Origin of the sequence: Mameliella sp. CS4 (genome assembly GCF_019392335.1) — a bacterium.
In the GTDB taxonomy this organism is placed as follows: domain Bacteria; phylum Pseudomonadota; class Alphaproteobacteria; order Rhodobacterales; family Rhodobacteraceae; genus Antarctobacter.
Genome location: NZ_JAHXRQ010000029.1, coordinates 1 through 47111, shown reverse-complemented (window position 1 = coordinate 47111; position 47111 = coordinate 1). Strand labels below are relative to the sequence as shown.

Here is a 47111-nt window from a genome sequence, read left to right as displayed (position 1 = left end):
TTCGAGATGGTCATTCATGCTTCCTTTCCGTGAAGCATGAACCGGATCAGTCATACACAGAAGACCTGACACTCTCACGCAAATCGCAAGCCGGACGGACATGGCGCCCCGATGGCCATATCACGCGAAAGACTACCCGCGGCAACTTGAGGCACAAAAGGTTATCACTAACAGTTGACGTTACGTCACCCCATGCACGCCGTCGCCATGCCGCGCCTTTGCCACTCTTGCCCGACGCGTCCTCTATGCATGGATTGTGCCTGCGGGAAATCCGCTGTAACTCGCGTCCATGCTGGACACGAACCGCCCCCATCTGCCGCCCGAAATCGCCCGTCGCCGGACCTTTGCGATCATCTCGCACCCAGACGCGGGCAAGACGACCCTGACAGAAAAATTCCTTCTGTATGGCGGCGCCATCCAGATGGCCGGACAGGTGCGCGCCAAGGGCGAGGCACGGCGCACGCGGTCGGATTTCATGCAGATGGAAAAGGACCGGGGGATCTCGGTCTCGGCCTCGGCCATGTCCTTCGATTTTGCCAGCAAAGACCGGAACTTCCGCTTCAACCTGGTGGACACACCCGGCCACAGCGATTTCTCCGAGGACACCTATCGCACCCTGACGGCGGTGGATGCGGCCGTGATGGTCATCGACGGGGCCAAGGGGGTCGAAAGCCAGACCCGCAAGCTGTTCGAGGTCTGCCGCTTGCGCGACCTGCCGATCCTGACCTTCTGCAACAAGATGGACCGCGAGGCGCGCGACACGTTTGAGATCATCGACGAGATCCAGGAGAACCTGGCCATCGACGTGACGCCGGCATCGTGGCCCATCGGCATGGGGCGCGACTTCCTCGGCTGTTACGACATGCTGAACGACCGGCTCGAACTGATGGACCGCGCCGACCGCAACAAGGTGGCGGAAAGCATCGCGATGGAGGGGCTGGACGATCCGCGTCTGGACGAACACATCCCCGCCAACCTGCTGGAACAGCTGCGCGAAGAGGTCGAGATGGCGCGCGAGCTCTTGCCCGCGCTCGACCCGCAGTCGGTTCTGGAGGGGCATATGACCCCGATCTGGTTCGGCTCGGCGATCAACTCCTTCGGCGTCAAGGAACTGATGGAGGGGATCGGCACCTATGGCCCCGAGCCGCAGGTGCAAAAGGCCACCCCGCGCGAAATCGCGCCCGAGGAAAAGAAGGTCACCGGGTTTGTCTTCAAGGTGCAGGCCAATATGGACCCCAAGCACCGCGACCGCGTGGCCTTTGTCCGGCTCGCCTCGGGGCATTTCACCCGCGGGATGAAGCTGACCCATGTGCGCACCAAGAAACCTATGGCGATTTCCAACCCGGTGCTCTTCCTCGCCTCGGACCGCGAACTGGCCGAAGAGGCCTGGGCCGGTGATATCATCGGCATTCCCAACCACGGGCAGTTGCGCATCGGCGACACGCTGACCGAGGGCGAGATGCTCAGGGTCTCGGGCATCCCCTCCTTTGCGCCGGAACTCTTGCAAACCGTGCGCGCGGGCGACCCGATGAAGGCCAAGCACCTGGAAAAGGCGCTGTTCCAGTTCGCCGAGGAAGGGGCCGCCAAGGTCTTCAAGCCGATGATCGGCTCGGGCTTTATCGTCGGGGTCGTGGGCGCGCTGCAATTCGAGGTTCTGGGCAGCCGGATCGAGATGGAATACGGGTTGCCGGTGCGCTTCGACGCCTCGCAGTTCACCAGCGCGCGCTGGGTGACCGGCGAAAAGGCGGCGGTGGAGAAGTTCATCAACGCCAACCGGCAGCACATCAGCTACGACAATGACGGCGACGTGGTCTACATGACGCGCCTGCAGTGGGACATCGACCGGATCGAACGCGACTACCCGGACGTGACCCTGAGCGCGACCAAGGAGATGATGGTGTAACTTTCGCGTCCCAGCGCGAAAGTTACGGTGGGCAGGGTGTCCTTTCCGTCAGGAAAGGATCACCGCCCACACCCCTCCATTCCTGGTGCCGCGCCAGATCGCGTCCCAGCGCGAAAGTTACGGTGGGCAATAGTGTCCGTTCCGACAGGAAAGGATCACAGCCCACACGCCTCCATCCTTGGTGCCGCGCAAGATCGCGTCCCAGCGCACCAGACAGACACACCAAACCTCAGACCATGCTGTCTCCGTACAGCACCTTTCGGATGGGAATGTCCTTTTCATCCATGTCGCCGCAGTAGCGGCGCAGGTGGGGCGGCACCTCTTCATAGGTCCGCCGCAGGGTCGCGAGGTTTTCATCCGTCGGGTCCGCCCAATAGGCATCCGCCGCCACACGGCAGACATGGAAACTCGTCGGCTCGCCGCGCAGTTCGCGGCCACATTCCCGCAACTCGCCGATCAGCGCCTCGCCCGAACAGGGTCCCGGCGCGGCATAGGAACAGGTTGCCGCCCCCAGCCCCCGGATTGTCACCCTGTCGCCTTCGCGCGGGAAACCGTACCGGCCCTTCCCGACATCCCCCGCGAAGTCCTCCAGCGACACAAACCGTCTCCCCCCTCTGCCCGAGACCGACAGCGCACCGCCCCCGAACAGGACAAGCTGCACGAGGTCAAAGCCCTCCGTGCCCCGCTCAAAGGACCAGAGCCACCTGCCCGGATGTCGGTCGCTGTCACTGTCCGGTTCCGCCTCGCGCCACGGGGCGCTGCGGGTGCGGGTCTGTTTCCAGTTTAGCTGCCCATCGACGACGTGGGTGGCGCTTCCCTGCAGGTCGACCAGGTTGTCCACGCCGGGGGTCAGCTCGGCCAGCAGGCCATAGACCCGCTCGATCAGCGCGTCAGGGGTGAGGGTCCAGTCCCCCTGTTCCAGGTCCAGCAACCCGGCCTGCCCCAGCCGCAGCGTTTCGCCCTCGGGGATGGCGGTGCCAATGCGTCCCTTGCGGACATCGGCCTCGAACATGGCGAGATCCATCAATTCCGGCGCCTCGATCAGCCCGTCCTCGAAAACGGTCATGTCCACAAGGTGATTGTCGCCGATCCTCTGGATCACCGGAAAAGAAACCCCGTCGATGGTGCGCAGTGCCTGCCGCTGTGTCAGTTCCGATGCCTTCAAACCCTGCCTCACCTTCCAAGCGCGCGCCTTCACCGCCTCAAGACGATGGCGACCCCACCGTATAGCGATCCCGGGCCCTAGCGCAAAAAAGGCGGCGGCGCGCAATTCTTTGCCAAGCTCGCAGGCCCAGCGCGCGATCGGCATGGCGCGGGGGCGGCACATGGCCTATCCATAGGCCATGACCATGATGCATCTCATCGCCGGCTTTCACGCCGCCACGCTCTGCCTTGTCGCCGCCTGCCCGGCCGAGGCCAACCCCTGGGACCTGATCAGCGCGATCGAGTACGAGGAGACCGAGACGGAGACATCCTGGTCCGTGCAAAAGACCATCCCCGAGGCGCTGCGCGCACAGGCGCAGGATTTCGAGGTCACGGGTTATTACGTCCCGGTCGAGGCGCAGGCCTATGTCTCGACCTTCCTGCTGGTGCCGGACCCCGCCGATTGTCCCTTTTGCGGTCAGAACGGCTATGGCCCCGCGCTGGAGGTCAGCATGAAACGCCCCATGCCCGACGTGCCCGAGGCGACCAAGGTCACCGTGCGGGGAACGCTCAATTTCGACGACAGCCCGGAAACCTATCGCGCGGTCTTTGTCACCGAAGGCGTGCTCATCGACTGAAAAAACGCCGCCCCGGGGACCCGGAGCGGCGCTCTGTTCTTGCATCTGCTTGGCCGCTTATTCCGCGGGCACATTGGCGGGCCGTTTCTGCCCGGTCAGGTTGTCCGGCAGGACAAAGGCCACCAGGACAAAGACCAGCCCCAGCACGATCCCCAGGATGTCCCCCGAGACGGCGAAGATCCCGTCGTAGGACGCCCCCGGAACGCTGCCCAGCGTGACCTTGCCGCCCGCGATGTCGTTCAAGAGGCCGCTGGCCTTCCAGGCGGGGTAAGTCGCCATGTAGGCCGCCGCCCCCAACAGACCGCCCGCGATGAAGAACAGCGCGTCACGCCGTCCGGTGGCCGCCGCACAGACGCCCGTCCCGGGGCAGAAGCCGCTGGCCGCCCAGCCCGCGCCCAGCATCAACCCGCCAATGAAGACACCGATATAGGCCGCCTTCACACTCATGTGGCCCACGTCGACAAGGCCCAGCATCTGCCCGCCGAACATCAGGATGGACCCGGTGCCGATCGCCAGCAGGATGGTCTTCATCAACTTGATGCGCCGCAGGGTCAGCATCCCCGAGATCACGTTGGGATTGGTGGCGCCGATCCGGTCCAGCACCGCGCCAAAGGCGACACCGATCACGATTGCCAGAAGGATTTCCATCGTTCAGCCCTCCTTGTACATCATCATTGCGGTGGGAATGGCGGCAGCAAAGGCCCCGGCGGCAAAGATGTAGCCACTGAGCGCGGTCTGCATCATGCCCGACATCATATGCCCCGAGGTACAGCCCCCCGCCAGCCGCGCGCCGTAGAGCACGACAAACCCGCCCAGGAAGGCCACCGCATAGCGTTTCCACGGCGTATCACCGAAATTGGCCTCCCAGATCTGCGGCAGCCGCTTTTCGGCCCGGCCCACGCCCCCGCGCGAAAAGGCAGAGAGCGCCGCGCCCGCCGCCATCGCCAGCACGAAGATGAACGAGTAGTTCAGCGGGTTGGCCGCGTTCTTGGCATATTTCCCCGAGGATTTCGCCATATAGGCGTTGGTCGAGGTATAGCCGTCCTCGATCTGCGTGATGAAATCCGGGCTGACCGCATCCGCGACGATCCCGTCGAGGATCACGAATTGCGTCGAGACGCCGATGGGCTTGACCAGCAGCACCGCCGCAAAAAAGACGATGCCCAAGAGCACGCCTCCGAGTTTCCAGTCGAGAGTCATGCGCCCTCTCCCCCTTGTCTTTGATATTCCGCTTTTCGAATATCACTGCATCCAGGCGCAGCGGATGATCCAGATCAATGCGGAGCATAAAATATGCAGAATCGAGAATGTCACCTTGGGAACGGGGCATGCAAAAAGGCCCCCGGCGCGCGCCGGGGGCCATTTCCGTGATCGCGGGGAGGGGATCAGGTGTCGGTCAAAAGCGGGGTGATCCGGCGCACGGCGGCACGGCGATTGGCCTGTTCCGCCTGGTCAGTCACGACCAGCAGGTCACTTTCGCCATAGCCCTGCAGCACCAGGTTCTCTGGCGGAACGCCGAAATACTCGATCAGGGCCAGGGCCACCGATTCCGCGCGGCGGTCGGAGAGCGACAGGTTATAGGCATCCTGCCCGCGCGCATCGGTGTGCCCCTCGATCAGGAACACCTCGCCCGGGTTCAGCGCGATGGCCTCCAACATGGCATAGCCCAGCGCGGCCAGTTCCTCGGCCTCGTCCGGGCGGATCGCGGCAGAGTTCGAGGCAAAGTGGATCGTGTCGATATTGATCCCCGGCGCCATCTTGCGCACGGCGTCGATGTCGCGCACCTGGGCCAGCGAGAACAGCCGTCCCGCATCGACGCCGGTTTCCGCGCCCAGCGCCCCGTTCACGTCACTGTCGCTCTGGTAGGCGACAACGCTGGATCCATGAACCTCTGGCAGGTTGGTGACGACCACCTGGTCGCTCTGCTGGGTGTCGTCGAACAGCACCACCTCGGTCCCGTCCGGCGCGATCGAGGAGCGGCGCAGCACGCGCCCGTCCGGCGCGCGCACCGTCTCGACCTGGCTGCCATCCTGGTACAGCATCACGTTGCGGGTGGACCCGTCCTTGTACTGGAAGGTCTGCACATTGGTGCCGGGCCGGTTCAACAGCACGTCGTCGTTGCGCAACACGCGCATGACACCGTTGTTTTGTACCACCATGCGGTCACCGCTGTTGGTGATGACGCGGTCCCCGTTCTGCAGCACCTTGCCCAGGTCCACGCGACGGAAGTCCAGCGTGCCGGTCCGGATGCCGATCTGGCGGGCGACCTTGTCGAAATCCTCGGACGAACGGCGCACGTCCTCGGCGGTCAGCGTCCGGTCCAGAACCTTGACCGCACCGGCCGCGATGCCGACGGCGGCGGCCACCCTGGCCACGTCGCGCAGGGCCACGATGTCGGCCTGCCGCTGGCTGGAGCCAAGGTCGATGCTGCCGACCGGCAGGCGCACGGTCTTGCCCGGGCGCGGCGCGATCTTGACCCCGCCAGCGGGCTTGCCGCCGACGATGTCCTTGGCCAGCTGCTTGCGCAGTGCGTCCAGGTCTACCGCACCGGGCTTGACCATGACCTTGCCGCCGGGGCCGCCGGGCGCGACCTTGATGCCCGGCTGGCGGGTCTTGGGCGGAATGGCGATCTGAACGTCCGGCACCTTGACGCCGGGCGCGATGGTCCTCGACGGCACGCGGATTGTCGGTGTCTTGTCCTTCGGGCGCACGATCTGGACATCAGGCACCCGGATCTTTGGCCGCGCCTTTTTGGGGATGACAACCTGCGCGGGGCGCGTCTTGGGCTGAGGGGTCACGATGACCTGCGGCACCTGGATGGTCTTCTTGGGGGTGCGCACGGTCTTTTTCGGCGGCTGCACGATCACCTGCGGCGTCTTCTTGACCTGCGGCACACGGCGGATGGTGCCCTTGTCGAAATCGCATTTGATGCCCAGCGCGGGGTTGCAGAGCTGCTTGAGGTCAATGTTCTGGGCCGCGGCGGGTCCGGCAAAGGTCACCGTCAGCAGGCCAAGTGCCGCCGAGGCGAGGAGGAGGCGTTTCATTCGGCAATTCCTTTCCAGCAAAGGCATGGACGGGCGTAAAGTCTTTGTCGCACCAGTCTCGGCACCGAATGTGCGGCCCTGCCCTGAAGGGCGGCCGGCGATGAAAAACACTCCCGGCAGCGGGTCTGGTAACGTGCGTCATGAAACTCTGTCCGGCGGTTTCGGACAACGGAGGTATTCCAGACCCGCAAACGAAGACCCCCGGCAGGGGCTCTGCCGGGGGTCCTGACATGGGTCCTGAATGTGCCCTGCGCGGGTCAGCGCGCCGCAAGCAGCGGCGTGATCCGGCGCACGGCGGCGCGGCGGTTGGCGCGTTCGGCCTCATCCGTGCGCACCAGCAGGTCACCTTCACCGTAGCCCTGCAGCACCAGGTTCTCCGGCGGGACGGCGAAATACTCGGTCAGGGCCAGCGCCACGGATTCCGCGCGGCGGTCCGACAGGGCGAGGTTGTAGGCAAACCGGCCCACGGCATCGGTGTGCCCCTCGATCAGGAAGACCTCGGCGGGGTTCTTCGCAATCGCCCGGCGCATCGCCTGGCCCAATGCGGCCAGCGCCTGTGCCTCTTCGGGCCGGATCGCCGCCGAGTTGGTTTCAAAGTTGATCGTATCCACGGTGATCTCGGGGACCAGGTGGCGCACGGCGTCGATGTTGCGCACCTGCGCCAGCGAGAAGGTGCGGTTCACGCCTTCGGCCCCGGTCGCCGCCAGCGCACGCGCCAGCGAATCCTCCGTGGTATCGCGATAGTCGATGCGGTTGCGTTCGGTCACGCGGGGCAGTTCGCTGACCTCCACCCGGGGGCTGGCCTGGGTGTCGTCGAACAGGACCGCCTCCGTGCCATCGGGCAGGATGCGCACCCGGCGCAGGACCCGGCCATCGGCGGCGCGGATGGTCTCGACGACAGAGCCGTCCTCATAGCTGACACGGCTGCGGGTCGAACCGTCGTCAAAGCGGCGCGTCTCGACCTCGGCGCCGGGGCGACGCAACAGAACGTCATCGTTGCGCAGCACGCGGAACTGGCCATCCTGTTCGACCACCACCCGGTCCCCAGTGTTGGACACCACGCGGTCATCCTTGTCGAGGATCTCGGACAGGGCCACGGCGCCAAGCCCCAGCAGGGCTGCCTTGGCCCAGGGCTCCAGCCCATCGTCGTCGCCACCATCCTTGCGCGCCTTGGCGTCAGGTTTCACGGTGCCATCCAGCCCGGTGCGGAAATCCTCGTCCGAGCGGCGCACGTCGCCCTCGTCCAGTTTTTCCTCGACCAGCTCGCCCCCGTCGCGCGGGTTCGCGGCGGCCGCGGCGGGCGGGCCCTCCAGCAGACGGCGCAGGGCATCGACCTGGGCCTGCGGGTCACGCCGCTCGGGGTCAGGCGCGGCCTGCGCGGCCTTGGGGGGCTTCTGTGCCTCGGGGGCCGGGTCCTTGGGCGCATCTGCTGTCGCAGGCGCCTCGGGCTCTGGTGTTTCGGCGGGTTCCGCGGCCTCGGGCGCCTTGGGGACATCGGCGGTTTCAGGCGGCGCGGACTGATCGGGTTTCAGCGCATCCGCCGGATCGGCCGCAGGATCCGCGTCCGCCTTGTCCGGCTTGTCCTTGCCGCCCCCCTTCTTTTCCAGCGCCTTTGCCACATCTTCGCAGGTCAGTCCGTCCGGCAGATTGCCGCCCACCTGGCAGATCCCGCGCAGCAGTTCCAGTTGCGCCGGGGGCAGACTTTTGGCGGCATTTGCGCCATCCTGCCCCTGCGCCATCGCGCTTCCTCCGAATATGAGCGTCAGGGCTCCGGCCAGCGCCGTGGCATTGCGAATGGGGGTCATGGCAGTCTCCTTTCCTTGGGCCCGCGTCGGGCTTGGAGAGGAAACGCGCGATGGACCGCCCCGGGTTCCCCCTGGGCCGCAAGGACCGGCGGTAACCCGCCTAGAGCAGCTTCATCAGCCGCGCCTTCTCACCCAGGTCGTCGGGGCGCGAAATCGCCTCGGCCAGGTCTTCGAGCGAGGCGATGGAATGACCGGCGCGGAAACTGTCGACATGGGGCAGCATGGCGCGGATGCCCGTCGCCTTGGGCGCGAACCCGTCCCAGCGCAAGAGCGGGTTCAGCCAGATCAACCGCCGCGCCGAGAGGTGCAACCGCTCCATCTCCTTCTCCAGCGCGCCCGCGTCGTCCCGGTCCAGCCCGTCGGTGATGACCAGCACCACCGCCCCCTGCCCCATGACGCGGCGCGACCAGTCGCGGTTGAAGTCATGCAGGCAGGCACCGATCCGCGTGCCGCCTTCCCAGTCCTGCGCCTCGGCCCCTGCCGCCTTCAGCGCCGCGTCCACATCGCGCGTAGCCAGATGCCGGGTGATGTTGGTCAGGCGGGTGCCAAAGGTGAAGGCATGGACCTTGGCCCAGCCCTGCCCCTTTTCATTGGCCACCGCGTGCAGGAAATGCAGCACCATCCGGCTGTATTGGCTCATCGAGCCGGAAATGTCGCAAAGAACCACCAGGTTGGGCCAGCGCGGCCGCCGTTTGGCCCGGGCGATGGAATGGATCTCTCCCCCCTTGCGCAGCGCGTCGCGGATCGTCTTGCGCGCGTCCATGCGGTGGCCCAGGTGCGCGCCCATCAGGCGGCGCGATGCAATCGGTTTCACGGGCAGGGTCAGCCTCGCCAGCATCCGCTTGGCCTGGGCGATCTCCTCGGTCGACATCTGTTCGAAATCGAGGCTGCGCAGCTTTTCCTCGGCGGACATGGTCATCGAGGCATCGACCTCGATCTGCGTGCCCTCCTGCTCCTCTTCCTCCTGCGGCACCTCGGGCATCTGATCGCCCAGCAGAGCCTGCGCCGCGCGTTTTTCGGCCGCCACGGCAGAGCGGTCCTCCTGCACGCCGCGGATGGCGGGCAGCATCATCGACATCATGTGTTCCAGGAACCGCGGATCGCGCCAGTAGAGGCGGAAGATCTGGGCAAAGACGACGCGATGCTCGGGCCGGTTCACGAAACAGGCATGCAGCGTCCAGTAGAAATCCATCCGCTCGGTAAAGCCCGCCGCCTCCACCGCGCGGATGGCGTCAATCACCCGCCCCGGCCCCACGGGCAGGCCCGCACGCCGCAGCGCGCGCGCGAAATGGATGATGTTCTGCGCCAGGCGCGGATTGTCGGGGATTTCAAGCGGCAGGTATTCAGGCATGGCGCGGCGCTTCCGGCTGAGGATGGAACCGGGGCTCTGCCCCGGACCCCGGAGGTATTTTCAGCCCAAAGAAGCCGACAGCGCGGCGCGCGCCCCGTGTTTCTTTGGGCCCCCAATACTCCGGGGGAGTCGCCGCAGGCGACGGGGGCAGAGCCCCCTCAGCGTCGGTGCACCCCATCACTCAGGCCGCCTCGATGGTGGCCTTGGCCTCATCCAGGATGCGCTTGGCCTCGCCGCCTTCGATTTTCGCGATGTCGTCCTGGTATTTCAGGATCGCGCCCAGCGTGTCGCTGATCACCTCGGGGCTCAGGTCCACCACGTCCAGCGCCAGCAGGCATTTCGCCCAGTCGATGGTTTCCGCCACCCCCGGTTTCTTGAAGATGTCCTCGGTCCGCAGGGATTGGACAAAGGCCACGATCTCGCGGCTCAGCGTCTCGGAGACATCCGGTTCGCGCGCGTTCAGGATTTCAACCTCGCGGTCGAAGCCCGGATAATCGACCCAGTGATAAAGGCAGCGGCGCTTGAGCGCGTCATGCACCTCGCGCGTGCGGTTCGACGTCAGGATCACGATGGGCGGTTCCGGCGCCTTGATGGTCCCGATCTCGGGGATGGTCACCTGGAAATCGCTGAGCGCCTCCAGCAGGAAGGCTTCGAAGGGTTCATCCGTCCGGTCCAGCTCGTCGATCAAGAGGATCGGCGCGCCGTTCTCGTCCGGGCGCATCGCCTGCAACAGCGGGCGTTCGATCAGGAAATCCGGGCCAAAGAGTTCGCGGTTCAGCACGTCGCGGTCGGCGCTGCCCTGCGCCTCGGCGGTGCGGATGGCGATCATCTGGGCCGGAAAGTTCCATTCGTAGACCGCGCTGGAGGCGTCCAGCCCCTCGTAGCATTGCAGCCGGATCAGGCGCCGCCCCAACGCCGCGGACAGCGCCTTGGCGATCTCGGTCTTGCCGACCCCGGCCTCGCCCTCGAGGAACAGGGGCCGGCCCAGGCGCAGCGACAGGAACACGACGGTGGCCAGCGCCCGGCCACAGACATAGCCCGTGGTGCCCAGCGTTTCCTGAACTTCGTCGATAGATGCAGGCAATGTCATGGCAGTCCTCCTGCCCCCGGTTTCCCAAGCCCCGAGGGGGCCGTCAATAGGACGGAAGTCACGCCCCGATGCCCTTGACGACGGCGTGGATTGACGGGGTGGTCACAGAATGTCATGATTCGGTGTATAAAACCCGGGACGAAACCCGGGGTTCTGGCAGACGAGCAGACATGGCTGATATAAAGGCGGGCGCCGCGCGGCGCATCACCGCTGTAACCTGCGTGAAGAACGAGGGCCCATTCCTGTTGGAATGGATCGCCTTTCATCGTCTTCTGGGTATCAGTGATTTCCTGTTCTATTCCAACGATTGCACCGATGGCACGGACGTCCTGCTGGATGCCCTGGCCACCAGCGACCGCCCGGAAACCGGCCGTGTCGTGCATCTGCCCAACCCCGCCGAGGGCCGCAACTACCAGATGGAGGCGCTGAAGGGTGCCGCGAAACACGCCATCGTGCGCGAGGCGGACTGGGTCTGGATTGCCGACGTCGACGAATTCCTGAACGTGCACGTGGGGGATCACACGATCCCCGCGCTGATTGCCGCCTGCCGCAATCCGCAGGCGATTTCCGTCAACTTCCAGTTCTTTGCCAATGATGGCGTCACCGATTTCACCGACCGACCGGTGATCGCGCAGTTCACCCGCGCGCATAATCCCGACCTCTGGTGCGCCGAAACGGCGATCGAGGTCAAAAGCCTGATCCGCCGCGATTTCCCGTTGCAGTATTTCGGCGCGCACCGGCCGTTTTTCCGCAAGTCCCTGCCAGAGGACAAGTTGCCGGCCTGGACCGATGCCTCGGGGCGCGGGGTGCCGCCCAAGTTCCTGACCGCCGCCAACCCGCGCCGCATCCGCAAGTTCCCCGCCGCCGGGGCGCGCGAATTCGCGACGCTCAATCACTATGCCCTGCGGTCGCTCGACAGCTACCTGGTCAAGAACGACCGTGGCGACGTCAACCGCGAGGGACGTGTCTTTGACGACACCTACTGGCGCGAACGCAACGATGCCGCCGTCGAGGATCGCTCGATCCTGCGCTATCTGCCCCGGCTGGAAAAGGCGCTGGCATCGTTGAAAGACGACCCCGAGATCGCGCGCCTGCACGGCGACTGCGTGCGCCTGCACCGGGAACGGCGCGACGCGCTGATGGCACAGCCCTCCTACGCGAAGATGTATGCGCACCTCGCCGCCCTCCCCGCCCTGCCGCCGGGCGAGGCGGAACTGATAGAGGCGCTGGGGCTATGAGCGACCTGAGCGTCAAGCTGGTGAACCTCGGCCTGCCCAAGACGGGCACCACGACGCTGGCCCATGCGCTGAACGAGGGCGGATGGCGGGCCGCGGATCACAAGGTACGCCGCGTGCATTGCCGCGCCCCCGGCATGGGCGGCACCTCTATCGCGCGCCAGCTGTATAACGGGTATTTCGAAACCGGCGATCCCTTTGCCCATCTCGACGGGCTTTACGATGCGCTGACAGAAGTCAGCGTACTGAACCCGACCGCCTCGCTCTGGCCGCAATGCGATTACGCGATGATCAAGGCGATGCGCCTGGCGCGCCCCGAGATGCTGTTCGTGGCCACCTGGCGCCCGGCGGCGGATATTTCGGACAGCATGCGCCGTTGGGGCAACCTCGGGCAGGATCGTCTGCCCGCCGGCGCCATCCCCGGCCTGCCGGAGGGCTACGGCGCCGATGACACCCAGCGCATCCGCTGGATCGAGGGCCATTATGCCATGCTGCGCGACCTCTTTGGCGACGATCCGCGCTATCTGGAATTGCCGGTGGGCGCCGACGACGCGCGGCGGCGGCTATCGGATCATATCAGGATCGACCTGCCCTGGTGGGGCAGGCTGAACAAGAACCCCGAAACGGGGACGGCAGGCACGGACAAAAAAGCCAAAACGGCACGAGGGGCAGCGTGATGAGGATCTATCTACATATCGGGCCGGACGGCCCGTCGAGCGACCGGATACAGCGGGTTCTCGACGCCAAGCGCGGGCGGCTCAAGGACGAGGGTATGCTTTATGCCCGCAGCCCCGGCGCCCGCAATCACACCCGCCTGTTCATGGCCATCAGCGACCCGGACCGCCCGGACGTGCTGCGTTTCAACCGCGGATTGATGCTGCCCGAAAAACAGGCGGCCCTGCGTGACGAGGTTGCCCGCCAACTGGCGCAGGAGGTCGCGCGCGAAGAGCCCCAGGCGCTGATCCTCTCGGCGCATCAGCTGGGCAACTCGCTGAGCACCCAGGCCGAGCTGGAACGCCTGCGTGACCTGCTGGCGCCGATCTCGACCGACATTCGCATTGTCGCATGGCTGGACGAACCGGCACGCGCGCTGGTCGCGCGCTACGGTGCGCAGGTGCTGGACGGGCGGGCGCGTTCGCTGGACCTGGAACTGGGCTTGCTGGAGGCGCCGGATTACTGGCAGGCCGCGTTGGACACCCGGCCCGGGACCGCGCCGCTGGCCGGGCGCTTTGCAGAGGTGCAGGGCGCCAACTTCTGGCTGGACTACACCCGCCTGCAAGAGGAATGGGAGGCGGTCTTTGGCCCCGAAACCGTGCAGTTCCGCTCGATCAACCGCGACCGGCTCTGGTCCGAGGAGGCGACAGACGAACTGCGCGCCGCCTTCGGCATCTCCGCCCAGATCGGCAAGGCCGAGGCAGAGGACCTGCCCCGCCTGCCCTCTGCCGCCTGGCTGACCCGCGCGCGGTTGTTCAACGACGCGGTGCTGCGGCTGCTGGACCGGCAGGACATCCTGCTGCCCCGCCCGCTGTGGCGCAAGCTGCTGACAGAGATCAAGGTGCCCGGCGGCGCGATCCTCGCAGGCGGGCTCTCGGCACTCTCCATGCGTTTCGAAGAGGACATCGCCGCGCTCTGTGCCGCCCATCCTGGCATGTCGCCCGAGGACATGGAGGCGGACCCGATCTGCGGCGACTGGACAGAGGCGGAGCCGACGCGCGGTTTCCGCGCGACGCAGTACCTGATGGCCTTCCGCTGGCGCATCGCCCAAGGCGACAAGGAAGAGCGCGCGGCCCGGGCCGAGGAACTGGCCCATCTGACCGGCGACACCCCGTCAGAACCGGACACGCCGCCGCTGACCGATGCCGCGGCAGAGGCCCTGCCCGCACAGGCGAAACAGAATTTCGTGCGCCTGCACGGCTCCCCTTATGCGCCGCACAACAAGCTGGGCCGCATCAACGAAGAGGACCTGGCCGCCGCCTTTACGCCCGCCCCGCGCCGCATGCTGCCCAAGGGGGCGACCGGCAATGTCATCGTCGCCTGCATGAAGAACGAGGGGCCTTACATCCTCGAATGGATCGCCTATCACCGTGCGGTCGGCTTCGACACTTTCCTGATTTACACCAACGACTGTTCCGACGGCACTGTCGACATCCTGCAACGGCTGGATGCCCTGGGCGTGGTCCATCACCGCGACAACAACGCATGGTCCGGTAAATCCCCGCAACAGCACGCGCTGGATGCCGCGCTGGAAGAAGAGGTGATCAGGCAGGCCGACTGGATCGCCCATATCGACGTGGATGAGTTCGTCAACATCCGCTGCGGCAATGGCACGCTGTCAGATGTGTTCCAGCGGGTGCCGGACGCCACCAACATCGCCATGACCTGGCGGCTCTTCGGCCACAACGGCGTGCGCCGATTCCAGGACCGTTTCGTGATCGAGCAATTCGACACCTGCGCGCCGAAATACTGCCCCAAGCCGCACACGGTCTGGGGGTTCAAGACCATGTTCCGCAACATCGGCGCCTATGAAAAGATCTCTTGCCACCGGCCTAACAAGCTGGCCGAAGGGTTCGAGGACAAGGTGAAATGGGTCAACGGCTCGGGCCGCGACATGACAGAGGCGGCGATCCGCAACGGCTGGCGCAGCTCCAAGCGTACCATCGGCTATGACCTGATCCAGCTCAACCACTACGCCCTGCGCTCTGCCGAAAGCTTTCTCATCAAGCGCCAGAGGGGCCGCGCCCTGCACGTCGATCGCAACATCGGGCTGAACTACTGGATCCGCATGGACTGGTCGGTCCACCGCGACATCACCATCAAGCGCAACATCCCCCGCGTCCGGGCCGAGTACGACCGCCTGATGCAGGACGACACCCTGCGCGCCGCGCATCACCGGGCGCTGGAATGGCACCGCGCCAAGGCCGCCGAACTGCACGGGATGCCGGAATTCGAGGAACTCTACCGGCAGGCGCTGGCCCTGGACCTGACGGAAACCGAACGCGTGGCCTATGCGCTCGCTCTGGACATGGAGACCTGAGATGGACGGCGCAGAGCCCACCCCCCGCGATCCCTTCCTGCACTCACGCGGAATGAAGATCCCCAAGCACCCGCAGATCACCAAGGGGCGCATTCGGGGCGCGCTGAAATCCGACACCTACGAACGCAAGGAATGCGACGCGGTCATGCGCGTGGTGCGCCCCGGAGACCGGGTGCTGGAACTGGGCGGCGGCATTGGCTACATGTCCACGCTTCTTTCGGTCAGGAAACAGGTCGCCCGCGTCGTCAGCTACGAAGCGAACCCTTCGCTGATCCCCTATATTCGATCTCTCCACGCGGCCAATGGCGTGGAAAATGTCGACCTGCGCAACGCGCTCTTGTCGCCTCAGGCGGGCGATGCCGTGCCCTTCTACGTCCGTAAGAATTTCCTCGCCTCTTCGATGGATCGCGAGGCGGACCCGGATAGCGTGATCGAGGAAGTCTCGATCATGCAGCACGCCATCGCCCCGGTGCTGGAGGCGGAAACCCCGGATGTCCTGGTCTGCGACATCGAGGGCGCCGAGGCAGAGCTCTTGCCCGCCGCCGACTGGTCCGGGCTGCGCGCCGCCGTGATCGAGCTGCACTCGCAATGGATCGGCCAGTCGGGCGTGCAGGCGGTCTTTGACGCCATGCATCGCGCCGGGCTGACCTATTTCCCCAAGGCCAGCGAGGCCAAGGTCGTCACCTTCCGCAAGGGGTGGTGATGGATCGTCTTGCCTGTCCCCGCCCCGGCCTCCGCGCCGCATGAAGATCACCGCCGTCCTCTGCGTCCGTAACGAAGGCGCCTTCCTGCTCGACTGGCTGGCGCATCATCTGGCCTGCGGCGTGACCCACGTCGTCGCGCTGTCGAACGATTGCCAGGACGGCACCGACGCGCTGCTCGACCGGCTGGCACAGGTGGCCCCCCTTACCCATATCCGCAACGACGGACCTTATGACGATCGCGGCATCCAGTTCACCGGCCTGAAACGCGCCGACACGGCGCAGGCCGTCCATGAGGCCGACTGGCTGCTGGCGCTGGACATCGACGAATACGTCAACGTCCACGCGGGCGACCGTACCCTGCCCGCGCTGATCGCCGCCCTGCCGGAGGCCACGGCCATCACCCTCACCTGGCGGCTCTTCGGCAATGCAGGGGTGGCGCGGTATACCGACACGCCGATCACCGAACAGTTCACCGCCGCCGCGCCCGTGGTCATGCACTGGCCCTGGCGCGCGGCCATGTTCAAGACGCTCTACCGCAACGATGGCACCTATGGCCGGCTGGGCGTCCACCGTCCCCGCGCCCCCGACAAGACGCGGCTGGACCGCGCCCGCTGGTTCGACGGAGAGGGCCGTGAACTGGACGACCAGTTCCGCACCCGCCGCATCTTTTCGCAATATGGCCGGTCGAACTATGCGCTGGCCCAGCTGAACCACTACGCGCTTGGCGCGATGGAAAGCTACCTGCTCAAGGCCGACCGGGGCCGCGCGGTCCATTCGGACCACGCGCTTGGCATGGACTACTGGGTCGAGCGCAACTGGTGCAACGAGGAAGACCGCAGCATCCTGTCCCTGCCTGGCGTGGCCGAGCGCCGCGCCGACCTGGCCGCCGACCCGGAGCTGGCCCGGCTGCACAGCGAGGCCGTCGCCTGGCGGCATCAGCGGCTGGAGGAACTGCTGGCGCAGGAACCTTACCGTGCGCTCTTTGCCCGTCTGCTGATGACGCCACCTTCGCGCCCGGTGCCGATCCAGGCGGCGCGTTTCCTGGCCCGCCATGCGACGCGGGCACGACAAGATCCCGCAGACGAAGGCTGACGGTGCCCTGCTCTCTGACGATAGCTTTGCCGCCCGGAACGCCCGGACCAAGACACGCGGCATCCACGTCGACCACGTCGGCCGCCGCATCCTTTTGCCACCCGCCGACCACAATCTTGCCGAAAATGCCGGGCATATTCCCCTCAAATCCGCGTCGATTTTTTGCGGAATACGAGGGACCGCCCGGTATGGAATCGCACCAAAGCACTTTTGCCCCCGACCTCAGCCATCTCTCGCGCAACGAGTGGCTTGGCGCGCTCAAGCGCATCGGCGAGGATCAGGGGTTTGCCGAACCGATGGGCAAGTCCCATGCCGCCATCTTCGTCGAAGACGGCGACACGCTGATCGTCAGCTTTGAAAGCATGTCGGGAATCGAGGCGCTGTCGGAAACCCGCACGCCCATCGGCTTTGACATGGTGGGCGGCGCGGGCTGGTCCTCGCTCTCTTTGCTCAGCCACGGCGACACCTGGTTCCGCGACCCACGCGTCTACGCCTTCTTCGACCAGTTGCAGGACGACGGCTTTTTCGACGAGTTCGAGACGGTCCTCTTTTTCGGTGCCGGTCCCTGCGGCTATGCCGCCGGGGCCTATTCCGTCACGGCACCGGGCGCGCGCGTCCTGATGCTGCAACCGCAGGCGACGCTGGACCCGCGCGTCGCGGAATGGGACGACCGCTTTGCCGAGGAGCGCCGCCGCGACTTCACCTCGCGCTACGGGTTTGCCCCGGAAATGATCGACGCCGCCGACAAGGCCTGGGTGATCTACGATCCGCGCGAACGGCTGGACGCGATGCATTCCGCCCTGTTCGAGAAACCCAATGTCACCCGCTACCGCGCCCCCTTCATGGGCGGCGCGCTGCAGGCCGACTTCCGCGCGCTCGACCTGCTGCCCGGCCTGTTTTCCGCCGCCGCCGAGGATCGCCTGACCCCGGGGCTCTTTTCCTCGATGTTGCGAGCCCGGCGCGACCACCCGCCCTACCTGCGCCGCCTCCTGCACCGGCTGGACGCCGATGGCCGGACGGAACTGACGCGCATCCTGTGCGAGAACGTGGTCGCACGGATGCATGCCCCCCGTTTCCGCCGCCGCCTGGCCCAGATCGAGGCCGCCGACGACGAGGCCTGAGACGCCCCACGACAGACTGGCGCGGCGCGGGTCCGCATGCTAACGGCACCGGCATGGAACAGATCACCATCCGCCGCCCCGACGACTGGCACCTGCACCTGCGCGACGGCGCCATGCTGCAGGGCATCGCCCCCGAAAGCGCCCGCGACTTCGCCCGCGCGATCATCATGCCCAATCTGGTGCCGCCGGTCGTGACCGGCGCGCAGGCCGCCGCCTACCGCGACCGCATCCTGGCCGCCCTGCCCGAGGGCGCGGATTTCAAGCCGCTGATGACGCTCTACCTGACCGAGGAAACCGATCCGCATGACGTGGTGCGTGCCCACGCGGACGGCCTCGTGACGGCGGTGAAACTCTACCCGGCAGGCGCCACCACCAACTCCGCGTCCGGCGTGCGCGACTTCGACAAGGTGCGCGGCGTGCTGGAGGCGATGGCAGAGGCCGGCATTCCCCTCTGCGTGCATGGCGAGGTGGTCGACGCGGAGGTGGACATCTTTGACCGCGAGGCCGTCTTCATCGATCGCGTGCTGGACCCGGTCCGCCGCGCCACCCCCGGCCTGCGCGTCGTGATGGAACATATCACCACCCGCCAGGGCGCCGATTACGCGCGCTCCGGCGGCGATGACCTGGGCGCCACGATCACCACGCATCACCTTGTCATCAACCGCAACGCCATCCTGGTGGGCGGGATCAAGCCGCATTACTATTGCCTGCCCGTCGCCAAGCGCGAGGAGCACAGGCTGGCCCTGCGCGCCGCGGCCACCTCGGGCGATGCCTCCTTCTTTCTCGGCACCGACAGCGCACCGCATATCGACCCGCTTAAGGAAAATGCCTGTGGCTGCGCGGGCTGTTTCACCGCCACCAACACCCTGTCTATCCTCGCCGAGGTCTTTGAACAGGAGGGCGCGCTGGACCGGCTGGAGGCTTTCACCTCTCTCAACGGCCCGGGTTTCTACCGCCTGCCCGCGAACGAGGACCGCGTGACCCTGACCAAGGGTGATCCGGTCAGCTACCCGGACAAGATCGAAACCGGCGATGGCCCGGTGACGGTCTTCAATCCGATGATGCCGCTGCACTGGCGGGTGGGCTGAGCGGCGGGCCGGTCGCCGCGTCATAGGCGACCACGCCCCGGGCGGGCGCGACCTGAAACAGACACGCACCGCCGCCCGCGGCCCAACCGGAAGAACCGGGCCAGATCCACGCGCGCTGCCAAGCGCGGCGCGCGGTTTATACAAAATGCGGAATTGGCCGTACAGAACGTACGTTTTGTACAAGAGGTGCGGGATGCGATCCCCCCTTCAAAACCGGCGCGCAACGCGCTAATCCGGCGCGACCCTGACAGCCGGAGCACGCCCCATGATCCCCTCGACCTATCCCACCGCCGAAGAAATGGCCCGCCTGACCGCGCGGATGCTCTGGGAAATCGAGGCGGTCAACTTCATGACCGACGAACCGTTCAAGCTTGCCTCCGGCCAGCTTTCCCCGGTCTATATCGACTGCCGCAAGCTGATCTCCTATCCGCGCATCCGTAGCACCCTGATGGATTTCCTGACCGTTACCGTGATGCGCAACGCAGGCTTTGAGGCCTTCGACAACATTGCCGGCGGCGAGACGGCAGGGATTCCCTTTGCCGCTCTGGTGGCCGAGCGCATGGGCCTGCCCATGACCTATGTGCGCAAGAAACCAAAGGGTTACGGGCGCAATGCCCGCATCGAGGGCGCCATGACCGAAGGCCAGCGCGTGCTGCTGGTCGAGGATCTGACCACCGATGGCGGCTCCAAGCTGTCCTTCGTCGATGCCATCCGCGAGACCGGCGCCACCTGCGGCCACACGGCGGTGATCTTCTACTACGGCATCTTCCCCGAGACGATCAAAACCCTGGGCGATCACGGCGTCGAGCTGCACCACCTCTGCACCTGGTGGGAAGTGCTGGCCGAGGCCCCCGCGAAACACGCGGGCGTGCTGGCCGAGGTCGAGTCGTTTCTCAAGGATCCGCACGCCTGGCGCGCCTCCCGCGCCGAGGATTAACCCCGCGTTAAGCTCTGAAAAGAGCACATTGCCTGTGACCCCCCCACCACAGCCCCGAGTCGCGATGTCAAGATATTGACGTAACGGCGGCCCGGCTGGCAATATGATGTGGTGGAGAGCGTCCCCGGCTTATCCCCAGAAACATACATTTTGCACCCTGGCGGCTGCGATTGCTATGCCGCCATCCCGAGCAGTGGGGGAGAAAAATGAACGAGATCGCCACAATCAATCCGACCGGACTCGAGGTTCAGTCCGCCGAGACCATGCCCCATTCGATCGAGGCCGAGCAGCAGTTGCTGGGTGCGATCCTGACCGAGAACGACATCTACGACCGCATTGCCGCGATCATCAGCGCGCAGCACTTTTACGATCCCGTGCACGCCCGCATCTTTGAAATTGCCGCCGCGCGCATCGCCAAGAACAACCTCGCCTCGCCGGTCACGCTCAAGGCCTTCATGGAGGATGACGAGGGACTCAAGGAACTGGGCGGCACCGCCTACCTCGCGCGGCTGGCGGGGTCTGCCGTTTCGACCTTCGCTGTGCGCGACTATGCGCAGATGATCTATGACCTCGCGGTACGGCGCGACCTGATCCGCCTGGGCAAGAACATCTCGGACAAGGCGGCCAAGGTCGATGTGAAATCCGAACCTCGCGAACAGATCGTCGAGGCGGAACAAGCGCTTTACAAGCTGGCTGAACAGGGCCAGACGGAAAGCGGATTTCAAAGCTTTCTCAAGGCTGTAACAGAGGCAGTTAATGTCGCCAACGCGGCCTACCAGCGCGAAGGCGGGCTTGCCGGCATCTCGACCGGGCTAATCGACATGGACAAGAAGCTGGGCGGGCTGCACCCCTCCGACCTTTTGATCCTCGCCGGGCGCCCCTCGATGGGCAAGACCTCGCTGGCCACCAACATCGCCTTCAACATCGCCAAGGCCTACAAGAAAGGCGAACGCCCCGACGGCAGCAATGGCGCCATCGACGGTGGTGTGGTCGGCTTCTTCAGCCTGGAAATGAGCGCAGAGCAGCTGGCGGGCCGGATCCTGGCCGAAGCCTCGGAAATCTCCAGCCACAAGATCCGCCAGGGCGACATGGACGAGACCGAGTTTCGCCGTTTCGTCCAGGCCGCCAAGGACCTCGAGGCCTGCCCGCTCTACATCGACGACACGCCCGCCCTGCCGATCAGCCAGGTCGCGGCGCGCTCGCGCCGTCTGAAACGGACGCACGGGCTGGACCTGATCATCGTGGACTACCTGCAGCTCTTGCGCGGCACCGCCGATAACCGGGTGCAGGAGATCGCGGAAATCTCGATGGGTCTGAAGGCCATCGCCAAGGAGTTGAACATCCCCGTCATCGCCCTGTCGCAGCTGTCGCGCCAGGTCGAAAGCCGCGACGACAAACGGCCCCAACTGTCGGACCTGCGGGAATCGGGCTCGATCGAACAGGACGCGGACGTGGTCATGTTCGTCTTCCGAGAGGAATATTACGCCGAGCGGGAAAAGCCCTCGGACGACCGGCTGGACGAGATGGCCGCCTGGCAGGAACGCATGAGCCGGTTGCACGGCAAGGCCGAGGTCATCATCGGCAAGCAGCGTCACGGCCCCATCGGCACGGTCGAACTGTCCTTCGAAAGCCAGTTCACCCGCTTCGGCAACCTCGTCAAGCCGTGGCAGCACGGCGACGCGGGCCAGGTGTAGACGGAATACCCGTCGGGCAGAGCGGCAATCCGACCCGGGTCAAGAGGCGTCAGATCCGCCGGGCCGGGTTGCCGAAGGCAAAGGGGCATACCCTCGTGCGAAACGTGAAGTTTCGCGCGCACCCCGTTGATCTGAAAATCAAATCCAGAGTGCCAGCCCGAGGTAGAAGCCAAGCTCTCCGAACTGTACGGACCCGCCCAGGCAATCGCCCGTATAGCCGCCGATCCGCGCCACGCAGAGCGCCCGGAACGCCTGTGCCAACAGGATCGACCCGATGAACCCGCAGAGCACCGCGCCGCCCCCCAACGGCACCAAAACCAACGCCAGCACCACCAGCGTGCAGGCCAGTGCGACGCGATAGCCGTCTGGCGTGACCTTGGGGACGAATTTCTGCATCCCCTCGCTGCGGGCATAAATGGTGGTCAGCGTGACATGCACCGCCGCCATGCGGCCCACCGCTTGAGCGGCGATCAGGGCCATGCAGGCCTGTCCGACCGAAAACCCCGCCAGCAGCGACAGTTTCACCCCCAGGACCAAGGCGAGCGTCAGGGCGCCATAGGTTCCCAGCCGGGTGTGATCCATGATCTTGATGACCTCGGCCCGGTCCCGGCCCACCGACAGTCCCTCGGCCGCGTCGGCCAGACCCGCCTCGTGAAATCCTGCCGTGGCCACCAGCGTGGCGGCCAGGGACAGGATCACAGCCGTGGCCCAGGGCAACACCGGCGCCGCGGCCCAAAGCACCAGCGCCCCGATCCCGCCCACCAGCGCCCCCACGACAGGATGGTATTTCACCGCCCGCACCATCAGGTCGTCCGAGACCGGCAAGCCCCGCGGCACCGGGATGCGGGTCAGATAGCGCAGCGCCAGGAGGAAAAGCTGCCCCTCAAGCCGCAATGCCGCGTACATCCCTGACCCTCCCGCACTGTCCGGAGATCCAGCATAAGCGGCAAAGGCCCGCCGTCCAGCCCGCACGCGCGGCGATTTCGCGCTTGACCCTCACCCAGAACCTGAGAAAGACAGCGGGCATGGCTCAGGCACGTCTTACCATCGATCTCGCGGCGCTGCGCGCCAACTGGCGGTCACTTGCCGAAATGGCGCAGGCCGAGGCCGGCGCCGTGGTCAAGGCGGATGCCTATGGCCTTGGCCTTTCGCAGGTCGCCCCGGCATTGGCCGACGAAGGCGCACGGCGGTTCTTTGTCGCCATCGCCGAGGAAGGCGCAGAGCTGCGCCGCATCCTTGGCCCCGGACCGGAAATCTGCGTCTTTTCCGGTCACATGGCGGGTGATGCCGCGCTGATCCGCGACGCCCGGCTGACCCCGATGATCAATTCCATCGACCAGATGCTGCGCCATGTGGAAAGCCTGCCGGGTCACGCCTTTGGCATCCAGCTGGACAGCGGCATGAACCGCCTGGGGATGGAACCCGCCGAGTGGAGCGCGCTGCGCGACATCGCCCTGTCACAGCACCCGGCCCTCATCATGAGCCACCTGGCCTGCGCCGACGAGCCCGATCATCCGATGAATGCCCGCCAGCTGCAGGCCTTCCGCCAGATGACCGACGGGATCGAGGCGCCGCGCTCGCTCTCGGCCACCGGCGGCGTCATACTGGGGCCGGAGTATCACTTCGACGTCACCCGCCCCGGGATCGGCGTCTATGGCGGGCTACCCTTTGTCGAATCGCTGCCCGTGGCCTTTGTCGACCTGCCGGTGATTCAGGTCCGCGACGTCGAACCGGGAGAGACCGTGGGCTACGGCAACACCTGGACCGCCGAGCGTCCGACCCGAGTCGCCACCGTTGCCGCCGGCTATGCCGATGGCATCCTGCGCACCATGAGCCACAAGGCCCATCTGTGGGCCGGCGAAACCCGGTGCGAGGTGCTGGGCCGCATCTCGATGGACCTGATCGGTGTCGATGTCACCGCCGTGGCCGAAACGCCAGAAAGCCTGGAACTGCTGGGCCGCCACCAGAGCGTCGACACCCTGGCCGACTGGGCTGGCAGCATCGGCTACGAGATCCTGACCTCTCTGGGTGCGCGTTACGCCCGCACCTATACCGGCGCGTGAGCCTGCTGTCCCCTTTCGGCGCGCTGGGGCGGGCAACGCTGGCGCTAATGGCCGTCGTCGGGCGTGTGGCGCTCTTTGCGCTGACCGCGCTCAGCCATGTGCTGCGCCCCCCCTTCTATGCCCGCGAACTGGGCCTGGCGCTGTTGAACATCGGCTGGTTGTCTTTGCCCGTTGTGGGCCTGACCGCGATCTTCACCGGCGCGGCGCTGGCACTGCAGATCTATTCCGGCGGGGCGCGGTTCAACGCAGAGGCGGTGGTGCCGCAGATCGTTGCCATCGGCATGGTGCGCGAACTTGGCCCGGTGCTGGTGGGCCTAATGATCGCCGCACGCGTAACGTCGAGCATCGCGGCCGAGATCGCCACCATGAAGGTGACGGAACAGATTGACGCGCTGGTCACGCTGTCCACCGATCCGATGAAATACCTCGTCGCGCCGCGCGTCCTGGCCGGGCTGATCGTGGTGCCGCTGCTGGTCGCGGTGGGCGATGTGATCGGCATCTTCGGCGGCTACGCCGTGGCGACGGGGTCTCTGGGATTCAACGCCGCGGCCTATCTCAAGAACACGATGGATTTCCTGGAACCGCTCGACGTGATTTCCTCTCTGGTCAAGGGCTGCGCCTTTGGCGGGTTGGCGGCGCTGATGGGCTGCTATTTCGGCATGGCCTCGGGGCGCGGTGCCCAGGGCGTGGGCCGCGCCACCAAGGGGTCGGTCGAGGCGGCGGCGGTGCTGATCCTGGCCGCGAACTTCCTGCTGACGGGGGCGTTCTTCACACTATGACTGTCAGCTTGCGCGACCAATTGGGCATGTGGCGAGAAAGCGTCTTCAAAGACGCTTTCCAAGCGCGTTCGAACGCGCTTGTCCCCGGCCTCAAGGACAGTGTGTCATGATCGATCTCAGCCATGTTTCCAAGGCCTTCGGCGAAAACCGGGTGTTGCGCGACGTCACCCTGACCATCGACAAGGGCACATCGATGGTCATCATCGGCGGTTCGGGCACCGGCAAGTCGGTGCTGCTGAAATGCATCCTTGGCCTCGTCACCCCGGACAGCGGCACCATCTCTCTGGATGGACAGGACGTGACCAAGGCGGACCGCGACGCCTTTCTCGCCCGGTTCGGCATGCTCTTCCAGGGCGCCGCGCTGTTCGACAGCCTGCCGGTCTGGCAAAACGTGGCCTTCCGCCTGCTGCGCGGATCGCTGCAGAAACCGCGCGACGAGGCCCGCGCCATCGCCATCGACAAGCTGCGCCGCGTGGGTCTGAAGCCCGACGTGGCGGACCGCTTTCCGGCAGAGCTGTCGGGCGGCATGCAGAAACGTGTCGGTCTGGCCCGCGCCATTGCCGCCGACCCCGAAATCATCTTTTTCGACGAGCCGACCACCGGGCTGGACCCGATCATGGCCGGCGTCATCAACGAGCTGATCCGCGAGATCGTGACCGAGATGGGCGCCACCGCCATGACCATCACCCATGACATGACCAGCGTCCGCGCCATCGCGGACCGGGTGGCCATGCTGCACGATGGCGTCATCCAGTGGACCGGACCGGTGTCGCAATTGGACAGCAGCGGCGACGCTTATGTCGACCAGTTCATCTCGGGCCGCGCCGAAGGCCCGATCGAGGCGGTGCGATGAGCGGTGTCTTCCAGCCCGACCCGGTGGTCCTTTTCTTTCTCTTCGCCAAGAAGTTCCTCTACCTGGAACTTCTTGCGGTGCTGGCGGCGATCCGCGTGATCAAGGGGCGGGGCGCGGCACGCTGGCCCGCGCTTGCGGCGCTCGCGCTGGCCCTGGCCGGTGTCGCGACGGTCTTTGCGCCCGCCGTCGGTCTGAACGACGGGATGGTCTATGCCTCCGCCGCCCGCACAATGGCACAGAGTGGCGGCATCACCGCCCTGCTGGTGCCCTCGGGCCTCTTTCTGCTCAGCAGCGTCACCCCCGGCGCCCGCTGGCGCTGGATCGACCTTGTACACCTGACGATGCTGGCCGGGCTGCTGGGTCTCTGGTGGTGGACCTCGTGACAGAGGCCCCCGGGTCTCCGGACTGGCGCCGACACCTGCGCTGGCTCAACCTGGTGCTTTTTCTGCTCTACCCTATCTCCTGGTTCGCGCCGCTGATGCGCGCCGGGTTGCTGCCGTTGTTCGGCATGAGCGAGATCAGCCTGATTTCCGGCCTGCAGTCGCTCTGGGGCACGGATGTCTTTCTGGCGTTGCTGGTGACGCTCTTTGCGCTGGTGGCGCCGCTGATCAAGACGCTGGGTCTGGCGCTTGTGCAGTTCGGCTTGCTCGACCGGCGGGCCCTGCCCGCGCTGAACGTGATCGGGCGGCTGGGCATGGCGGACGTCTTTCTGATCGCGCTCTACATCACGCTGGCGCAGGGCATGGGCGTGGGCCGGGTGGAAACCGCCTGGGGCCTGTACCTGTTCACCGGCTGCATCCTCGGCTCGGTCGTGCTGGGCCTCTTGGAAAAATCCCGAACCGCGCCCTGATCCAACCGTGGAAGGGGGCTCTGCCCCCTCTGTGCCTGCGGCCCATTCACCCCCGGAGGTATTTTCAGCCCAAAGAAACAGGGCGCGACACAAGCCCCTTCGGCCCATTGGCCCCGGCTGCGGGATGCGGCATAAGCCCCCCGTGACCAGCCAGCGGAGACCACATGGCCAAAGCTTCGACCCGTTTCGTCTGCCAATCCTGCGGCGCCACTGGCACCAAGTGGGCGGGCCGCTGCGAAACCTGCGGCGAGTGGAACACCATCGTCGAGGAAAAGCCGCTGAGCCAGGGTCCCTCGGGCAAGAGTCTGGGCAAGTCGCGTGGCCGCGCCGTGGTGCTGAGCGACCTGTCCACCAAGGAGGACCCGCCCCCGCGCACCGCCAGTGGGCTGGATGAGTTCGACCGCGTGCTGGGCGGGGGCCTCGTACCTGCAAGCGCCGTGCTGATGGCCGGCGATCCGGGGATCGGCAAGTCGACGCTGTTGTTGCAGGCGGCGGCGGCCTTTGCCAATGCCGGGTTGAAGGTCGTCTATATCTCGGGCGAGGAGGCCAGCGCCCAGGTGCGGCTGCGTGCCCGTCGCCTGGGCCTGGAACAGGCGCCGGTGAAACTGGCGACGGAAACCAACCTGCGCGACATCCTTACCACGCTGGATGAAAGCCGCCCCGACCTGGCCATCATCGATTCGATCCAGACCATGTGGGCGGACAATGTCGACAGCGTGCCGGGCTCGGTCAGCCAGGTGCGCGCCGCCGCGCATGAGCTGACCACCTTCGCCAAGCGCACCGGCAGCGCGGTCATGATGGTCGGCCATGTCACCAAGGAAGGTCAGCTGGCCGGGCCGCGCGTGGTCGAACACATGGTCGACAGCGTGATCTACTTCGAGGGCGAGCGCGGACACCAGTTCCGCATCCTGCGCAGCGTCAAGAACCGCTTTGGCCCAACGGATGAAATCGGCGTCTTCGAGATGACCGGCGGCGGCCTGTCGGAAGTGCCGAACCCCTCGGCCCTGTTCCTTGCCGAACGCGGCCAGCCCGCGCCGGGATCGGTGGTCTTTGCCGGGATCGAGGGCACGCGGCCCGTGCTGGTCGAGTTCCAGGCCCTTGTCGCCCCCAGCCCGCACAGCCAGCCCCGCCGCACGGTCGTGGGATGGGACGGCGGCCGGCTGGCGATGATCCTGGCCGTGCTCGAATCGCGCTGCGGCATCCCTTTTGCCGGTCTGGACGTCTACCTGAACGTCGCGGGCGGCATGCGCGTGGGCGAACCGGCGGCGGATCTGGCTGTGGCCGCTGCGCTACTTTCCGCCCGTGAGGACGCCCCGCTGCCCCCCGATACTGTCGTTTTCGGCGAAATCAGCCTATCAGGGAGCCTGCGTCCCGTCGGGCAGTCCGAAAACCGATTGAAAGAGGCGCGCAAACTTGGTTTCTCCAAGGCGATCCTGCCGGAAGGGGGAAAGGCCGCGGCATCCGGCGGCATGGCGCTGACCCGGATGCCCGATCTGACCGCTTTTGTCGGCGATGTCTTCGGTGCGGGATAGCGGACCGGGCGAAACCACGGTAACAGACACGACAACGGGCCGGAGGGCCTGAGCAGAAGAGGCGGACGCGGCAGATGGAAGGCTTTACAATCGTCGATGGCGTGGTGGGCGTCGTCATCCTGCTGTCGGCTCTGCTGGCCTATTCCCGTGGCCTTGTGCGTGAGATAATGGCGATCCTGGGCTGGGTCGCCGCCGCGATCGTGGCCTTTCTCTTTGCCGACCAGCTGCAACCGCTGGTCAAGGAAATCCCGGTGATCGGAGAATTCCTTGCCGACAGCTGCGAACTGGCGGTCATCGCCAGCTTTGCGGCGATCTTTACCCTGGCGCTGGTGGTCGTGTCCCTGTTCACGCCGCTGTTTTCCTCGCTCATCAAGAAATCCGCCCTTGGCGGGCTGGACCAGGCGCTTGGCTTTCTCTTTGGCGTGGCGCGTGGCATCCTGTTGGTGGCCATCGCCTTTTTTGTCTACGAGGTGGTCATCACCTCGCAGGACATTCCGATGATCAACGACTCGCGGTCGGCGGCGGTCTTTGCCCAGTTCACCGACCAGATCGAGGAACAGAACCCCGAACAGGCACTTGGCTGGATCACCGCGCAGTACGAACAGCTGGTCAGCGTCTGCGAGGCACCTGCTCAATAATCGCCGGGCAGCCCGCCGGGCTGCCTCTTGTAATCGTTTCGTGACATTCCGTCCGCTGCAGACTAAGTAATGCTGCAAATGCGAAGCGGATTCGGAGCTGCACTTGTCCGACCCTATTTTCCCACCGGCACATCCTTTCGATTTCGACGCCGTCCGCGATCCGGACGATGGCGACAAGCTGAAAGAGGAATGCGGAATCTTCGGCGTGGTCGGCGTGACCGACGCCGCCAACTTTGTGGCGCTCGGCCTGCACGCCCTGCAGCACCGGGGGCAGGAGGCGGGCGGCATCGTCTCGTACCACCCCGACCACGGTTTCAACTCTGCCCGCCGCTTCGGCTATGTCCGTGACAACTTTACCAAGCAATCGCTGATGGAGACCCTTCCGGGACAGTTGTCTATCGGCCACGTCCGCTATTCCACAGCCGGATCCAAGGGCCCGACCCAGATCCGCGACGTGCAGCCCTTCTTCGGCGAGTTCTCGATGGGCGGCGCGGCGATTGCCCACAATGGCAACATCACCAATGCCGAGGCGCTGCGGCGCGAACTGATCGAGCGCGGCTCGATCTTCCAGTCCTCTTCTGACAGCGAATGCATCATCCACCTGATGGCCCGCTCTCTGCAACGGGACATCCCCGCCCGGATGGAAGACGCGCTGCGCCGGGTCGAAGGCGCCTTCAGCGTCGTCGCGATGACCCGGACCAAGCTGATCGGCGTGCGCGACCCGCTGGGCGTGCGCCCGCTGGTGCTGGGCAAGGTCGGCGATGGCTGGTGCCTGTCGTCCGAAACCTGCGCGCTGGACATCATCGGCGCCGAGTTCGTGCGCGAGATCGAACCGGGCGAGATGGTTGTCATCACCGCCGAGAATGGCGTCGAATCGATCCGCCCATTCCGGCCCGCGAAGCCGCGGTTCTGCATCTTCGAGCATGTCTATTTCTCGCGCCCCGATTCGATCATCGGCGGACGGTCCGTCTATGAGACCCGCCGCCAGATCGGTGTGGAACTGGCGCGCGAGGCGCCGGTAGAGGCGGACCTGGTCTGCCCCGTGCCTGACAGCGGCACCCCCGCCGCCATCGGTTTTGCGCATGAAAGCGGCATTCCCTACGGCATGGGCATCGTGCGCAACCAGTACATGGGCCGCACCTTCATCGAGCCGACAGAGCAGATCCGCAACATGGGGGTGCGCCTGAAGCTGAACGTCAACCGCGCGCTCATCAAGGGCAAGAAAGTGATCCTTGTGGACGACTCGGTTGTGCGCGGCACCACCAGTCGTAAGATCAAGGAAATGATCCTGGACGCCGGCGCGGCCGAGGTGCATTTCCGCATCGCCAGCCCGCCCACCGCCTGGCCCTGTTTCTACGGCGTGGACACGCCCCAGCGCGAAAAGCTGCTGGCCGCCACCATGTCCGAGGACGAGATGTGCAGCCACCTGGGCGTCGACAGCCTGAAGTTCATCTCGCTTGACGGTCTCTACCGCGCCGTGGGCGAGGCCGAGGGCCGCGACACCAAATGCCCGCAGTATTGCGACGCCTGTTTCTCGGGTGAATACCCGGTGGAACCCGCGGATATGATCGAAAAGGGCTTTCAGATGAAGGCGGCCGAGTAACCACCGCCGAAGGCGCGCTGCTGGACCGGCTGCGCGCCCGCCTGCCCCATGTCGATGCGCTGAATGACATGGGGATCACGGTGCCGCCCCTGCCCGGCTGAACGCTCCAAGCGAAACCGGCGATTCCGTGCCAGTGTCGCACCCGGTTTCGGCGGGCTTTGGCAGATGCCTCGTGCCCCCGCTTCCCCCGGATGCTGCACCGCAGTATCTGCCCTGATCTGTTCAAAACGGAACCAGGACATGGCACAGGAAACCGCAACACCACAGTCCGTCATCGCGGCCGCCACCACGCCCGCGACGGGCAACCTCGACAAGCTGATCCTGCTCGGGACCTTCGGCGGCGGCGAAGCCCGCAAGGCAATGGTGCGCACCTCGAAAGGCAAGGTCGTCACGCTGAAACAGGGTGACAAGATCGGCCGAGACCCGATTGTCGCGATCGAGGATGGCCGCATCGCCCTGCTGCAAAAGGGCCAGACCCGCTGGCTGACCCAGCCGGTCGCCCAGTAGGGTCAGCTGGTCACGTCGCGACAGCGCGTCCAGCTGACGGGCGCGTCGTCGCCGAAACTGACCAGGGCCTCTTCCTCGGACAATTGCCGGATCACCACCGTCACGCCCGCGTCATGCCCGCCCTCGGGCATGACGAACCGGTATCGGTGGCGGCTGTATTGCCCATCGGTCTCGATCCCCGAGGGAGCGACCACCCGGCTTCCCTTGATGGTGAGCATCTGCCCGTCCGGCGCGCACCAGTCGCCCGAAATCTCATCCGCCGCGAGGGCACCCGGCAGCAGCAAGATACAGATCGTCAGCATCCGTTTCAGCATCGTCACTCTCCCGCATCGCTTTTGGGGACAGCATGCCGTAAGGCAGACCGCCTGCCCAGCCTCTTGACCGTCCGGGCAAAGCCCCTCACACCCGAGACATGACCCTTTTAGCTCTCGACAGCCGTTGGCGCCGCTTCAATGACCCGAACCGGGCCTGCCCCTGCTGTGGACGGCGGTTCTCGGGCATTTTTGACATCGGGTTCGACGCGCCGGACGCATGGCCGCATGGGGAACGCCTGGGCGAAGACGACCTGGACATCGAGAATGACCGGCTGGGACCGGAGTTCTGCCGCATCGGGGCGCGCTATTTCCTGCGCGCCGTGCTGACCCTGCCCCTGCGCGGCAGCGAGGACTGGTTTTCCTTTGGCCCCTGGGCCGAAGTGCCCGAGCCGGTCTTTCGCGCCTATCTTGCGACCATTGAGCACCCGGACCAGCCCTTCGGCCCTGCCGAGGGCCTCTTGGCCAATGCACTGCCCCTGTTCGAGGACGAGGCCGAGAGCGCCGTCACGCTCACCCTGCCCGACCCGTCACAACGCCCACGACTGACCGCTACCGATGGCCCGCTGGCCGAGGCGCAGGCACAGGGAATTTCGTTTGACGACCTGCTGGAGATCTACGCCGCCTGCGGCGACGACATTCGCCCGCATCTTGCCGCGGATTGAGGCAACGCGCCGCGCTTGACGCGCTCGCGAAACCCCGGCACATCAGCCGCCATGACCAAGCTCGCCCTCATCACCGGCGCCTCTCGTGGCCTGGGCTTTGCCCTGGCAGAGGCACTTGCCCCCGATCATCATATCATCGCCGTTGCCCGCACCGTCGGCGGGCTCGAAGAGCTCGACGACCGCATCAAGGCAAAGGGCGGCCAGGCCACCCTGGCGCCGATGGATGTCACCGATCGCGACGCGATGGCCCATCTCTGCCGCTCGATTCATGACCGCTGGTCGCCCGAGACACCCGAGGGTGAGGGCACGCTGGCGCTCTGGGCGCATACGGCGGTCCATGCCAGCGCGCTGACCCCGGCGGTTCATATCGATCCGAAGGAATGGCAGAAGTCGCTGGCCACCAATGCCGACGCGATGGGCCACCTTGTCCCCTTCGTCGCGCCGCTGCTGGGGGAAACCGGGCAGGCCCTGTTCTTCGACGATCCCGTCAAGGGAGAGAAATTCTACGGCCTCTACGGCACGACCAAGGCGGCCCAGATCGCCCTGGCCCGCAGCTGGGCCGCTGAATCCGAACGCACCGGCCCCCGGGTCCATGTGCTGGAACCGCGCCCGATGGCCACCTCCGTCCGCGCCCGCTTTCACCCCGGAGAGAACCGCGACACGCTGGCCACGCCAGAGGCCGAGGCCGCGCGCCTGATCGCCACGCTTACCTGAGGGGCCGTGGCTTCGGCACCTCGCCCGTGAGGTGCCAGGCGCGACCGGCCTATCAGAGGGTTGCAACACAACCGGTCCAGCCCCTAGAGAAGAACAAACCAGCACGGGCACCCCTTCATGCGCATTCTCATCACCAATGACGACGGCATCAACGCGCCGGGTCTCAAGGTTCTTGCCGACATCGCCGCCGATCTGGCCGGGCCTTCGGGCGAGGTCTGGACCGTGGCCCCCGCCTTTGAGCAATCGGGCGTGGCGCATTGCATCTCGTACAGCCACCCGACGATGATCGCGCAACTGGACGACCGCACCTTTGCCGCCGAAGGCAGTCCAGCGGACTGCGTGCTGGCCGGAGTGCATGACGTGCTAAAGGACAATCCACCGGACCTGGTGCTGTCGGGCGTGAACCGGGGCAACAACTCGGCCGAGAACGCGCTCTATTCCGGCACGCTGGGCGGCGCGATGGAGGCCGCTTTGCAGGGGCTGCCCGCCATCGCCCTGTCGCAGTACTACGGCCCCGCCAACGCCCTGGCCGACAACCCGTTCGAGGCCTCCGCCATACATGGCGCGGCGACTGTGCGGGCCATCCTGGCCGCCGATCCGGGCCACGCGGGCGGCTATCGACGCTTCTACAACGTGAATTTCCCCCCGGTCCCGGCGGATGACGTGGCGGGCACCACGGTCGCGCCGCAGGGCCTGCGCCGCGACACCCGCTTTTCCGTCGAGGCGACGCATTCGCCGTCCGGCCGGCGTTTCCTCTGGGTGCGCGGCGGCGACCAGCGCGCCGCAACCGACAGCGGCACCGATGCGGACTTGAACCTCAAGGGCTGGATCACCGTCACGCCGATGCTGGCCGACCTGACCGATCACGCGGCGCTGGACAGCCTGAAAGACGCCTTTTCATGAGCTTCGACGCCGAAGCAAAGATGCAATTCCTCTTTGCGCTGCGCTCCAAGGGCGTGACGGACAAAGCCGTGCTGAACGCAATGGAAAGCATCGACCGCGGACGTTTCATCCAGGGCTATTTCACCGACCGCGCCTACGACGACATGCCGCTGCCCATCGCCTGCGGGCAAACTATCTCGCAGCCTTCCGTCGTCGGCTTGATGACCCAGGCGCTGAAGATCGGGCCGCGCGACAAGGTGCTGGAGGTGGGCACCGGCTCTGGCTACCAGGCGGCGATCCTGTCCCAGCTTGCGCGCCGGGTCTACACGGTCGACCGGCACCGGCGGCTGGTCCATGCGGCGCGGGCGGTTTTCGAAGCGCTTGAGCTGACCAATATCACCGCCTTCACCGCCGACGGTTCGTTCGGATTACCCGACCAGGCGCCCTTTGACCGCATTATTGTGACCGCAGCCGCCGAAGACCCCCCCGGCCCCCTATTGGCGCAACTGAAGATTGGCGGTATCATGGTGGTGCCGGTGGGCCAGTCCGACGCCGTGCAAAGCCTGATCCGCGTGACGCGGACCGACAGCGGGTATGAGTACCACGAGATGCGCCCGGTGCGTTTCGTCCCGCTGGTCGAAGGGCTTGGCAAGGACTGACCGGCTGGTGCGGTGTCGGACAGGCGCCGCCAACCTGTGACGCCCCGGAGACAAGGGGTGCATGTGAGGATATCGAGATGACACTTGCCTCCCGCCCCATGACGGCGCTTGCCCTTGTTGCCCTGCTTTCCGCCTGTTCCGACGGGGTCGATTTCGACCTGCGCGGCGGGATCGGTGGCGGCGTCGACACAACCGATGCCGCGCTCAAGGCCACGACCGCCCGGCCAGAGCCGGACAACCGCGGAATCATTTCCTACCCCAGCTACCAGGTGGCCGTTGCCCAGCGGGGCGATACCCTGGCCGATGTCGCCGCCCGCATCGGCCTGCCTGCGGACGAGCTGGGCCGTTACAACGGCATCCGCCCGAACGACCCGCTGCGCCGGGGCGAGATCATCGCCCTGCCCCGCCGCGTGGCCGAACCCTCGCCCGCGACCGGCGCCACCACCACTGGCCCGATCCGCTCGCCGTCCAGCGTGGACGTCACCACCCTGGCCTCCAACGCCATCGACGGCGCGCCCGACACCTCGCGCCGCACGGCGGACCCGCAGGCAGGCGTCGAACCGGTCCGGCACAAGGTCGCCCGGGGCGAAACCGCCTTTACCATCGCCCGGCTCTACCAGGTGTCGCCGCGCGCCCTGTCGGAATGGAACGGGCTGGACAAGGATTTCTCGATCCGCGAGGGCCAGTACCTTCTGATCCCCGTGGCCAAGCCGACGGAACCGCGCCGTTCGGAGCCGGCCACCACGCCGCCGGGATCGGGATCGCCGACGCCGGTGCCGCCTTCGGCCGCCGCCCCCCTGCCCGCCGAGACACCCAAACCGCGTGGCACCGCCGACCCGACGCCCAAACCCGAAAAGCCCGTGGCCGACATCGGCCAGAACAAGGCCAAGGCGAAGGGCAGCATGACGATGCCAGTGTCCGGTTCGATCATCCGCGAATACAACCCCGGCTCGAACCCCGGCATTGACATCAGCGCCTCGCCCGGCACGCCGGTTGCCGCCGCTGCCGCCGGATCGGTCATCAGCGTGTCGAAAAAGACCAATGGCTCCAGCTTCATCATCGTCCGTCACCCGGACAACGTGAACACGGTCTACCTGAACGTGGCCGATATCAGCGTGAGTGTCGGCGATTCCGTCAGCCGTGGGCAGCAGATCGCCCGCGTCGCCCCGGGCGAAGTCGGCTTCCTGCACTTCGAGGTGCGCCAAGGCCTCGACAGCGCGGACCCGATGTCCTACCTGCGCTGATCGTATCGCGCATCAGCAGGCCCCGCCGCCGCGCGACGGGGCCTGTCGTCTTCAAGCCCGGCATCAGGCCTCCGGCACGCCTTTTTCCCAGGTCGCGATATGCGCTGGCGCCGGAAAGACCACTCCGCCGTCCGGGCCGACAAACTGGCCCAACTGCCGCTCTGCCGAAGCCACCAGGGCCTCGACCCCTGCGTCATCGATGAAGTCCGCCAGGGTCCAACCCCTGACATCCGTCCGCACCCAATCGCGGATCGAGGCAAAGCGCGCGGTGCCGGTCCGGGTGGTGACCTGCGCCCCACCCAGCCCACCGGCGTCAAGCACGGCTGCGAGATCCGCCGGATCGCCAAGCACAAAGGGCGCGCGCAGGGCGCCGGCGGCCTGGTCCCCGAACATCTCTTCGATCAGGGCGATCATGGCTGCATAGCCCGGCGAGTTACTGGCGCTGTCCCAGACCGACAGGGCGATCCGGCCACCGGGGCGCAGAACGCGCCTCATTTCGCCAAGTGCCGCGGCCCGGTCGTCAAAGAACATCAGCCCGAACTGGCAGAGCAGGACATCAAAGCTCCCGGATGAAAAAGGCAAGGACTCTGCGCGCCCCTCCACCCAGGTGATACCGGCCCCGTGTCCACGGGCCACCGCGATCATGCCGTCATTTCGGTCAAGCCCGGTGACCTGGCCCGCGTCACCTGCCCGGCGGGCAGCCTCGCGGGTTGTCGCGCCGGTCCCGCAGGCGACGTCCAGAACGCTGCTGCCCGCTATGACCTTGGCAGCATCGCAAAGGGGCCCTGCCCAGGCCCCGAACAACGCGGGTACGAAAAAGGCGTCGTAGACTTCGGCAGCCGAGGTCGACAGTTGTCCGGTCGCTGCAGTGGATGTGGTCATGGTTCGCCCTCCGAGACTGTTGGCTTGCAGCCCGAAGGTGACGCAACGACCGCCATGCGGTATAGTTCAAGATCTGTACCACGGGAGTCCGGCGTGAAACCCTACGGCCAGTTCTGTCCGGTCGCCAAGGCGGCAGAGCTCTTTTGCGAGCGCTGGAACGCGCTGATTGTCCGTGATCTTGCCGCCGGGCCGCGCCGCTTTACAGAGCTGAAGCGCGGCGTGCCCCTGATGTCTCCGTCGCTGCTGTCATCCCGCCTGAAATGGCTCATCGAGGAAGGTGTCATCGAACGGTGCCACATGGGCGAAAGACACCCGGGCTACAGGCTGACCGATGCGGGCCGCGAGTTCGTACCGATTGTCGAGGCGCTTGGCATCTGGGGACAACGCTGGACACGCCGCAGGCTGAAGGACCACGAGATCGACCTGGGTCTTCTCGTCTGGGGGCTCGAAAGTGGCACCGATCCGGGGGCCTTCGGCGCCAGGCGCTGTCTTGTCCGGCTTGAACTGGCGGATCAGGTCGACTCGAAACGTCTCTGGTGGTTCCTGAACCAGAAAGGCACCTGCGAGCTTTGCCTGGACGATCCCGGCGGAGAGGTGAACCTCTATCTCGCCTGCACGCTACCGGACGCGATCTATCTGCTTCGCGGGGACCTCAGCCCCGCCCGGGCGATCGAGACAGAGCGGCTGGAGGTCCTGGGGGACAGCTGGGCCCGGAGGCACCTCACAGATTGGCTGAACCTCGGCCCGTTGACGCAGATCCCTTCGCAACGGGGCGACGCCGGGCACACCCGGGCTTAGCCCAGCGACCCGCCCTTGCGTCCCGCGAGATCGGTAAAGAACTGCCAGGCCACCCGGCCCGACCGCGCCCCGCGCGTCGCCTGCCATTCCACCGCTTCGGCGCGCAGCTCTTCCTCGGCCACGCTGACCCCATAGGCATCACAATAGCCCTGGATCATCTCCAGGTATTCATCCTGCGAACAGGGATGAAAGCCCAGCCACAGACCAAAGCGATCCGACAGGGACACCTTTTCCTCGACCGCCTCTGACGGGTTGATGGCGGTGGAGCGTTCGTTCTCGATCATGTCGCGCGGCATCAGGTGGCGGCGGTTCGACGTGGCATAGAACAGCACGTTCTCGGGCCGCCCCTCGATGCCCCCGTCCAGCACCGCCTTGAGGCTCTTGTAATGCTCGTCGTCATGGCTGAACGACAGGTCGTCGCAGAACAGCACAAAGCGATGATCCGTGCGCCGCAGCACGTTCAGCAGCCGCCCGACAGAGGCCAGGTCCTCGCGCTGCAACTCGACCAGCTTCAGGTCGTGGCCCTCGGCGCGCACGGCGGCGTGGACCGCCTTGACGATGCTCGACTTGCCCATGCCCCGCGCGCCCCAGAGAAGCGCGTTGTTGGCCGCCAGCCCGCGCGCGAACTGGCGGGTGTTCTCCAGCAGCGTGTCGCGGGACCGGTCGATCCCCACCAGCAGGTCCAGCGGGATGCGATTGACCTGTGCCACCGGCACCAGACGGTCCGGCTCGACATGCCAGACAAAGGCCTCTGCCCCGTCGAACGCCGGCTCCGCCTGCGGGGCTGGCGACATCCGTTCCAGCGCCGCGGCGATGCGTTCCAGCGCCGCGGTGCTCTTGGCCTTCTTTCCGCTCATTTCTGGCGGTCCTCGCCTTCGTCGAACTCTTCTTCGTCGAATTCGTCCATCAGCGGGTCATTCTCGGTGTCGGGCTCTTCCTCGAACCACAGGCCTTGCGCCTTGAGGTCTTCCTCGCGCTTCTTCTCGACGCGGCGCACCAGGAAGATGGAGATTTCGTAGAGACCATAGACAACCGTAAACAGGATCACCTGCGTGACCACATCCGGCGGCGTGACCAGCGCGGCCAGCAGCAGGATGCCGACAGCGGCATATTTGCGCACGCTGCCCAAGCCATCTGCCGAAACCAGTCCGGCCTTGCCCATCAGCGTCAGCAGCACCGGCAGCTGGAAACACAGGCCAAAGGCCATGATGAAAACCAGCGAGGTCTGCAGGCTCTCGTTGACCTTGCCGAAGAAGGTGATCCTCAGCCCTTCGGAGGTCTCTGGCACCACGGCGGCGGCGATCCCGTCGGCGTCGACCGAACCGGACATCAGGTTGGCAAAGACCGAGGGCGCATCCGTAAAGCCCAGGAAAAAGGCCATCGCGAGCGGCGTCACCACGAAATGGGCAAAGCTCGCCCCCAGCAGGAACATCGCCGGCGAGGCGACAAGGAAGGGCAGAAAGGCGCTCTTTTCCGTCCGGTACAGGCCCGGCGCCACAAAACGCCACATCTGATAGCCGATGACCGGAAAGGCCATTGCGAATCCGAACACAAGGCCGATGCGGAACAGCACGAAGAGATATTCCTGCGGACTGGTGTATTGCAGCGTCGGCGAGGGATCCCCCAACGCACGAAGCGTCGCCTCGATCGGCCCCAGAAGGAAACGCAGGATGTGCTCGGCGATGAAATCGCCGCCCAGCGGAATGAAACAGATACAGATCCCGATCAGCAGCGCCACCACCGACCGGATCAACCGTGTCCGCAGTTCCGCCAGATGCTCGATCAGCGGGGCCGAGCTGTCCTCGATCTCGTCCTGGGCATTGGTCATGCCGGTTTGTCCCCTTCGTCCGGCGCCGCCTTGGGCGCGGGCTCTTCATCGGGGGCCTTCAGAGAGGCCTCCAGTTCCTCGGCCCGGCGCGCGGCCTCTTCGGCCTCGCGCTGCTTGCGCTCGGCGGCCTTGCGCGCGGCGTTGGCCTCGATCTTTTTCTTGGCCTCGTCGCGTTCCTTGGCCAGCTTGCCGGTCTCGCTGTCCGGGTCCAGGTTGGTCATGGACTTGGCGGCATCCTTGACGCCGTCCATCGCGCTGCTGACCGGGTTGGTGGCCGACTTGAAGGTCTTGGCCACGTCACGCATGCCGGATTCATCCGCCGCGTCGTTCATCGCGCGGCTGAACTCGCGCGCCATGCCGCGCGCCTTGCCCATGAACCGGCCGACGTTGCGAAAGAGCACCGGCAGGTCCTTGGGACCGACGATGATCAGCGCAACGATGCCGATGACCAGCAGTTCGCCGAAGCCGAGATCGAACATGGTGGCTTACACCTTGTCCTTGTCTTTGGCTTCTTCTTCTTCAGGCGTCACGTCCTTGGCCTCTTCGGCCTTCTGGTCTTCGAGTTCCTGCTGGCCGTCGCTCACGCCCTTCTTGAAGGCGGTGATGCCCTTGCCCACTTCGCCCATCAGCGACGAAATCTTGCCGCGGCCGAACAGCACCAGCACGACAACGGCGATCAGCAGAAGGCCGGGAAGGCCGATGTTTCCGATTCCCATGATGTCTCTCCTAAGGTCGGCGGATCGCTTTCCCGCGCCCGCGCATCAATCCCACTGGGTCATTTATAGGTTCTCCCCCGGTCGAAAAAGAGCCAATCCGACGCGCTTGCGCACTCGTTTTGTCATGAGCTTGTCAGTTGTCAGGATTTTGTCAGTATGTGTCCTGAAATTTGTCCGGAATCGGCTGGCGCAACGCGTTTCCAAACGCGTTGAGCAAGGCCCTTCGAAGGGCCTTGTCCCCGGCTCCACCGGCTGGACAGACATAGGAAGGGTGGCACGGCATGAACCGCAAGGACCGGCTTTACGCGCTGACGCAGCGCCTGCGCGACGGCAAGCTGCACACCGCCGAGGCGATGGCACAGGACCTTGGGGTTTCGGTGCGCACGATCTACCGCGACATGGAGGTGCTGGCCGCCTCGGGCGTGCCGGTCGAGGGCGCGCGCGGCTACGGCTACACGGTGCAGGCGGCGATCACCCTGCCGCCGCTGAACCTGACCGAGGACGAGCTGGAGGCCCTGCACCTCGCGCTGGCCGCTTTGGGGGCCTCCGACCTGCCGGAACAGGCCGGCGCGGCGCGCTCTCTGGCGGCCAAGATCGAGGCGGTCCTGCCAGAGGATGCGGGCCCCGCGCCCGCGCCTTTCGGCTTTGCCACGGAATCCTTTGCCGAAGCCGCGCGCGGCTTTATCCATATGCCGGTGATCCGCTCGGCGATCCGCGCGCGCCAGCGCCTGCGCGTGGACACTGGCGGCAAGAGCCACGATATCCGCCCCCTGCACCTGGATTACTTCGGACGGGTCTGGACCTGCGTCGGCTGGGATGAGACCGAGGGGCGATTTCTCAGCCTGCGGGTCGACCGGATCGACGATCTCACGCCCTTGCCAGGGCTGTTCGTGGACGAACCGGGAAAGACCCTGGCCGACTGGCGGCGCGTCACATCCGGATGATGCAGACATAAAATGACCCCGGTGCGGGAGGGAACACCGGGGTCTTCGGAGCTGGCGCAGCCAGGAGGGACGTGGGGATGGCCGCGCTCGGACCAGCCCGAAATCAGTACTTGTAGGCCGAGCCGCCGTAGCCACCCGAATATCCGCCGGTGTAGCCACCACCGTGACCGGCATAGCCACCGCCATAGCCCAGCGTCGGCACTTTCTTGTGGCTGCCATAGACCGGTGCCTTGTGACCGTAGTCCTTGGCCGGCTTGTAGCCGTCATAGCCGCCGTTGTAGCCGGTCTGGACGTCCTGGTAGCCGCTGACGATGCAGGTCCAGGGCGCGCTCTGGTCGCCGCCGATCTTGATCACCTCGCGCGAGAATGTGGTGATCTCGTTGGTGGTCTTTGCGTAGTTCTGCACGCATTCCATCTGGCCGACATAGGCGGTGTTCCAGTCGGCATAGCCGTAGCTTTCATGCGCCGCGACGGTCCAGGTCTGAATGGTCACGATCTTGGCCTGCTGCTGGGAATGGCCGTAGCCCATCGCGGTGATCTTGTCCCCCTGCCCGGCGGCAGCGGAGGTGGCAGTCAGCGCGAGGGCGGCGAAGGCGATCTTGGCAAAGTTTTTCACGGGTCTGTTCCTTTGGTAAAAATGCTTGGTCCTGGGTCCTTGGTCCGTCCGGGGGCGGTTGCGTCCTGCCTTGGTCCGAACGTCGAATATGAGACGCAAGATAGGCGACGATCCTTGGCCCACGCAGGTGTGGAAAACCCCCGCCCCGCGCCAAGCCTCTGAAATCCCGCCAAAGCTTTGCGGAAAAATCGCCTCCGGACAAAAAAAAACCGCGTCCGGTCAGGACGCGGGGCTGATTGTACAGGTCAGGTCTTGCCGTGGTTCAGGCGGAAGCTTGATAGATCTTGTCGATATTTGCCGCCAGGGCCGCGTTGAAATCATCATCCGACAGCTGCTTGGTCAGGCCCTCGGCCAGGGCACGGCTGAACGAGGCGATCATCTTGGGTTGACGCGCCAGGCGCTCGCAGGCTTCGTCGGTGGAATAGCCGCCGGACAGGGCCACCACGCGGATCACGCGGGGATGGTCGGCCAGGTCGTCATAGAGACCGTCCTCGGTCGGGATCGTCAGCTTCAGCATGACGTCCTGACCCTCGGCCAGCTGGTCAAGATGCGCCTTGATCTCGGCCTTGAGCATCGCCTCTGCCTCGGCCTTGGTGGGCGAGTTGATGTCCACCTCAGGCTCCAGGATCGGCACCAGGCCCGCCGCCAGGACGGTCATGCCCAGCTCGAACTGCTGCGCGACGATGGCCTTGATGCCTTCGGGGTTCGCCTCGTGGATGACGGAGCGTTCCTTGGTCCCGAAGATGCCGAATTCAGCCGCCTCTTTCAGAGTCTCCTCGACGCCGGGGATCGGCTTCATCAGCTGGACGCCGTTCGCCTTGTCCTCCAGCCCCTTGTCGATCTTGAGGAAGGGCACGATACCGCGCACGTCCCAGAGCGCCTGCGGCGTCGGTTTGCCCTCGACCTCGCCGCGCATGGTGCGCTCGAAGAGGATGGCACCGATGACCTTGGCATTGGTGAAATCCGGGGCGGTGATGATTCGGCTGCGCATCTCGTGGATTTCGCCGAACATGGCGTCTTCGCCGTCATACATGTCCTCGGTCACACCGTAGAGGCGCAGCGCCTTGGGCGTCGAGCCCCCGGACTGGTCCAGCGCGGCGATAAAGCCCGCTCCGGTGCGCATCTGTTCGACCTGTTTGGCAAAGGTGGCGGCGTCCTGTCCCATGAAATCCTCGTGTGATGAGAAGAAAGGCGTTTGCGGCTTCGATAGCGCAGGCGCTGCGATGGGTATAGTGGCCGCGACAAGGGTTATCGCTAACTGCGACGCGGAGACGATCTTTCGCCGTAAATTCGTCTCACCGCCTGGTCACGCGCAACCAGATCCCGTCCCGGGAGCGCACCGTCAGATGCGCCTCGGGCACCGGTTCGCGCCCCTGGACAGGATCCACCTGCAGGTCGCGCAGGATCAGCGAGAGCAGCAGCACCCCCTCGACCATCGCGAATCCCGCGCCGGTACAGACGCGCGGTCCGGCGGAAAAGGGCATGTAGGCCTCGCGCCCGCAGGTCTTGCCGTTCTCGGTCTGCCAGCGGGCGGGATCGAAGCCATCCGGGTTCTCCCACAGGCCCTCATGGCGGTGCAGGTGCCAGGGGCTGAGCACCATTTGCGAGCCCTCGGGAATGTCACGGTTGCGGAAGCGTTCCGGGCAGGTGGTTTCGCGCACCATCATCGGCACCGGCGGATAAAGGCGCAGCGCCTCGCGGAACACGTCGCGGCAAATCCGCAGCTTTGAAATATCCGCGAAATCGCATGTCTTCAGCGTCTGCGCCTCTTCGGCCACCTTGTCCTGCCAGCCCGGATGCGTCGCCATGAGGTACAGCGCCCAGCCCAGGGCCGAGGCGCTGGTTTCATGGCCAGCGAGGAAGAAGATCGCAACCTGGTCGACCATCTCCTCTGCGCTGAAGGTCTGCCCTGTCTCGGGGTCGCGCGTCGTCATGATCTTGGTGGTCAGGTCGTCGGGCGCCTCTCCAGCGGCGATGGCCGCCTGCCGGTCCTTAGTCAATTTCGTGATGAGACCGCGAATGCGCCGGGCCGCCGCCTTGGTATCACGGCGGAAAAACCGGGGCATCCAGCGCGGCACCGGGATGAAGGCGGCCAGGTTCAGGATCGGCTGGGTCCGCTGATAGGCGCGGAACTCGTGAAAGACCTCTTGCGCGATGTCGTCCTCGATGGGGATGGAAAACAGGGTGCGAAAGATCACATCCGCCGCCGCATGGCTGGTGATCTCCTCGATCTCCACCTCCTGCCCTGCCCGTGCGGTCAGCCGTGCCAGCGCCGCCTGGGCCGCCTCCCACATCGCCGGATAGGTCTCACGCAGGCGCCCGCCCTCAAAGGCCGGGTCGATGATGCGCCTTTGCCGCTGCCACGTCTCGCCATTGGTCAAAAAGACCGAAGCGCCCAGCAATGGCCGCAACCCCTCGCCGATACGGTCGGATTTCGGGAAATCCATTGGCCGGTCCTTGAGCACCGTCTTCACCAGATCCGGCTGGTTCAGCAGGTAGGAGCGAAAGAACGGCGTGCGAAACTCGGCCATCTTGGCCCTGTACAGCCGCGCGGGCTGGGCCGAGAGGATGTCTTGCCGGAACAGTTTGACGTAGCGCCAGAGCGAGACCCGGTCAGGCCGCGCCGCCGGTTTCGGTGGGGTCATGCGGCAATGCTCGTGAATTTTGACACCGCCACGTCGATCCGGCTGGCCGAAGGCGGGCGGTTCGCATAGCGCGCGCCCAGACTGAGCGGCCCGGCAGTGATCTGAAAATAATCGTAGTCCAGCGGCCGGTCAAAGGCGCAGAGGTACTGGAAATGCAGGCGGAAGAACTTCCACCGCAGCTCCTTCCAGCGGGCTGGGCTGAGGGATTTCGTGAACTGCGCCGAAAAGACCAGCGGCCAGCGCTTGTTTGGCGGCGCCACGCCCGAGACGCTGACAGGATCGCACAGCGCAAAGGCACAGCCGTCCCCGGGCGCGGTCACATCCACCCAGGTCAGCTCATCCCGGGCACTGAGGTATCGCAGATCCGCCCGCAGCCGATGCGCGGCACGTAGAAAGGACACCATCGGCACCACCTGCCCAAGGCTGAGGAACGCCAGTTTCGGCCCGTTCGCGGGCACGCGCCCGTCACGGATCAGGTCGGCCAGGATCGACACCGCCAGATGCGCACCAGAGGAATGGCCAACCACCAGAACCTCGTCCACGTCATCGCACAGCGCGGCAGCGATGATTTCGCCGAAGTCACCCATGCGCGCCTCCAGCTCGGGCGGGTTGGCGCCCCTGAATTGCGCCGAATAAGCGTAGTCGTGCATCAGGTAGTAGGCAAAGAACTTGCCGTCCTTCTTCTTGAACCACCGCATGAGGCCCCAGGCGATCCCGGCCCAGGCGACAAGACCAAGGATCGTCGCCAGCGCGCCCAGCCAGGGCGCCAGAAGCGCGATCAACGCAAACACGATCCAACCCGCCAGCAGCGCCAGCACCAATTGCAAAAGCAACATCCCGATCGGGTAAAGCGCGGCGATCACCGGCCCCTTGCGCAGCCGCATCAGGCGGAACAGCGCCCCGGTGGCGATATATTCCCAGGCGGTGCGGACAAGCTGTGCGTAGGTGGCGAGGATCGAGGTCGACATGCTGTCGCGCACGATGTCGGACCAGACCAGAACCTCGACATCCGCCGAAACCGCCTGCCCCGCCGTCTCGCTTTCCACGTGCCAGCCATACAGCCCGCCGGTGCGCTTGGGCTTCAGCCCGATCTCGTAGCCGGAAATCCCGGCCTGCGCGGCACCTTCCTTGCGGTAAAGCTCTCGGTAGCGGCGCGGATGAATCGGGTCATAGCCGGGAATGTAGAAAACCCGGCGCCTGCTGACGTCCTGCGATGTTTCGGCCTGGTCAATGCCCATCGTCCGCACCTCATTGTTGCGGCAATGGTAACGGGGGTTTTCGGCAAGAGTAAGGCAGTCGCGCCTCAGCCCAGGGCCGCCAGCGCCGGGAAAGTCTCCAGCAACCAGAAGGACAGCGCCGAGAAACCGCCGGTCAGCATCAGCAGGCCAATGGTCCACAGAAGGAGGCCCATCGCCCGCTCGATCTGTTCCATATGCCGTTTCATCCAGCCCATGAGGCCGCCCAGCCTGGGCAGGAAGGCAGCGACCAGCAGAAAGGGTATGCCCAGGCCCGCCGCGTAGACCGCCAGCAAAAGCGTGCCGCGCGTGACCGAGGCCTCGGAGGCCGCCAGGCTCAGGATCGCGCCCAGTTGCGGGCCGATGCAGGGCGTCCAGCCAAAGGCGAAGGCAAGCCCGAGGATGTAGGCGCCGAAGGCCGACCCGCCCCTATCGCCCGCATCCAGCCGCGCCTCGCGGTCGAGGAACCCGATCCGGTAGACACCGACGAAATGCGCGCCAAAGATCATGACGATGATCCCGGCGGCGGTGTTGAACCACTCCTGGTACTGCAAAAAGGTCGCGCCCACCGCCGAGGCGGCAAAGCCCATCAGCAGAAAGACCGTGGACAGGCCCAGCACGAAGAACAGCGCCGGTATCAGCGCCTTGTTGCGTGTCGCGCCGGCGCGGTCGCCCAGGTCCGTCAGGGACACCCCGCTCATGTAGGCAAGGTAGGGCGGCACCACGGGCAGCACGCAGGGGCTGAGAAAGGAAATGACCCCGGCCAGAAGCGCCACGAACATGGCGGGCAAGAGCGATGCGTCGATGATCTCGATTCCGAACATGAGCCCTGACATAGGCCATTGGCGCGGCGGCGTCACCTGACCTCTCTGTCACATCTCCGGCATGGCGCGCGGGCGCTTTTCTTTGCCCGGACAAGCGGCTAGATCAGACGCATGACCCATGAACTCGACGCCCTCGGCCTGTTGTGTCCCCTGCCCGTCCTGAAGGCCCGCAAACGCCTGCAGGGCATCGCCACGGGCGAGGTTCTGATGCTGATGACGGACGATCCGGCGGCCGTGGTGGACGTGCCGCATTTCTGCGCCGAGGCCGGGCATGTCCTGGAGGGCCACGAGGAACAGGCCGGGGCCATCACCTGGCGTATCCGCAAGGTTTGACCCGGGCGTTCATAATTTCTTGGACGGTTCCGTGAAAATATAATTAGATCGACCGCATGTTTTCCAGCGCTCAGTCAGGGCGCTTTTTCCATCAAGACCAGAAAGCGAGTAAATGGGAACATTCACAGCCACCTATTCCGTCGCCTACCAGAACGGCAATCTGATGCCGTCACCCATTCAGGGGCCGTTCACCTCGGTCCTGAGCGACGGCGACCCGGATACCTCCTTCGAGACCGGAGACCACGTCACCTCATTCTCGGCCGACTATACCTACGCGGGCACCATGACGGTGAACGGGCAGGAATGGCCCACCTTCATCTACACATCGGATCCGACATTCGCAGTGATCTTCATGGATGAGCTGCCGGTTGCGCCGCCATCGACCCTGGTGACCAATGGTACCACCTTCACGGGCGCCTGTTTCGCGCCGAGTACGAGGATCGCGACACCGGAGGGAGAGGTTGCGGTCGAGCAGTTGCAGACCGGCGATTTCGTCACCACGGATGAGGGCGGCGCGACAGAGGTCGTCTGGATTGGCGTCGTAACACGGCTGACCGCGGTGGCGGGCAACGCCCTGCAGGCCGTGCGCGTGCGTGCCGGTGCACTGGGCGATGGCCTGCCCCACCGCGATCTGACCGTTACGGCAGATCACGGGCTGATCGTGGACGGGCTTGTCGTCAACGCGGCTGCCCTGGTGAACGGCGACAGCATCTCTTTCGTTCCCATGTCACAGCTCCCCGAACGCGTGACCTATTACCATATCGAGACCGCCGCGCATGACGTGATCCTGGCCAACGGAACCCCGGCCGAGACATTTGTCGATGCGGTCGGGCGCAGCCAGTTCGACAATTTCCAGGAGTATCTCGACCTCTACGGGGCCGAGCGGATCATTCCCGAAATGAACCGGCCCCGAGTCTCATCGCGGCGCCTGGTGCCCGCCGAGCTCCGCGAGCGGCTGGACGGCGCGACGGAAACCGACCGCCTGACCGCTTAGGCCGCGGTCCAAAGGAAACAAAAAAGGCCCCGCCGGTTCGGGCGCCATTCCGTTCCATAGGACATAACTCCTGCAGCCTGCCGACCGATAGGTCGGCAGGCTTTTGTTTTTACGCCC

48 protein-coding genes are annotated in these 47111 nt (G+C 65.6%); 29 read left to right on the top strand and 19 right to left on the bottom strand.

Translation table 11 applies throughout. The features are described from left to right. Window positions 1-289: 289 nt before the first annotated feature. Entirely contained in the window at window positions 290-1903 is a 1614-nt protein-coding gene (locus KZZ07_RS23440) for a peptide chain release factor 3 (protein ID WP_219518141.1), read from the top strand. 229 nt (window positions 1904-2132) lie between these two features. On the opposite strand, the gene KZZ07_RS23435 is transcribed toward KZZ07_RS23440, so the two are convergent. Beyond that, on the bottom strand, window positions 2133-3068 hold the full coding sequence (locus KZZ07_RS23435) for a DUF7638 domain-containing protein (protein ID WP_219518139.1): 936 nt from the start codon (window positions 3066-3068) through the stop codon (window positions 2133-2135). A 184-nt stretch (window positions 3069-3252) separates the two neighbouring features. On the opposite strand from KZZ07_RS23435, the gene KZZ07_RS23430 reads away from it, so the two are divergent. Further along, window positions 3253-3684, top strand: a complete 432-nt coding sequence (locus tag KZZ07_RS23430; protein ID WP_219518137.1) for a hypothetical protein — start codon at window positions 3253-3255, stop codon at window positions 3682-3684. 57 nt (window positions 3685-3741) lie between these two features. On the opposite strand, the gene KZZ07_RS23425 is transcribed toward KZZ07_RS23430, so the two are convergent. The 6 genes from KZZ07_RS23425 to KZZ07_RS23400 all read right to left on the bottom strand — a co-directional run bounded on the left by KZZ07_RS23425 (window position 3742) and on the right by KZZ07_RS23400 (window position 10974). After that, window positions 3742-4332, bottom strand: a complete 591-nt coding sequence (locus KZZ07_RS23425) for a YeeE/YedE thiosulfate transporter family protein (protein ID WP_219518135.1) — start codon at window positions 4330-4332, stop codon at window positions 3742-3744. A gap of 3 nt (window positions 4333-4335) precedes the next feature. Next, window positions 4336-4884: a YeeE/YedE thiosulfate transporter family protein gene (locus KZZ07_RS23420; protein WP_219518133.1), complete on the bottom strand. Its 549-nt coding sequence runs from the start codon at window positions 4882-4884 to the stop codon at window positions 4336-4338. 185 nt (window positions 4885-5069) lie between these two features. Next, entirely contained in the window at window positions 5070-6728 is a 1659-nt protein-coding gene (locus KZZ07_RS23415) for an OmpA family protein (RefSeq protein ID WP_255564548.1), read from the bottom strand. Window positions 6729-6985: 257 nt separating this feature from the next. Next, window positions 6986-8533: an OmpA family protein gene (locus KZZ07_RS23410; RefSeq protein ID WP_219518129.1), complete on the bottom strand. Its 1548-nt coding sequence runs from the start codon at window positions 8531-8533 to the stop codon at window positions 6986-6988. A 100-nt stretch (window positions 8534-8633) separates the two neighbouring features. Further along, the gene (locus tag KZZ07_RS23405; RefSeq protein ID WP_219518126.1) at window positions 8634-9884 is read right to left on the bottom strand and encodes a vWA domain-containing protein; all 1251 of its coding nucleotides are present in this window, start codon (window positions 9882-9884) and stop codon (window positions 8634-8636) included. 181 nt (window positions 9885-10065) lie between these two features. Beyond that, on the bottom strand, window positions 10066-10974 hold the full coding sequence (locus tag KZZ07_RS23400) for an AAA family ATPase (RefSeq protein WP_219518117.1): 909 nt from the start codon (window positions 10972-10974) through the stop codon (window positions 10066-10068). Window positions 10975-11144: 170 nt separating this feature from the next. Here KZZ07_RS23400 and KZZ07_RS23395 point away from each other — a divergent pair, with 170 nt between their 5' ends. The 9 genes from KZZ07_RS23395 (at window position 11145) to KZZ07_RS23355 (ending at window position 21879) form a co-directional block, all read left to right on the top strand. Continuing rightward, window positions 11145-12212, top strand: a complete 1068-nt coding sequence (locus KZZ07_RS23395) for a glycosyltransferase family 2 protein (RefSeq protein ID WP_219518115.1) — start codon at window positions 11145-11147, stop codon at window positions 12210-12212. Continuing rightward, window positions 12209-12886 carry a sulfotransferase family protein gene (locus KZZ07_RS23390; protein WP_255564547.1) on the top strand — a complete coding sequence of 226 codons (678 nt, stop codon included), beginning with the start codon at window positions 12209-12211 and terminating at the stop codon, window positions 12884-12886. Before KZZ07_RS23395 ends, KZZ07_RS23390 begins: the two co-directional genes overlap by 4 nt. Then, window positions 12886-15243 carry a glycosyltransferase family 2 protein gene (locus KZZ07_RS23385; RefSeq protein WP_219518113.1) on the top strand — a complete coding sequence of 786 codons (2358 nt, stop codon included), beginning with the start codon at window positions 12886-12888 and terminating at the stop codon, window positions 15241-15243. The genes KZZ07_RS23390 and KZZ07_RS23385 overlap by 1 nt, the downstream gene beginning before the upstream one ends. Before the next feature lies 1 nt (window position 15244). Continuing rightward, a complete protein-coding gene (locus KZZ07_RS23380; protein WP_219518112.1) occupies window positions 15245-15946 on the top strand; it encodes an FkbM family methyltransferase in 702 nt (233 codons plus the stop codon). Between the two features lie 40 nt (window positions 15947-15986). Further along, window positions 15987-17039 (top strand): glycosyltransferase family 2 protein, encoded by a 1053-nt coding sequence (locus KZZ07_RS23375; RefSeq protein ID WP_219518109.1) that lies wholly within the window; start codon window positions 15987-15989, stop codon window positions 17037-17039. Between the two features lie 188 nt (window positions 17040-17227). Then, window positions 17228-18160 carry a phosphoadenosine phosphosulfate reductase gene (locus KZZ07_RS23370; RefSeq protein ID WP_219518107.1) on the top strand — a complete coding sequence of 311 codons (933 nt, stop codon included), beginning with the start codon at window positions 17228-17230 and terminating at the stop codon, window positions 18158-18160. Window positions 18161-18213: 53 nt separating this feature from the next. Continuing rightward, window positions 18214-19248, top strand: coding sequence for a dihydroorotase (pyrC, locus tag KZZ07_RS23365; protein WP_219518106.1), 1035 nt, complete (start codon window positions 18214-18216; stop codon window positions 19246-19248). Window positions 19249-19513: 265 nt separating this feature from the next. Further along, window positions 19514-20185 carry an orotate phosphoribosyltransferase gene (locus tag KZZ07_RS23360; RefSeq protein WP_219518103.1) on the top strand — a complete coding sequence of 224 codons (672 nt, stop codon included), beginning with the start codon at window positions 19514-19516 and terminating at the stop codon, window positions 20183-20185. 206 nt (window positions 20186-20391) lie between these two features. Continuing rightward, window positions 20392-21879 (top strand): replicative DNA helicase, encoded by a 1488-nt coding sequence (locus tag KZZ07_RS23355; RefSeq protein WP_219518101.1) that lies wholly within the window; start codon window positions 20392-20394, stop codon window positions 21877-21879. Window positions 21880-22017: 138 nt separating this feature from the next. On the opposite strand, the gene KZZ07_RS23350 is transcribed toward KZZ07_RS23355, so the two are convergent. Then, entirely contained in the window at window positions 22018-22785 is a 768-nt protein-coding gene (locus tag KZZ07_RS23350) for an adenosylcobinamide-GDP ribazoletransferase (RefSeq protein WP_219518092.1), read from the bottom strand. Window positions 22786-22904: 119 nt separating this feature from the next. Here KZZ07_RS23350 and alr point away from each other — a divergent pair, with 119 nt between their 5' ends. The 9 genes from alr (at window position 22905) to KZZ07_RS23310 (ending at window position 30704) form a co-directional block, all read left to right on the top strand. After that, window positions 22905-23942, top strand: a complete 1038-nt coding sequence (gene alr, locus KZZ07_RS23345) for an alanine racemase (protein ID WP_219518090.1) — start codon at window positions 22905-22907, stop codon at window positions 23940-23942. A 47-nt stretch (window positions 23943-23989) separates the two neighbouring features. Further along, complete coding sequence (locus KZZ07_RS23340; RefSeq protein WP_219518145.1) at window positions 23990-24721, top strand: MlaE family ABC transporter permease; 732 nt, start codon at window positions 23990-23992, stop codon at window positions 24719-24721. A 106-nt stretch (window positions 24722-24827) separates the two neighbouring features. Further along, window positions 24828-25574: an ABC transporter ATP-binding protein gene (locus KZZ07_RS23335; protein ID WP_219518088.1), complete on the top strand. Its 747-nt coding sequence runs from the start codon at window positions 24828-24830 to the stop codon at window positions 25572-25574. Further along, a complete protein-coding gene (locus tag KZZ07_RS27850; protein WP_255564545.1) occupies window positions 25571-25957 on the top strand; it encodes a hypothetical protein in 387 nt (128 codons plus the stop codon). The genes KZZ07_RS23335 and KZZ07_RS27850 overlap by 4 nt, the downstream gene beginning before the upstream one ends. Further along, a complete protein-coding gene (locus KZZ07_RS27845; protein ID WP_370631241.1) occupies window positions 25954-26424 on the top strand; it encodes a paraquat-inducible protein A in 471 nt (156 codons plus the stop codon). Before KZZ07_RS27850 ends, KZZ07_RS27845 begins: the two co-directional genes overlap by 4 nt. Window positions 26425-26588: 164 nt before the next feature. After that, a complete protein-coding gene (gene radA, locus KZZ07_RS23325) occupies window positions 26589-27956 on the top strand; it encodes a DNA repair protein RadA (RefSeq protein ID WP_219518084.1) in 1368 nt (455 codons plus the stop codon). Between the two features lie 74 nt (window positions 27957-28030). Then, window positions 28031-28594 (top strand): CvpA family protein, encoded by a 564-nt coding sequence (locus KZZ07_RS23320; RefSeq protein WP_219518082.1) that lies wholly within the window; start codon window positions 28031-28033, stop codon window positions 28592-28594. 103 nt (window positions 28595-28697) lie between these two features. After that, entirely contained in the window at window positions 28698-30197 is a 1500-nt protein-coding gene (gene purF / locus KZZ07_RS23315) for an amidophosphoribosyltransferase (protein WP_255564544.1), read from the top strand. 240 nt (window positions 30198-30437) lie between these two features. Further along, window positions 30438-30704, top strand: a complete 267-nt coding sequence (locus KZZ07_RS23310; RefSeq protein WP_219518080.1) for a hypothetical protein — start codon at window positions 30438-30440, stop codon at window positions 30702-30704. 2 nt (window positions 30705-30706) lie between these two features. Here the strand turns inward: KZZ07_RS23310 and KZZ07_RS23305 are convergent, their stop codons facing one another. Next, window positions 30707-31018, bottom strand: coding sequence for a hypothetical protein (locus tag KZZ07_RS23305; RefSeq protein WP_219518078.1), 312 nt, complete (start codon window positions 31016-31018; stop codon window positions 30707-30709). 98 nt (window positions 31019-31116) lie between these two features. Between KZZ07_RS23305 and KZZ07_RS23300 the strand changes: the two genes are divergently transcribed. The 5 genes from KZZ07_RS23300 to KZZ07_RS23280 all read left to right on the top strand — a co-directional run bounded on the left by KZZ07_RS23300 (window position 31117) and on the right by KZZ07_RS23280 (window position 35179). Further along, a complete protein-coding gene (locus KZZ07_RS23300) occupies window positions 31117-31680 on the top strand; it encodes a DUF2199 domain-containing protein (protein WP_219518077.1) in 564 nt (187 codons plus the stop codon). Between the two features lie 51 nt (window positions 31681-31731). Then, window positions 31732-32394: an SDR family NAD(P)-dependent oxidoreductase gene (locus tag KZZ07_RS23295; protein WP_219518075.1), complete on the top strand. Its 663-nt coding sequence runs from the start codon at window positions 31732-31734 to the stop codon at window positions 32392-32394. Window positions 32395-32511: 117 nt separating this feature from the next. Continuing rightward, a complete protein-coding gene (surE, locus tag KZZ07_RS23290) occupies window positions 32512-33297 on the top strand; it encodes a 5'/3'-nucleotidase SurE (RefSeq protein WP_219518073.1) in 786 nt (261 codons plus the stop codon). Beyond that, entirely contained in the window at window positions 33294-33935 is a 642-nt protein-coding gene (locus tag KZZ07_RS23285) for a protein-L-isoaspartate(D-aspartate) O-methyltransferase (protein WP_219518071.1), read from the top strand. Before surE ends, KZZ07_RS23285 begins: the two co-directional genes overlap by 4 nt. Before the next feature lie 77 nt (window positions 33936-34012). Next, a complete protein-coding gene (locus tag KZZ07_RS23280; protein WP_219518069.1) occupies window positions 34013-35179 on the top strand; it encodes a peptidoglycan DD-metalloendopeptidase family protein in 1167 nt (388 codons plus the stop codon). Between the two features lie 63 nt (window positions 35180-35242). Here KZZ07_RS23280 and KZZ07_RS23275 read toward each other — a convergent pair whose 3' ends face one another. Then, window positions 35243-36061: a class I SAM-dependent methyltransferase gene (locus KZZ07_RS23275; RefSeq protein WP_219518067.1), complete on the bottom strand. Its 819-nt coding sequence runs from the start codon at window positions 36059-36061 to the stop codon at window positions 35243-35245. A gap of 93 nt (window positions 36062-36154) precedes the next feature. Between KZZ07_RS23275 and KZZ07_RS23270 the strand changes: the two genes are divergently transcribed. Then, the gene (locus tag KZZ07_RS23270) at window positions 36155-36859 is read left to right on the top strand and encodes a winged helix-turn-helix transcriptional regulator (RefSeq protein WP_219518065.1); all 705 of its coding nucleotides are present in this window, start codon (window positions 36155-36157) and stop codon (window positions 36857-36859) included. On the opposite strand, the gene KZZ07_RS23265 is transcribed toward KZZ07_RS23270, so the two are convergent. The 4 genes from KZZ07_RS23265 to tatA are packed head-to-tail and all read right to left on the bottom strand — an operon-like array spanning window position 36856 to window position 39403. Next, window positions 36856-37716: an ATP-binding protein gene (locus tag KZZ07_RS23265; RefSeq protein ID WP_219518063.1), complete on the bottom strand. Its 861-nt coding sequence runs from the start codon at window positions 37714-37716 to the stop codon at window positions 36856-36858. The two genes, KZZ07_RS23270 and KZZ07_RS23265, sit on opposite strands and share 4 nt — an antisense overlap. Beyond that, the gene (gene tatC, locus KZZ07_RS23260; protein ID WP_219518058.1) at window positions 37713-38687 is read right to left on the bottom strand and encodes a twin-arginine translocase subunit TatC; all 975 of its coding nucleotides are present in this window, start codon (window positions 38685-38687) and stop codon (window positions 37713-37715) included. The genes KZZ07_RS23265 and tatC overlap by 4 nt, the downstream gene beginning before the upstream one ends. Then, entirely contained in the window at window positions 38684-39166 is a 483-nt protein-coding gene (gene tatB, locus KZZ07_RS23255; protein WP_219518056.1) for a Sec-independent protein translocase protein TatB, read from the bottom strand. The genes tatC and tatB overlap by 4 nt, the downstream gene beginning before the upstream one ends. 6 nt (window positions 39167-39172) lie before the next feature. Beyond that, on the bottom strand, window positions 39173-39403 hold the full coding sequence (gene tatA, locus KZZ07_RS23250) for a twin-arginine translocase TatA/TatE family subunit (protein ID WP_219518053.1): 231 nt from the start codon (window positions 39401-39403) through the stop codon (window positions 39173-39175). 281 nt (window positions 39404-39684) lie between these two features. Between tatA and KZZ07_RS23245 the strand changes: the two genes are divergently transcribed. After that, window positions 39685-40347, top strand: coding sequence for a helix-turn-helix transcriptional regulator (locus KZZ07_RS23245; RefSeq protein ID WP_219518052.1), 663 nt, complete (start codon window positions 39685-39687; stop codon window positions 40345-40347). Window positions 40348-40450: 103 nt separating this feature from the next. On the opposite strand, the gene KZZ07_RS23240 is transcribed toward KZZ07_RS23245, so the two are convergent. The 5 genes from KZZ07_RS23240 to KZZ07_RS23220 form a co-directional block, all read right to left on the bottom strand. After that, a complete protein-coding gene (locus KZZ07_RS23240; protein ID WP_219518043.1) occupies window positions 40451-40963 on the bottom strand; it encodes a hypothetical protein in 513 nt (170 codons plus the stop codon). 262 nt (window positions 40964-41225) lie between these two features. Continuing rightward, window positions 41226-42128 carry a fructose bisphosphate aldolase gene (locus KZZ07_RS23235; protein WP_219518041.1) on the bottom strand — a complete coding sequence of 301 codons (903 nt, stop codon included), beginning with the start codon at window positions 42126-42128 and terminating at the stop codon, window positions 41226-41228. A gap of 130 nt (window positions 42129-42258) precedes the next feature. Next, complete coding sequence (locus KZZ07_RS23230; RefSeq protein WP_219518040.1) at window positions 42259-43608, bottom strand: cytochrome P450; 1350 nt, start codon at window positions 43606-43608, stop codon at window positions 42259-42261. Next, window positions 43605-44846: a hypothetical protein gene (locus tag KZZ07_RS23225; RefSeq protein ID WP_219518039.1), complete on the bottom strand. Its 1242-nt coding sequence runs from the start codon at window positions 44844-44846 to the stop codon at window positions 43605-43607. The genes KZZ07_RS23230 and KZZ07_RS23225 overlap by 4 nt, the downstream gene beginning before the upstream one ends. Before the next feature lie 65 nt (window positions 44847-44911). After that, window positions 44912-45667 carry a cytochrome c biogenesis CcdA family protein gene (locus KZZ07_RS23220; RefSeq protein ID WP_219518038.1) on the bottom strand — a complete coding sequence of 252 codons (756 nt, stop codon included), beginning with the start codon at window positions 45665-45667 and terminating at the stop codon, window positions 44912-44914. 111 nt (window positions 45668-45778) lie between these two features. Here KZZ07_RS23220 and KZZ07_RS23215 point away from each other — a divergent pair, with 111 nt between their 5' ends. Next, on the top strand, window positions 45779-46000 hold the full coding sequence (locus tag KZZ07_RS23215; protein ID WP_219518037.1) for a sulfurtransferase TusA family protein: 222 nt from the start codon (window positions 45779-45781) through the stop codon (window positions 45998-46000). Between the two features lie 112 nt (window positions 46001-46112). Continuing rightward, window positions 46113-46994, top strand: coding sequence for a Hint domain-containing protein (locus KZZ07_RS23210; RefSeq protein WP_219518035.1), 882 nt, complete (start codon window positions 46113-46115; stop codon window positions 46992-46994). Window positions 46995-47111 lie beyond the last annotated feature (117 nt).

What these genes read in the sequence shown, in the direction of transcription:
- tatB (WP_219518056.1), bottom strand. Translation starts at nt 39,166, where the DNA reads ATGTTCGATCTCGGCTTCGGCGAACTGCTGGTCATCGGCATCGTTGCG.
- KZZ07_RS23350 (WP_219518092.1), bottom strand. Translation starts at nt 22,785, where the DNA reads ATGTACGCGGCATTGCGGCTTGAGGGGCAGCTTTTCCTCCTGGCGCTG.
- KZZ07_RS23220 (WP_219518038.1), bottom strand. Translation starts at nt 45,667, where the DNA reads ATGTTCGGAATCGAGATCATCGACGCATCGCTCTTGCCCGCCATGTTC.
- pyrC (WP_219518106.1), top strand. Translation starts at nt 18,214, where the DNA reads ATGGAACAGATCACCATCCGCCGCCCCGACGACTGGCACCTGCACCTG.
- KZZ07_RS23285 (WP_219518071.1), top strand. Translation starts at nt 33,294, where the DNA reads ATGAGCTTCGACGCCGAAGCAAAGATGCAATTCCTCTTTGCGCTGCGC.
- KZZ07_RS23430 (WP_219518137.1), top strand. Translation starts at nt 3,253, where the DNA reads ATGATGCATCTCATCGCCGGCTTTCACGCCGCCACGCTCTGCCTTGTC.
- KZZ07_RS23235 (WP_219518041.1), bottom strand. Translation starts at nt 42,128, where the DNA reads ATGGGACAGGACGCCGCCACCTTTGCCAAACAGGTCGAACAGATGCGC.
- KZZ07_RS23295 (WP_219518075.1), top strand. Translation starts at nt 31,732, where the DNA reads ATGACCAAGCTCGCCCTCATCACCGGCGCCTCTCGTGGCCTGGGCTTT.
- KZZ07_RS23305 (WP_219518078.1), bottom strand. Translation starts at nt 31,018, where the DNA reads ATGCTGAAACGGATGCTGACGATCTGTATCTTGCTGCTGCCGGGTGCC.
- KZZ07_RS23395 (WP_219518115.1), top strand. Translation starts at nt 11,145, where the DNA reads ATGGCTGATATAAAGGCGGGCGCCGCGCGGCGCATCACCGCTGTAACC.
- KZZ07_RS23410 (WP_219518129.1), bottom strand. Translation starts at nt 8,533, where the DNA reads ATGACCCCCATTCGCAATGCCACGGCGCTGGCCGGAGCCCTGACGCTC.
- KZZ07_RS23310 (WP_219518080.1), top strand. Translation starts at nt 30,438, where the DNA reads ATGGCACAGGAAACCGCAACACCACAGTCCGTCATCGCGGCCGCCACC.
- KZZ07_RS23360 (WP_219518103.1), top strand. Translation starts at nt 19,514, where the DNA reads ATGATCCCCTCGACCTATCCCACCGCCGAAGAAATGGCCCGCCTGACC.
- KZZ07_RS23225 (WP_219518039.1), bottom strand. Translation starts at nt 44,846, where the DNA reads ATGGGCATTGACCAGGCCGAAACATCGCAGGACGTCAGCAGGCGCCGG.
- KZZ07_RS23210 (WP_219518035.1), top strand. Translation starts at nt 46,113, where the DNA reads ATGGGAACATTCACAGCCACCTATTCCGTCGCCTACCAGAACGGCAAT.
- surE (WP_219518073.1), top strand. Translation starts at nt 32,512, where the DNA reads ATGCGCATTCTCATCACCAATGACGACGGCATCAACGCGCCGGGTCTC.
- KZZ07_RS23300 (WP_219518077.1), top strand. Translation starts at nt 31,117, where the DNA reads ATGACCCTTTTAGCTCTCGACAGCCGTTGGCGCCGCTTCAATGACCCG.
- KZZ07_RS23390 (WP_255564547.1), top strand. Translation starts at nt 12,209, where the DNA reads ATGAGCGACCTGAGCGTCAAGCTGGTGAACCTCGGCCTGCCCAAGACG.
- tatA (WP_219518053.1), bottom strand. Translation starts at nt 39,403, where the DNA reads ATGGGAATCGGAAACATCGGCCTTCCCGGCCTTCTGCTGATCGCCGTT.
- tatC (WP_219518058.1), bottom strand. Translation starts at nt 38,687, where the DNA reads ATGACCAATGCCCAGGACGAGATCGAGGACAGCTCGGCCCCGCTGATC.
- KZZ07_RS23440 (WP_219518141.1), top strand. Translation starts at nt 290, where the DNA reads ATGCTGGACACGAACCGCCCCCATCTGCCGCCCGAAATCGCCCGTCGC.
- KZZ07_RS23335 (WP_219518088.1), top strand. Translation starts at nt 24,828, where the DNA reads ATGATCGATCTCAGCCATGTTTCCAAGGCCTTCGGCGAAAACCGGGTG.
- KZZ07_RS23245 (WP_219518052.1), top strand. Translation starts at nt 39,685, where the DNA reads ATGAACCGCAAGGACCGGCTTTACGCGCTGACGCAGCGCCTGCGCGAC.
- KZZ07_RS23425 (WP_219518135.1), bottom strand. Translation starts at nt 4,332, where the DNA reads ATGGAAATCCTTCTGGCAATCGTGATCGGTGTCGCCTTTGGCGCGGTG.
- KZZ07_RS23375 (WP_219518109.1), top strand. Translation starts at nt 15,987, where the DNA reads ATGAAGATCACCGCCGTCCTCTGCGTCCGTAACGAAGGCGCCTTCCTG.
- KZZ07_RS23320 (WP_219518082.1), top strand. Translation starts at nt 28,031, where the DNA reads ATGGAAGGCTTTACAATCGTCGATGGCGTGGTGGGCGTCGTCATCCTG.
- KZZ07_RS23380 (WP_219518112.1), top strand. Translation starts at nt 15,245, where the DNA reads ATGGACGGCGCAGAGCCCACCCCCCGCGATCCCTTCCTGCACTCACGC.
- KZZ07_RS23405 (WP_219518126.1), bottom strand. Translation starts at nt 9,884, where the DNA reads ATGCCTGAATACCTGCCGCTTGAAATCCCCGACAATCCGCGCCTGGCG.
- radA (WP_219518084.1), top strand. Translation starts at nt 26,589, where the DNA reads ATGGCCAAAGCTTCGACCCGTTTCGTCTGCCAATCCTGCGGCGCCACT.
- KZZ07_RS23420 (WP_219518133.1), bottom strand. Translation starts at nt 4,884, where the DNA reads ATGACTCTCGACTGGAAACTCGGAGGCGTGCTCTTGGGCATCGTCTTT.
- KZZ07_RS23400 (WP_219518117.1), bottom strand. Translation starts at nt 10,974, where the DNA reads ATGACATTGCCTGCATCTATCGACGAAGTTCAGGAAACGCTGGGCACC.
- KZZ07_RS23230 (WP_219518040.1), bottom strand. Translation starts at nt 43,608, where the DNA reads ATGACCCCACCGAAACCGGCGGCGCGGCCTGACCGGGTCTCGCTCTGG.
- KZZ07_RS23340 (WP_219518145.1), top strand. Translation starts at nt 23,990, where the DNA reads ATGGCCGTCGTCGGGCGTGTGGCGCTCTTTGCGCTGACCGCGCTCAGC.
- alr (WP_219518090.1), top strand. Translation starts at nt 22,905, where the DNA reads ATGGCTCAGGCACGTCTTACCATCGATCTCGCGGCGCTGCGCGCCAAC.
- KZZ07_RS23385 (WP_219518113.1), top strand. Translation starts at nt 12,886, where the DNA reads ATGAGGATCTATCTACATATCGGGCCGGACGGCCCGTCGAGCGACCGG.
- KZZ07_RS23275 (WP_219518067.1), bottom strand. Translation starts at nt 36,061, where the DNA reads ATGACCACATCCACTGCAGCGACCGGACAACTGTCGACCTCGGCTGCC.
- KZZ07_RS23280 (WP_219518069.1), top strand. Translation starts at nt 34,013, where the DNA reads ATGACACTTGCCTCCCGCCCCATGACGGCGCTTGCCCTTGTTGCCCTG.
- KZZ07_RS23265 (WP_219518063.1), bottom strand. Translation starts at nt 37,716, where the DNA reads ATGAGCGGAAAGAAGGCCAAGAGCACCGCGGCGCTGGAACGCATCGCC.
- KZZ07_RS23355 (WP_219518101.1), top strand. Translation starts at nt 20,392, where the DNA reads ATGAACGAGATCGCCACAATCAATCCGACCGGACTCGAGGTTCAGTCC.
- KZZ07_RS23370 (WP_219518107.1), top strand. Translation starts at nt 17,228, where the DNA reads ATGGAATCGCACCAAAGCACTTTTGCCCCCGACCTCAGCCATCTCTCG.
- KZZ07_RS27850 (WP_255564545.1), top strand. Translation starts at nt 25,571, where the DNA reads ATGAGCGGTGTCTTCCAGCCCGACCCGGTGGTCCTTTTCTTTCTCTTC.
- KZZ07_RS23415 (WP_255564548.1), bottom strand. Translation starts at nt 6,728, where the DNA reads ATGAAACGCCTCCTCCTCGCCTCGGCGGCACTTGGCCTGCTGACGGTG.
- KZZ07_RS23215 (WP_219518037.1), top strand. Translation starts at nt 45,779, where the DNA reads ATGACCCATGAACTCGACGCCCTCGGCCTGTTGTGTCCCCTGCCCGTC.